This is a genomic window from Streptomyces sp. NPDC054883 (genome assembly GCF_053610645.1).
This window is the reverse complement of sequence record NZ_JBSGYT010000060.1, coordinates 1-47080: the sequence shown is the minus strand read 5'-3', so window position 1 is coordinate 47080 and position 47080 is coordinate 1. Positions and strand designations below refer to the sequence as shown.

41 protein-coding genes and 5 pseudogenes are annotated in these 47080 nt (G+C 70.8%); 24 read left to right on the top strand and 22 right to left on the bottom strand.

What is annotated here, in order from left to right:
* Nucleotides 1–49: 49 nt before the first annotated feature.
* Nucleotides 50–487, bottom strand: a complete 438-nt coding sequence (locus ACWGH1_RS31370) for a MarR family winged helix-turn-helix transcriptional regulator (protein ID WP_453357604.1) — start codon at nt 485–487, stop codon at nt 50–52.
* Between the two features lie 91 nt (nt 488–578).
* Here ACWGH1_RS31370 and ACWGH1_RS31365 point away from each other — a divergent pair, with 91 nt between their 5' ends.
* On the top strand, nt 579–1568 hold the full coding sequence (locus ACWGH1_RS31365; protein ID WP_453357603.1) for an SMP-30/gluconolactonase/LRE family protein: 990 nt from the start codon (nt 579–581) through the stop codon (nt 1566–1568).
* Nucleotides 1569–1981: 413 nt separating this feature from the next.
* On the opposite strand, the pseudogene ACWGH1_RS31360 reads toward ACWGH1_RS31365, so the two are convergent.
* Together ACWGH1_RS31360 and ACWGH1_RS31355 are read right to left on the bottom strand one after the other, a co-directional pair.
* Nucleotides 1982–2086: pseudogene (locus ACWGH1_RS31360) on the bottom strand (type II toxin-antitoxin system YoeB family toxin); the annotation flags it as partial.
* 20 nt (nt 2087–2106) lie between these two features.
* Nucleotides 2107–2358 (bottom strand): annotated as a pseudogene (locus tag ACWGH1_RS31355) (type II toxin-antitoxin system Phd/YefM family antitoxin); the annotation flags it as partial.
* A gap of 164 nt (nt 2359–2522) precedes the next feature.
* On the opposite strand from ACWGH1_RS31355, the gene ACWGH1_RS31350 reads away from it, so the two are divergent.
* The 3 genes from ACWGH1_RS31350 to ACWGH1_RS31340 all read left to right on the top strand — a co-directional run bounded on the left by ACWGH1_RS31350 (nt 2523) and on the right by ACWGH1_RS31340 (nt 7563).
* Nucleotides 2523–2966, top strand: a complete 444-nt coding sequence (locus ACWGH1_RS31350) for a CPCC family cysteine-rich protein (RefSeq protein WP_453409215.1) — start codon at nt 2523–2525, stop codon at nt 2964–2966.
* A gap of 128 nt (nt 2967–3094) precedes the next feature.
* Nucleotides 3095–6634 (top strand): P-loop NTPase, encoded by a 3540-nt coding sequence (locus tag ACWGH1_RS31345; protein WP_453353999.1) that lies wholly within the window; start codon nt 3095–3097, stop codon nt 6632–6634.
* Nucleotides 6631–7563 carry a hypothetical protein gene (locus ACWGH1_RS31340; protein WP_453354000.1) on the top strand — a complete coding sequence of 311 codons (933 nt, stop codon included), beginning with the start codon at nt 6631–6633 and terminating at the stop codon, nt 7561–7563. Before ACWGH1_RS31345 ends, ACWGH1_RS31340 begins: the two co-directional genes overlap by 4 nt.
* 43 nt (nt 7564–7606) lie before the next feature.
* On the opposite strand, the pseudogene ACWGH1_RS31335 reads toward ACWGH1_RS31340, so the two are convergent.
* From ACWGH1_RS31335 to ACWGH1_RS31325, 3 pseudogenes are all read right to left on the bottom strand, one after another.
* Nucleotides 7607–8016, bottom strand: a pseudogene (locus ACWGH1_RS31335) (NUDIX domain-containing protein).
* A pseudogene (locus ACWGH1_RS31330) lies at nt 7914–8681 on the bottom strand (tetratricopeptide repeat protein); the annotation flags it as partial. The pseudogenes ACWGH1_RS31335 and ACWGH1_RS31330, both read right to left, overlap by 103 nt.
* Nucleotides 8653–9135: pseudogene (locus ACWGH1_RS31325) on the bottom strand (DUF3631 domain-containing protein); the annotation flags it as partial. The pseudogenes ACWGH1_RS31330 and ACWGH1_RS31325, both read right to left, overlap by 29 nt.
* 290 nt (nt 9136–9425) lie before the next feature.
* Here ACWGH1_RS31325 and ACWGH1_RS31320 point away from each other — a divergent pair.
* Complete coding sequence (locus tag ACWGH1_RS31320; RefSeq protein ID WP_453354001.1) at nt 9426–9626, top strand: hypothetical protein; 201 nt, start codon at nt 9426–9428, stop codon at nt 9624–9626.
* Nucleotides 9627–9916: 290 nt separating this feature from the next.
* Here ACWGH1_RS31320 and ychF read toward each other — a convergent pair whose 3' ends face one another.
* Nucleotides 9917–11005 carry a redox-regulated ATPase YchF gene (ychF, locus tag ACWGH1_RS31315; protein WP_453354002.1) on the bottom strand — a complete coding sequence of 363 codons (1089 nt, stop codon included), beginning with the start codon at nt 11003–11005 and terminating at the stop codon, nt 9917–9919.
* A gap of 134 nt (nt 11006–11139) precedes the next feature.
* On the opposite strand from ychF, the gene ACWGH1_RS31310 reads away from it, so the two are divergent.
* Nucleotides 11140–11640: a DUF6542 domain-containing protein gene (locus ACWGH1_RS31310; protein WP_453409214.1), complete on the top strand. Its 501-nt coding sequence runs from the start codon at nt 11140–11142 to the stop codon at nt 11638–11640.
* 38 nt (nt 11641–11678) lie between these two features.
* On the opposite strand, the gene ppgK is transcribed toward ACWGH1_RS31310, so the two are convergent.
* Both ppgK and ACWGH1_RS31300 read right to left on the bottom strand, forming a co-directional pair.
* The gene (ppgK, locus tag ACWGH1_RS31305; RefSeq protein ID WP_453355610.1) at nt 11679–12428 is read right to left on the bottom strand and encodes a polyphosphate--glucose phosphotransferase; all 750 of its coding nucleotides are present in this window, start codon (nt 12426–12428) and stop codon (nt 11679–11681) included.
* A gap of 33 nt (nt 12429–12461) precedes the next feature.
* A complete protein-coding gene (locus tag ACWGH1_RS31300) occupies nt 12462–13526 on the bottom strand; it encodes a 4-hydroxy-3-methylbut-2-enyl diphosphate reductase (RefSeq protein WP_453355611.1) in 1065 nt (354 codons plus the stop codon).
* A gap of 86 nt (nt 13527–13612) precedes the next feature.
* Between ACWGH1_RS31300 and ACWGH1_RS31295 the strand changes: the two genes are divergently transcribed.
* The 4 genes from ACWGH1_RS31295 (at nt 13613) to ACWGH1_RS31280 (ending at nt 17322) form a co-directional block, all read left to right on the top strand.
* Entirely contained in the window at nt 13613–15007 is a 1395-nt protein-coding gene (locus ACWGH1_RS31295; RefSeq protein ID WP_453355612.1) for an APC family permease, read from the top strand.
* Nucleotides 15008–15016: 9 nt separating this feature from the next.
* Nucleotides 15017–16282, top strand: coding sequence for an exodeoxyribonuclease VII large subunit (gene xseA / locus ACWGH1_RS31290; RefSeq protein ID WP_453355613.1), 1266 nt, complete (start codon nt 15017–15019; stop codon nt 16280–16282).
* Nucleotides 16283–16357: 75 nt separating this feature from the next.
* Nucleotides 16358–16588, top strand: a complete 231-nt coding sequence (locus ACWGH1_RS31285) for an exodeoxyribonuclease VII small subunit (RefSeq protein WP_453355614.1) — start codon at nt 16358–16360, stop codon at nt 16586–16588.
* A gap of 143 nt (nt 16589–16731) precedes the next feature.
* Entirely contained in the window at nt 16732–17322 is a 591-nt protein-coding gene (locus ACWGH1_RS31280) for a malonic semialdehyde reductase (RefSeq protein ID WP_453355615.1), read from the top strand.
* A gap of 92 nt (nt 17323–17414) precedes the next feature.
* On the opposite strand, the gene ACWGH1_RS31275 is transcribed toward ACWGH1_RS31280, so the two are convergent.
* Complete coding sequence (locus tag ACWGH1_RS31275; RefSeq protein WP_453409216.1) at nt 17415–17933, bottom strand: DUF4245 domain-containing protein; 519 nt, start codon at nt 17931–17933, stop codon at nt 17415–17417.
* 225 nt (nt 17934–18158) lie between these two features.
* Between ACWGH1_RS31275 and glpX the strand changes: the two genes are divergently transcribed.
* On the top strand, nt 18159–19190 hold the full coding sequence (gene glpX, locus ACWGH1_RS31270) for a class II fructose-bisphosphatase (protein WP_453357669.1): 1032 nt from the start codon (nt 18159–18161) through the stop codon (nt 19188–19190).
* A 122-nt stretch (nt 19191–19312) separates the two neighbouring features.
* Here the strand turns inward: glpX and ACWGH1_RS31265 are convergent, their stop codons facing one another.
* Together ACWGH1_RS31265 and ACWGH1_RS31260 are read right to left on the bottom strand one after the other, a co-directional pair.
* Nucleotides 19313–19711: a WhiB family transcriptional regulator gene (locus ACWGH1_RS31265; protein WP_453354379.1), complete on the bottom strand. Its 399-nt coding sequence runs from the start codon at nt 19709–19711 to the stop codon at nt 19313–19315.
* Between the two features lie 177 nt (nt 19712–19888).
* Complete coding sequence (locus ACWGH1_RS31260; protein WP_453354378.1) at nt 19889–20581, bottom strand: DUF1707 SHOCT-like domain-containing protein; 693 nt, start codon at nt 20579–20581, stop codon at nt 19889–19891.
* Nucleotides 20582–20762: 181 nt separating this feature from the next.
* On the opposite strand from ACWGH1_RS31260, the gene ACWGH1_RS31255 reads away from it, so the two are divergent.
* Complete coding sequence (locus ACWGH1_RS31255) at nt 20763–22430, top strand: fumarate hydratase (protein WP_453354377.1); 1668 nt, start codon at nt 20763–20765, stop codon at nt 22428–22430.
* Here the strand turns inward: ACWGH1_RS31255 and ACWGH1_RS31250 are convergent.
* Nucleotides 22393–22791 carry a hypothetical protein gene (locus ACWGH1_RS31250; RefSeq protein WP_453354376.1) on the bottom strand — a complete coding sequence of 133 codons (399 nt, stop codon included), beginning with the start codon at nt 22789–22791 and terminating at the stop codon, nt 22393–22395. The two genes, ACWGH1_RS31255 and ACWGH1_RS31250, sit on opposite strands and share 38 nt — an antisense overlap.
* Nucleotides 22792–22844: 53 nt before the next feature.
* On the opposite strand from ACWGH1_RS31250, the gene ACWGH1_RS31245 reads away from it, so the two are divergent.
* Complete coding sequence (locus tag ACWGH1_RS31245; RefSeq protein ID WP_453354375.1) at nt 22845–23618, top strand: glycerophosphodiester phosphodiesterase; 774 nt, start codon at nt 22845–22847, stop codon at nt 23616–23618.
* A gap of 61 nt (nt 23619–23679) precedes the next feature.
* Here the strand turns inward: ACWGH1_RS31245 and ACWGH1_RS31240 are convergent, their stop codons facing one another.
* Nucleotides 23680–25209, bottom strand: a complete 1530-nt coding sequence (locus ACWGH1_RS31240) for a ricin-type beta-trefoil lectin domain protein (protein WP_453354374.1) — start codon at nt 25207–25209, stop codon at nt 23680–23682.
* Nucleotides 25210–25316: 107 nt separating this feature from the next.
* Here ACWGH1_RS31240 and ACWGH1_RS31235 point away from each other — a divergent pair, with 107 nt between their 5' ends.
* The 3 genes from ACWGH1_RS31235 to ACWGH1_RS31225 all read left to right on the top strand — a co-directional run bounded on the left by ACWGH1_RS31235 (nt 25317) and on the right by ACWGH1_RS31225 (nt 29889).
* Nucleotides 25317–26732 carry a class II fumarate hydratase gene (locus ACWGH1_RS31235; protein WP_453354373.1) on the top strand — a complete coding sequence of 472 codons (1416 nt, stop codon included), beginning with the start codon at nt 25317–25319 and terminating at the stop codon, nt 26730–26732.
* A 102-nt stretch (nt 26733–26834) separates the two neighbouring features.
* A complete protein-coding gene (fomD, locus tag ACWGH1_RS31230; RefSeq protein WP_453354372.1) occupies nt 26835–27554 on the top strand; it encodes a cytidylyl-2-hydroxypropylphosphonate hydrolase in 720 nt (239 codons plus the stop codon).
* Between the two features lie 229 nt (nt 27555–27783).
* Complete coding sequence (locus tag ACWGH1_RS31225) at nt 27784–29889, top strand: SpoIIE family protein phosphatase (protein ID WP_453409213.1); 2106 nt, start codon at nt 27784–27786, stop codon at nt 29887–29889.
* Between the two features lie 88 nt (nt 29890–29977).
* Here ACWGH1_RS31225 and ACWGH1_RS31220 read toward each other — a convergent pair whose 3' ends face one another.
* Nucleotides 29978–32260 (bottom strand): transglycosylase domain-containing protein, encoded by a 2283-nt coding sequence (locus ACWGH1_RS31220; RefSeq protein ID WP_453355498.1) that lies wholly within the window; start codon nt 32258–32260, stop codon nt 29978–29980.
* 243 nt (nt 32261–32503) lie between these two features.
* Between ACWGH1_RS31220 and ACWGH1_RS31215 the strand changes: the two genes are divergently transcribed.
* A complete protein-coding gene (locus tag ACWGH1_RS31215) occupies nt 32504–33436 on the top strand; it encodes an SPFH domain-containing protein (RefSeq protein ID WP_453355499.1) in 933 nt (310 codons plus the stop codon).
* Nucleotides 33433–33711 carry a hypothetical protein gene (locus ACWGH1_RS31210; protein WP_453355500.1) on the top strand — a complete coding sequence of 93 codons (279 nt, stop codon included), beginning with the start codon at nt 33433–33435 and terminating at the stop codon, nt 33709–33711. The genes ACWGH1_RS31215 and ACWGH1_RS31210 overlap by 4 nt, the downstream gene beginning before the upstream one ends.
* Nucleotides 33712–33737: 26 nt before the next feature.
* On the opposite strand, the gene ACWGH1_RS31205 is transcribed toward ACWGH1_RS31210, so the two are convergent.
* Nucleotides 33738–34712, bottom strand: coding sequence for a hydrogen peroxide-inducible genes activator (locus tag ACWGH1_RS31205; protein ID WP_453355501.1), 975 nt, complete (start codon nt 34710–34712; stop codon nt 33738–33740).
* 136 nt (nt 34713–34848) lie between these two features.
* Here ACWGH1_RS31205 and ACWGH1_RS31200 point away from each other — a divergent pair, with 136 nt between their 5' ends.
* Both ACWGH1_RS31200 and ACWGH1_RS31195 read left to right on the top strand, forming a co-directional pair.
* On the top strand, nt 34849–35403 hold the full coding sequence (locus ACWGH1_RS31200; RefSeq protein ID WP_453355502.1) for a peroxiredoxin: 555 nt from the start codon (nt 34849–34851) through the stop codon (nt 35401–35403).
* 3 nt (nt 35404–35406) lie between these two features.
* Nucleotides 35407–35943 (top strand): alkyl hydroperoxide reductase, encoded by a 537-nt coding sequence (locus tag ACWGH1_RS31195; RefSeq protein ID WP_453355503.1) that lies wholly within the window; start codon nt 35407–35409, stop codon nt 35941–35943.
* A gap of 60 nt (nt 35944–36003) precedes the next feature.
* Here ACWGH1_RS31195 and ACWGH1_RS31190 read toward each other — a convergent pair whose 3' ends face one another.
* The 4 genes from ACWGH1_RS31190 to ACWGH1_RS31175 form a co-directional block, all read right to left on the bottom strand.
* Nucleotides 36004–37344: an AI-2E family transporter gene (locus ACWGH1_RS31190; RefSeq protein ID WP_453357277.1), complete on the bottom strand. Its 1341-nt coding sequence runs from the start codon at nt 37342–37344 to the stop codon at nt 36004–36006.
* A 130-nt stretch (nt 37345–37474) separates the two neighbouring features.
* Entirely contained in the window at nt 37475–38188 is a 714-nt protein-coding gene (locus ACWGH1_RS31185) for an aggregation-promoting factor C-terminal-like domain-containing protein (RefSeq protein ID WP_453357276.1), read from the bottom strand.
* Between the two features lie 456 nt (nt 38189–38644).
* On the bottom strand, nt 38645–39961 hold the full coding sequence (locus ACWGH1_RS31180; RefSeq protein WP_136216150.1) for a PhoH family protein: 1317 nt from the start codon (nt 39959–39961) through the stop codon (nt 38645–38647).
* A gap of 329 nt (nt 39962–40290) precedes the next feature.
* A complete protein-coding gene (locus tag ACWGH1_RS31175) occupies nt 40291–41052 on the bottom strand; it encodes an isoprenyl transferase (RefSeq protein WP_361129235.1) in 762 nt (253 codons plus the stop codon).
* A 128-nt stretch (nt 41053–41180) separates the two neighbouring features.
* Between ACWGH1_RS31175 and mgrA the strand changes: the two genes are divergently transcribed.
* On the top strand, nt 41181–42218 hold the full coding sequence (mgrA, locus tag ACWGH1_RS31170) for an L-glyceraldehyde 3-phosphate reductase (RefSeq protein ID WP_453354536.1): 1038 nt from the start codon (nt 41181–41183) through the stop codon (nt 42216–42218).
* A gap of 165 nt (nt 42219–42383) precedes the next feature.
* On the opposite strand, the gene ACWGH1_RS31165 is transcribed toward mgrA, so the two are convergent.
* On the bottom strand, nt 42384–43154 hold the full coding sequence (locus ACWGH1_RS31165) for a prepilin peptidase (protein ID WP_453409212.1): 771 nt from the start codon (nt 43152–43154) through the stop codon (nt 42384–42386).
* Between the two features lie 71 nt (nt 43155–43225).
* Here ACWGH1_RS31165 and ACWGH1_RS31160 point away from each other — a divergent pair, with 71 nt between their 5' ends.
* The 3 genes from ACWGH1_RS31160 to ACWGH1_RS31150 all read left to right on the top strand — a co-directional run bounded on the left by ACWGH1_RS31160 (nt 43226) and on the right by ACWGH1_RS31150 (nt 45898).
* Nucleotides 43226–43660: a DUF192 domain-containing protein gene (locus tag ACWGH1_RS31160; protein ID WP_453354538.1), complete on the top strand. Its 435-nt coding sequence runs from the start codon at nt 43226–43228 to the stop codon at nt 43658–43660.
* 59 nt (nt 43661–43719) lie between these two features.
* Entirely contained in the window at nt 43720–44337 is a 618-nt protein-coding gene (locus tag ACWGH1_RS31155) for an SMI1/KNR4 family protein (protein WP_453354539.1), read from the top strand.
* 277 nt (nt 44338–44614) lie between these two features.
* Complete coding sequence (locus ACWGH1_RS31150) at nt 44615–45898, top strand: extracellular solute-binding protein (protein ID WP_453354540.1); 1284 nt, start codon at nt 44615–44617, stop codon at nt 45896–45898.
* 308 nt (nt 45899–46206) lie between these two features.
* Here the strand turns inward: ACWGH1_RS31150 and ACWGH1_RS31145 are convergent, their stop codons facing one another.
* Entirely contained in the window at nt 46207–46833 is a 627-nt protein-coding gene (locus ACWGH1_RS31145) for a hypothetical protein (RefSeq protein WP_453409211.1), read from the bottom strand.
* Between the last annotated feature and the right edge of the window lie 247 nt (nt 46834–47080).

Sequence of the window (47080 nt, the reverse complement as noted above, 5' to 3'; positions counted from 1 at the left end):
GGCCGGGCCCGGATCGGGGCCCGGCCGGGGCGGGGTCCGGGGCCCGGGGTCACTTCAAGGCGCCCAGGACGCTCGCGCACCGCTCCAGCAGCTCGATGAGCCGCTCCCGCTCCTCGCCGCTGAACTCGGCCGCCAGCGCCCGCTCGACCCGCACCGCCCCGGTGTCAGCCAGCTCCATCGCGGCCCGGCCCTGCTCGGTGAGCCGGGTCTCCAGCACGTTGCCGTGCCATTCATGCGGCGTGCGCTCGATGAACCCGCGCTCCTGGAGGTTCTTCAGCACGGTGTTCATCGTCGGCGGAGTGACCCCGCACAGGCGCGAGAGCGCGGCGGCGGAAATGCCCGGCTTCTCGGAGAGCCAGAGCAGGGCGGCGTACTGGGGAACCGTTACTGCCGCCGGCTTGCACGCCGTGTTCTTCGCCGCGAGGAGCGCCTGCTCGGCGCGCTTGATGTACGCGCCGATGCGCTCCTGGGCAGGCATGGAAGTCATTCCCACATCCTAGGCCCCTTGCATACATTAGAGCTCTAACTTACATTCGAGCCCACAGCATGGTCGACCACACAGAACAGGACGTCGCCGGATGCGTTTCACCGCCAACTCCACCCTCAGGGCACTGCCTTTCGCCGCCGCCCTCGCCACAACCCTCGTCCTGGGCGCCGCCCCGGCCGACGCGGCCGCCCCCGCGCAGCTGTCCACCGCCTTCTCCCTCCCCGGCGGGAAGGTCTACCCGGAGGGCATAGCCTCCGACCCCCGTACCGGCACGGTCTACGTCGGCTCGTACGCGGACGGCACCGTCTACCGCGCCCGCCCCGGGCAGCGCACCGCCGAGGTCTTCCTCCCGGCCGGAGCCGACGGCCGCCACACCGCGAACGGCCTGTCCGTCGACGCCCACGGCCGGCTGTGGGTCACCGACTCCACCAAGGGCGTCGCGGTGTACGACACCCGCTCCGGCGCCCGCCTGGCCCACTTCGACACCCCCGGCGGCGCCCCGTCCTTCGTCAACGACCTCGCGCTCACCCCCGACGGCACCGCGTACCTCACCGACAGCTTCCGCGCGGTGGTCTACCGCGTCACCCCGGCGCGGCTGGCCGCCGGCTCCGGCGTACTGGAGGTGGCCTACGACCTGAGCGCCGCCGTCCCGCCGGCGCCGGCGGGCAGCGCCACGCTGAACGGCATCACCGCCGACCCGGCGGGCCGCTTCCTGCTGACCGTCGACATGACCGCGGGCGACCTCCACCGGATCGACCTCCGCACGGGCGCCCTGTCCCGCGTCGCCCTCCGGGGCGGCGACCTCAAGCACGGCGACGGCCTCCAGCTCTCCCCCGGCGGCCTCCTGCGCGTGGCCCACAACACCACCAACACCCTGACCCGCTGGCAGCTCACCCCGGACGGCACCGCGGCCCGCCTGACCCGCACCCTCACCGACCCGGACCTCCAGATCCCCACCACCCTCACCCGCACCCGCGGCCGCACCCTGGTGGTCCGCTCCCAGTTCGACAAGGGCGGCCCCCTCACCCCGTCCACGGGCACCCCGACCACTTTCACCATCGCCTCGGTCCCCGGCCTCTGACCCGAGCCGGAACAGGGGCGGGGCGGCCCCTCATGAGGGCTGCGATCGCCGGCGTTGCCTCATGACCGCACGGCCCGACCGGAGGCGCCCGCCGCGCGCGGAAGGCCGGTTCGCGGAGGCCGGCATCCCCCACTACCGGTGCATCCGCGACCCTTCGAGGTCAGCCTGAACCTCGACAAGCTCCCCCCGCCACGCAGCGACCGACAGGCAGCACGGGAGTGCGGAAGGGGCCGGACTCACCAGAGTCCGGCCCCTGCTGACCCGTTGCAGTGGAATGTCGAGCACAGAGCCCCCACCTACGGAAAGGGTGTTCTCGAAAAGGCCGCCCCAGCACGGGAGGGGCGTCCTGGCACTCAGCGATCAGCACCGGTATCGGGCCGGGAGGACGACGATCCCCTTGTCCGTAACCAGGTCCTGATGTCCTCGATGAGCTTGTTGATCCGGGTGAGCACCTTGCGGTCGTTCTTGAGCCAGGACCCGCAGTCTTCCCAGCCCTGATCCTCGAAGACAAGCCCCACGCGCCACCCGCGTCCGCCACGTCCGGATCGATCAGCCCGCGCCCCGGCACATTGATGTCGGCCGAGGCGTTCTCGTACGCCTTGAGCAGCCGACGAGCGTTCGCCGGGGAGCTCAGCAGGTACGAGCCCTCACGCAGCGCCGCGTAATCCTCGGCCGAGACGAGCACGGCATTGCCGTACTTGGAGACGATCTCGATGGCCTCGTGGTCGTCGTTGACCTTCTTGATCAGCGGAAAGAGAGCTTTGCGAGCTTCGCTCGCGGTTATGGACACGACCTGACCTCTCCCATCAAGTGGTCCCCAATAACGTACCGCTCTCCGCGCCGTCCAGGAGGGGAGGCAGCTGATGGACTGTCAGCCATGCCGGCACCGTCCCAGCACGGAAAAGTCAGGGCCCACCCCCGAGGAGCTGGCCCTTTGGCCTGCGGATTCGCCCGGTGGACAACGTGGCAAGGTGGCGCACCTTCACACGCTCAGACGTTGAAGCGGCGCAGGTGAGCGACCGCTGTCCCTGTCCCTGCTGCGGGCACCGCGTGCTCGACGCCATGCCCGGCTCGTACGAGATCTGCCCCGTCTGCTTCTGGGAGGACGACCGGGTCCAGTTCCGCTGGCCGACCATGCCCGGCGGCGCGAACAAGGTGTCCCTGATCGAGGCCCAGCAGAACTACCAGGACTTCGGCGCCTGCGACCAGCGTGGCAGGCGGTACGTCCGCCCACCGGCCGCGGACGAGCCGCTCGACCCTGCCTGGCGCCCCATCGACTCGACACGCGGCTCCTTCGCGGACTGGAAAGCCGAGGACCGCGCTCGCTGGCCCCATGACCGCTCAGTGCTCTGCTGGTGGCTCCCCACCTTCTGGCGTCGAGACCACCGGGCATCATGACGTCCCGCATGGCACCGGGTCCAAACTTCTTTGATCTCGTTCTGCCTGCAACTTCCTTACCCTGAGGCAGAATTACGGCCATGCGCTGCGACTGCACCCAGCAGCACACCTGACAGGCTGGAGACGTCATGCACGCGGGAAAGCAGGCACTGTTCGAACGCTTGGACCGTGGGCCGTGTTTCCTGTTGCTCGGCCAACGCTATCTGTCGATCGAGACGGGTTCCGACCCACTCACCGGTCCGCTCGCGAGGGCTCTGGGGGTCGACGAGCTCCAGCAGAGCGTTTACCAGACGGTACTCAGCATCGACTCCGCCCAGCGCCAGGCCGTGGCCAACGCGCTCACCGAGGCGGGGCGTGCGCTGGTACTACCGCCCCCTGCCCGGACCGCTCTGCACTTCCCCTGGAACGGGGTGCTCTCCTCTGCCGTGGACCCAGCATGGCGGACGGGCCTGCGGCGTGAATGGCGGACCATTCAACAAAGCGTGCCGCAACGCGATCGGACGCGGGTTTCACGCAACATCTACGACGTCCAGGCGCTCATGCTCTTCGGCGGGGTGGACCAGCCCGCCGAAGACCAGCCTCCCTCAACCAGGCCAGACCTGACCCGCCGTCGGGCGATCGCGGCGGAAGCCCTAGGTCGCGTTGTGTCCGACGCCCTCACCCCGAGAGGGCTCCTCGTGATTGAGGGCTGGGGACTCGACGACTGGCTGACCCCCGAAATGCTGTACGCGCAGATCTGCGACTCTGCGCGCGGCCAGGTGCACCTCTTCTCAGCTACCGACGAGATTCTGGCGGACGACCACATCCGGGAGGCCATCGAACTTCAGGTCCTCGTTCCACACCGGGACTCCTTCGCGTCGATCGTGGTCGAGGCACGCAGTACGGGTCGGTTGAGCGAGGAACTTCCCGCAATCGCAGCCACCCGGGCACTGCGGGTCGGCGACCGGCTACTACCCATGGACCGAAGCCGCTGGCAGCGCATCCTCCCGCACGCCCGGCCCGTGGATGTCGACGTACTCGATGATCCGCCCGCAGAGTCGGCCGATCGTCGCTACCAGAAGTTCCGGGAGTTCCTCGGTATGAGCGACGGCTCTCCGGCCTGGTGGGCCCATGCCCGGGGACTGTCATTTCAGCGGTCCTTCGAGCAGACCCTGTGGGATCTCGTGGAACAGACTGCCGGCTCCCGGAACCAAAAGGCGCCGCTCCTCGTCGCAGGTCAGTCCGGCACAGGAAAGAGCGTCGCCCTTGCCCGTCTAGCCTTCCGAACCGCCCACAACGGACGCCGTGTCGTGCTGCACATCCCCCGGCGCTCGACCCGCCCCGAGTACGAGGCGCTGGACGACTTCTGCCTCTGGGCCGAGGAGCAAACGGGCGATAGCACTCTGATCGTCTGGGACGGCATGCTCGAGCCGCAGGAGTACCAACGGCTCTTCGACTATCTACGCAGCCGCGGGCGGAAGGTTGTCGTGGTGGGCAGCTGCTACTGGGACGAGGAGCTCTTCGGCGTCACCGTGGACCGGAGAAACGGCCAATCCGGCAAGTCCGCGCCCCCCGTCCCCCGGTACGTGCCAGGCCGCGACTTTATCGAGGCCGCTGCAACGCTCGCGGGCAAGGAGCTGCAGCGCTTCATTAATTACCTGGGGCACTTCGGCATCCGGCTCAAGCCTGGTGACGAGCAGGCCGTGTCTCGTGACAAGTCGTTCCTGTCTGCGCTGTACCGGCTACTGCCCGAGGTGCACGGCCCGCTGTCCAGCGGACTGGCCTTGGAGCTGCGTCGATCGGAGCAGCGGCTCAGCCACGCCGCTCGCACCCGCATGGACTTCCAGGCGAACACCCTCATGGCCCATGCGCTGGTGAAGGCCGGGCTGCTGAACGGCCTGGCTGTATTCCTGGACCGCCCCAGCGACGCGCCATCCATGGCAGAGGACGATCCCTTTGAGCGGCTGCTGAGCCTGGTCCTCCTGATCCACAGCCATGGCTTGCGCATGCCGTTGGAACTCGCACTGCGGACCGTCGGCCGCGACGGTGTACGCAACCTCCCGGACCTACTGAGTGGCATAGACATCATCCGGTGGGACGAGGACGACCAGGGCAACTACACCCTCGGAGGCCGCAACCAGTTGGAGGCAAGGCTGCTCACCCAGGCGCGGGGCTCGGGGAAGGAGCGGGAGGCGGCCCAGATCGCCGAGGTCCTCGAGCTTGTACGCCCCGACGTACGAGCACGCAACGGTGGGCCCGAGATCGAATTCGCCATCGAGCTACTAACCCGGATTGGCCCGCAGGTGGCCTACGAACAGCGCCTGTACGGGGAGCACTACCTCGCCTTTGCCGATTCCATCGCAGAACTACGCAGCCGCGTGTCCGACCCGGTGGTTCACGCCAGGCTCACCCACAAGGAGGTCAACCTGCGCAGGGAGTGGGCGGTCCGGGACCAGCGGCGGCAGGGTACGGACCCCAGCACCCGCCAGGCTGCCCTAGAGGCGGCCCAGGAGGCCGTGGACGAGGCTCTCCGCACCGCCGAGGACCTGGGCCTCCGACCGCAGATCAAGCTCAACCTCTTCGTCGAGCAGGCCAGTGTGCGTGGCTCCCGACTGTACGAAATGCTGCACTCAGCACCCAACGGCCGACTGCCCAATCCCCCACCAAGCGAGGAGTACATCACCGACGAACTCCGTGCTATCCAGCGGAGCGTGCAGTCCGCCCTGTCGTGTGACGGGACAAACTACTATCCGGTCGACGTCTTGTGCTGGGCCAGCCGCGACACGCTCAAGGCGGGTGTCCTCTCCGACGAAGCAGCTGCCACTCTGCTCGGTGACTGCCTGTCCACTCTGACGGCGATCGACCCGGACACACTCGACCCGCGCCAGGCGGCCCTCTACCACAGTAAGTTCCAGGACATCGCGGCCTGGGCTGGCGACCGCGTACTTGCCGGACAGCAGCTCAAGAAGCTCGAGGAGTACGACGAGCCACTGGCCGCCTTCTTCTACGCCCTCAAGGTGAGCGGTTTCCTGCAAAATGACCCCCAACCCGAGGGTGTTAAGCGTGCGCTGGAGCACCTCCGTGCCCAACCGAACCGGCTGCAGGACGAAAGATGTATCCGCATCGCGGTGGACCTGCTTTGGTTCGCGCGGACGGGTGAACGCTTCATGTCCGGGGAGCGCCAGACCCTGCCACTGGACGGCACGGCCTGGCAAGAATGCCTGGACCTCACGGATCTCGCGACGACGTACGACGTGGCCTCGTCGCGGGTCCTCTTCATGCGGGCGCTGGCGCTCTTCCACCTAGGGAGGGTCACCCATGCCCTCGACGCCTTCCGGGAACTTGACCGTCTCTCCTTCGAGCAGCGCGATCGCCGACGCGTCATCAATGTCTATCTCGCTAGTTCGGAGGACGGGATGCCCAAGGTCTTTAGGGCACGGGTACTGCGCGTGGACTCCGGGTTCAGGGGCGGCCGCTGCTGGGTCGAGGACTATCAGCGGGAGTTTCCTTTCGACCCGTCTCAATTCGGCGCCGACCAGGCGATCGTCGGGCGCACGCTCGACGCCTATGCGGTGTTCAATATGCGCGGACCCTGGCTGGAGCCCCCTCGGGAACCCGGAGAACGGCGCGGCCCCCAGCTCCTCGGACCCGCAGGGGAGCGCCAGCGCGAGACCAAGGGGGCACGGTGACCACCACCCCCGCAGTCACGCCAGAGACCGCCTGGAACAGGATCATCAGGCTGCACAAGTCCCTGGACCAGCTGACCCACCGTCTCCTCGGCCGGCAGGCTGGTGCGGATGTCAGCCTCCCGCCGCCGGACTTCTCCCACCCGCAGACCGCGTTCTTCACAACGACCGTCTGGACGAGTGCCTGGTACAAAGAAGCGTGGTCGGTAAGCCACAGCTGGCTGGGGTCCCAGGCGGAGGCATTGGGACACTCGGTTCCCGACGCAAAGTTCGTCCATGTGCTGGGGCGACTGCGCACCTTCCTTGTCCACCACGTCGATCGGAGCCAACCCAAGGACGAGAAGACGGAGAAAACCTGCATCGAATGGTTCGAGACCGCGTGCGGCACCGCCGTACCGCATTCGGCCGACGAGTGGCACGAGTGTCTGGCGCGGTTGCTCACACAGAACGAAGCGCACACCCAATTCGTCTTCGAAACCGCCAAATCTGTGGAGCGAAGCCCCGACCGGGTCCCCTTGGTCGACCAATGGCGGTCGGCTCTTGAGCGGCGGGACTATCCGAGATACCAGCGCAGCCTGCAAGAGGCTGCGGGCGATCTGGGGCTTGAACGACTTGATGACCGGCAGCTCAACGGCATCCACGACCAGTATCGCGCCCGCTGGGAGAGGGCGGTCTCCCAGCTATCGCACGACGCTGATTTCACAAGAGCCATGCGGCTCATGGCCGAGTGGGCCCTGCTCGCCGACACGGGTAGATCTCTGGCCGTCGGCGCAGCCGATGTCATGCGCGCACTGGGTCTGCGTCCGGGGGTGGAGGTGGCTCAAGCTCTGCGTCTTGCCCAGCTGCTCCACGAGATCCACCCGGACGACACCACGGATGAGCTCCTGCGACGCCTCTCTTGGCACTGGAAGGGGCTGTTCACTCCCATGTGAGCTCTTCAGACGAGCGGCCCATCGCCTGTACCGGAGCCAAGGCTCAAACCCATCCGCCAAGGGAAACGGAGTGTCGCCAGACAAATACTGGCGAAGGGCGCTGGCCGTGGTGTCGACGAATGCGTCGGGGATGGCGTCGGCGTCGACCCAGCAGACCTGAGAGTGCTTGCGGTTTTCGGGTTCGCCGGTCCATTCGTGGGTGGCGAAGACGACCGTGAGGAAGCCGTTGGGGGCTTCGACGCCCCAGGCGCCGTGGATGATGTGGGCGACCTTGAGGGATTCGGGCTTCACGGTGAGGCCCGTCTCCTCGTAGAGCTCGCGCACCGCAGTTTCGGTGATGGGTTCGCCCGGTTCGCTCTTGACGACGGGGAGGTCCCACAGGCCCTGGGCGAACTTGGCGTTCTCGCTGCGCTGGAGGAGGACGACGCGGTTGGTGGCTTTGTGGTGGACGATGACGCGTCGGTGGCTGCGAAGGCGCGAGCATGTGTGATCTGTACGAGAGCCTCGGTCTGGCCGTCGACGTGGCCGAGGCCGCGCCGCAGGGCCCCTTCGACGAGGTCGACGCAGTGGGGGGCTGCTTGAGGCTCAGGGCCTGGTGGGCGAGGGCTCGCATCATCCAGGCAGCGTGGCCGTGGGGGTCGGCTTTGCAGGCGAGTTGGTATCCGACCTGGTAGTAGCGCTGGGCGGCGCCTTCCTGGCCGAGGTCGTGGTGCTTCCACCCTGCGAGGTAGGCGAGCTCGGCGACGGCGCCGAAGGCGGCCCGGCGTAAGGCTTCGCTGGGGAAGCGTCCGCGCAGCATGGGGGCAGCTGTGTCGGCGAGGTACGCGGTGACGGTGGTCAGGCCGTGTCCGCCGCCGAGGCGCTCGTCGGCCGCGCTGAAGGCCGCGGTGATCTGGCGTACGACGCCCAAGTCACTCTAGGCCGACAAGGGAGGGTGCCTGCCGGCGGGGCCGGAGGCTTGCCCCATGTCGGGCGTACGGGCGGGGCCTCCTGCGCCGGGCTGGCATCCGGTGGGACAGGGTCGGGGCAGTAGCGGGCCCAGGCGTCGAGGAACTGGTTGCAGGCGTACGCCTTGGCCTGCCTGTCGTTCTCGAAGCGGTGGTTGGCCGGGCTGACGCCGAAGTCGCGCAGCAGGTTGGCCAGGTGGTAGGCCTTCAGACCCTTCGTCCAGTACTCGGCCCAGGGCACTTCTTGGACGAGGGCGGCGAGCAGGTCGCGGCTGCGCAGCGCCTCCGTGTCGCCCTGTTGCTCGAAGACTCGTCGGATGTCCCGGAGCAACCGGGTCTTCATTGTCGTCTGCTCGTCCTGGACCACTTCGTTCCTGGTCATCGCCAGGCAGGCGGCACGGGCCTGGGCGGCCCAGTGGCCGCCGGCCAGGTCGGCGACGATCACCAGGGGCTCCCAGGTGTCGGCAGCCCGATCCTCGACCGGCATCGGTGTCACCGGCCGGTGCGCTGTCCCGCGCAGCGGGGTCAACCATGCGGTCAGTCGGTCGCGCAGCGCGTTCAGTTCCGGGACGGAGTGCCAGGAGCGGAAGGGGGCGGCCTTCTCGCCGGGCTTGCGCTTCTGCATGCGGAGCACGACGGCGCGATCCGTGATCGTGTCCGGCAGGTCGCCAATGCCTGCCAGCGCGGCCATGGCGAAGGTCGGGAACGCACTCGGCTTGTGCTCCGGGCCGGAGATCCACCAGGTGGGGCGGTTGCGCTGATGTCCGGCGTTCAGCAGGCCCCGGAGGTCCTCCTTGTCCCCGGCCTTCGGACCGAAGATGGGTCGAGCAGCAGGTCCAGCAAACGGCCAAGCATGGCGCGTACGTCTGCCCGGCCAAGACCGCTTGCTCACACCGCACGGTTCCACTCCCCCGCGTGGCGGTGGATGCGATGAAGGCCCACCTGCGGGACTTCCCCGCCGATGGGCCCGAGAGCTGGATCTTCACGGCGCCGCAAGGCGGACCCGTGGTCTACACGCACTTCATGGACGGGTCCTGGCGGCCCGGCTGCGCGAAGGCCGGCATAGCGAAGGGGCCGGACCTGACGCTCTCCGGCACCACTACGCCAGCCTGCTGATCAAGCACGGCGAGTCGGTGAAGACCGCCTCCGAGCGCCTCGGCCACACCAACGCGGCCGTGATGCTGAACATCTAGACCCGTCTGTGGCCCGACTCCGAGGGGCGGACCCGGGCCGCTGTCGACAAGGCGTACGCGGACCAGTCCGCCGATGCCCGGCCACGGGTCGACGAAGCGGCGTAGCCGCTCCCTCGCGTGCTGGACTCATCCAGCACGCTGCGGACTCTGTGCGGACCACAAAGGCCGCCCAACCTACTCCACCGCAGGTCAGACGGCCTTTCGCCGGACGTATTAGACGTTGAAGCGGAACTCCACCACGTCGCCGTCCTGCATGACGTAGTCCTTGCCCTCCATGCGGGCCTTGCCCTTGGCGCGGGCTTCGGTGACCGAGCCGCACTCGACCAGGTCGGCGAAGGAGATGACCTCAGCCTTGATGAAGCCGCGCTGGAAGTCGGTGTGGATGACGCCGGCCGCCTCCGGGGCGGTGGCGCCCTTCTTGATGGTCCAGGCGCGGGTTTCCTTCGGGCCGGCCGTCAGGTAGGTCTGGAGGCCCAGGGTGTCGAAGCCGACGCGGCCGAGGGTGGCCAGGCCGGGCTCTTCCTGGCCGACCGACTGGAGGAGCTCCAGGGCCTCGTCCTCGTCCAGCTCCGAGAGGTCCTGCTCCAGCTTCGCGTTCAGGAAGATCGCCTCGGCCGGGGCGACCAGGGCGCTCTGCTCCGCCTTGAAGGCGTCGTCCGTCAGCTCGTCCTCGTCGACGTTGAAGACGTACAGGAACGGCTTCGTGGTCAGCAGGTGCAGCTCGTGGAGGAGGTCGCCCTGCTCCGTGCCCTTGGTGATGCCCTTCGAGAAGAGCGTGTCGCCGGCTTCGAGGATCTTCTGCGCCTCGGTGACGGCGGCCAGGACGGCGACCTTCTCCTTCTGCAGGCGGGACTCCTTCGTCAGGCGCGGCACCGCCTTCTCGATCGACTGGAGGTCGGCGAGGATCAGCTCGGTGTTGATCGTCTCGATGTCGTCCTTGGGCGAGACCTTGCCGTCGACGTGGACCACGTTCTCGTCCTTGAAGGCACGGATGACCTGGCAGATCGCGTCCGATTCGCGGATGTTCGCGAGGAACTTGTTGCCCAGGCCCTCGCCCTCCGACGCGCCGCGCACGATGCCGGCGATGTCGACGAAGTCGACCGTCGCCGGGAGGATCTTCTGCGAGCTGAAGATGCCCGCGAGGACGGCCAGACGCTTGTCCGGGACACCGACGACGCCGACGTTCGGCTCGATGGTGGCGAACGGGTAGTTGGCCGCCAGCACGTCGTTCTTGGTCAGGGCGTTGAACAGGGTCGACTTGCCGACATTCGGCAGGCCGACGATTCCGATCGTGAGCGACACGTTGGCGACTTCCCGTAGCTGGAGGGGGCGGCGGCCCGGGGATGGGCCACCTGACAGTTTACTTTCCGCTGAGTGGCGCTCGATGTACGCGTGTCCAGGCCGCCCCGGACGGCCCTCCCGCCTAGTTTGGTGCGGTGGAGCCATACAGGGTGGAGCAGTACAGCAGCGCGGAGCGGTACGGAACGAAGCGCCCCGTGCGCGGGCCGCGGGCGGGCCGGCCGCCGCGGTCCGCCCCCGTCCGGCGGCTGCCCCGGCCCCGGCTGACCGGGCTCGGCGGGGGGCTGTTCGCCTGCGCCGCGATGGTGCTGGTCGGCGGGCTCGACTGGCTGCTTTTCGGCTCCTCGCTGTTCGCGTACGGGCTGCTCTTCCTGCCCGTCGCCGCCGCCACCGCGCTCTGGGTGCGCCCGGCGGACCTGATCACCGCGCCGGTGTCGGTGCCGATCGCGTTCGCCGTCGGGGTGTGGCCCGTCTCGGGGGGTTCCGGCGGCTTCGGCGGGGAGCTGATGGGGATCGTGTCGGCGCTGTCCCTGCACGCCGGCTGGCTGTACGCGGGCACGGTGATCGCCGCGCTGATCGCGCTGGTGCGCAAGGCCGCGCTGATCGGGAAGCGGCGGCTGCCCAGGCGCATGGCCTAGGCAGCCGCCGTCCCCGCAAGAGTCCCCGGACAGGAGTGCTACGGCGCCTTCGCCGGGCGGGCCGCCATCGCCGCGCCGACGATGCCCGCGTTGTTCTGCAACTGCGCCGGGACGATCTCCGCCCGGATGCCCTCGATCAGCGGGAGGAACTTCTCGGGCTTGCGGCTGACTCCGCCGCCGATGATGAAGAGCTGGGGGGAGAACAGCATCTCCACGTGGGCCAGGTACTTCTGCACGCGCCGCGCCCAGCGCTCCCAGGTCAGTTCCGCGTCCTCCTTGGCCTTCACCGAGGCCCGCTTCTCCGCGTCGTGGCCGTGCAGTTCCAGGTGCCCCAGCTCGGTGTTGGCCACCAGCCGGCCGTCCGTGAAGAGGGCGCTGCCGATGCCCGTGCCCAGCGACAGCAGGATGACCGTGCCGGTGCGGCCGCGGCCGGCCCCGTACGTCATCTCCGCGACCCCGGCCGCGTCCGCGTCGTTCAGTACCGTGACGGGGTGCCCGCCCAGCCGGCTCGTGAGCAGGGCCGCCGTGTCCACGCCGACCCAGGCGGGGTCCATGTTGGCCGCGGTGCGCGTGACGCCGTCCGTGACGACGCCGGGGAAGGTGACGCCGACCGGGCCGTCCCACTCGAAGTGGCGGACCACCTCGACGACGACGTCGGCCACCCCCTCGGGGGTGGCCGGGTGCGGTGTCGGTAGTTTCAGGCGCTCGTGCACCGGCTCGCCGCGGTCCAGGTCCACGGGAGCGCCCTTGATGCCGGTTCCGCCGATGTCCACACCGAAGATCTCCATGCGACCACCGTAGGCAACGGCGCGGGCCGCGGCCTACTGGTCGGCCGACTCCGGGGCGTCAACAGGGGTGCCGGCCCCACCCGGGGCCTCGCCCGAGCCGCCGCCCACCAGCCCGGCCGCCTCCGCGCGCAGGTCGCGGCGCAGCTCCTTCGGCAGCGAGAAGACGATCGACTCCTCCGCCGTCTTGACGATCTCCACGTCCCCGTACCCGCGCCGCGCCAGCCACTCCAGCACCTCTTCGACCAGTACCTCCGGCACCGAGGCGCCCGAGGTCAAACCGACCGTGGTGACGCCTTCCAGCCAGGCCTCGTCGATCTCGCTGGCGAAGTCCACCAGGTGGGCCGCGCCCGCGCCCGCGTCCAGCGCCACCTCGACCAGGCGGATGGAGTTCGAGGAGTTCTTGGAGCCGACGACGATGACCAGGTCTGAGTCCGCGCCCATCTGCTTGACGGCGGCCTGCCGGTTGGAGGTGGCGTAGCAGATGTCGTCGCTCGGCGGCGAGACCAGCAGCGGGAACTTGGTCTTGAGCGCGTCGACGGTCTCCATCGTCTCGTCCACCGAGAGCGTGGTCTGCGACAGCCAGACGACCTTCGACTCGTCCCGGACGGTCACCTTCTCCACGTCGTGCGGGCCGTCGACGATCGTGATGTGGTCCGGGGCCTCGCCGGAGGTGCCGATGACCTCCTCGTGGCCCTCGTGGCCGATGAGGAGGATGTCGAAGTCCTCGTTCGCGTAGCGGATGGCTTCCTTGTGCACCTTCGTGACCAGCGGGCAGGTCGCGTCGATGGTCGCGAGCTTGCCGCGCGCCGCCTCCTCGTGGACCACGGGGGCCACGCCGTGCGCGGAGAACATCACGATGGAGCCCTCGGGGACCTCCTCGGTCCGCTCGACGAAGATCGCGCCCTTCTTCTCCAGCGTCTGCACCACGTACTTGTTGTGCACGATCTCGTGGCGTACGTAGACCGGCGCGCCGTACTGCTCGAGGGCTTTCTCGACGGCGATCACGGCTCGGTCGACACCCGCGCAGTAGCCGCGGGGGGCGGCGAGCAGGACGCGGCGGGAAGCGGGAGCAGGGGCGGGAGCAGTCATGCGGTCCATCGTACGGGGGTCTCCGGCAGGCCGGTCGTCGCCCGTTCGGCAGAGACTGAGTGGCACGTACGTACCGGCTATCCCCCGGAGGAACGATGGCGTCCGCGACGGACACCCCCACGGCGCCCGCCGCCCTGCGGCGCACCCTCGGCTTCCGGGACCTGGTCGTCTACGGGCTGCTCTTCATCGCGCCGATGGCCCCGGTCGGCATCTTCGGCACGCTCGACGCCAAGTCGCACGGCGCGGTCGCCCTGGTCTACCTCGCCGCGACCGTCGCCATGGCCTTCACCGCCTCCTCCTACGCCCAGATGGTGCGGGTGGCCCCGCGGGCCGGGTCGGTGTTCACGTACGCCCGCCAGGGCCTGGGCGAGGGGGCCGGGCTGATCGCGGGCTGGATGGCGATGCTCGACTACCTGCTGATCCCGGCGGTCGCCTACCTCTTCTCCGGCATCGCCATGAACGCCCTGGTCCCCGAGGTCTCCCGGTGGGTGTGGACGGCACTGGCGGTCGTGGTGACCACATTGCTGAACCTGCGGGGCGTACGGGCCGCCGCGCGCGTGGGCTTCGCCGTGCTGGCGATGGAGGTCCTGGTGCTGCTGGTGTTCGTGGTCGCGGCGGTGACCGTGCTCGCCCGGGGCGGCGCACGGCGCGGCTGGCTGTCCCCGCTGACCGGGGACGGCTCGCTGGCCTTCTCGGTGGCCGCCGTGCTGGGCGCGGTATCGGTCGCGGTCCTGTCGTACCTGGGCTTCGACGCCATCGCGTCCTTCGCCGAAGAGGTGACGGGGGGCTCGGAGCGGGTCGCGCGGGCGGTGCTGTTCTGTCTGGCGCTGGCCGGGGTGCTGTTCGTCGCGCAGAGCTACCTGGCCGCGCTGCTGATGCCGCTGTCCGCGGCGGAGCTGGCGGCCGACCCGGCGCTGCAGGGGCCGGCCTTCTACACCGCGGTGGAGTCGGCGGCCGGCAGCTGGCTGCACGACCTGGTCGCGGCGAGCAAGGCGATCGGGGCGGCCTTCGCGGCGCTGGCGGGGCAGGCCGCGGCGGGCCGGCTGGTGTTCGCGATGGCCCGGGAGCGGCGGCTGCCGCGGGTGCTGGCGCGGACCTCGGACGGCACGCCCAGGCCGGCCCTGCTGGTGGCGGCGACGGTGACGCTGGTCGCGGCGGTCTGGGCGGCCCGGCGGGACGACGGCCTGGACCGCCTGGTGTCGGTGGTGGACATCGGGGCGCTGGTGGCGTTCACGCTGCTGCACGCCTCGGTGGTGGGGTGGTTCGTCGTACGGCGGGGTTCGGGGCCCCCGAACTGGTGGCTGCACCTGCTGCTCCCGGTGCTGGGGGCGGCGGTGACCGTCGCGGTGATCGTCGAGGCGGCCCGGACGGCGCAGGTGGTGGGGGCGCTGTGGCTCGTGGTGGGCCTGGTGGTGCTGGTGGCCCAGCGGGGCCGACGCGGGCGCCCCCGGGGGGCGGGGCCCGGTACCACTGTCGGTCCGGGCGGCTAGCCTGCCTGCATGGGTCTGAATACGTCGGCCGAGGCGCCGCTGCCGGTCGGTCAGGTGTCCCGGCTCATCGGGGGCTGGATCGACAAGCTCGGCCAGGTGTGGGTGGAGGGGCAGATCACCCAGCTGTCCCGGCGGCCGGGGGCGGGGGTGGTCTTCCTGACGCTGCGCGACCCGTCGCACGACATCTCGCTCAGCGTCACCTGCTTCCGCCAGGTCTACGACGACGTCGCGGACCTGGTGTCGGAGGGCGCGCGCGTCGTCGTACGGGCTAAGCCGGAGTGGTACGCCCCGCGCGGGCAGCTGTCGCTGCGGGCCACGGAGATACGGCCTGTCGGCATCGGCGAACTGCTGGCGCGGCTGGAGAAGCTCAAGCGCTCGCTCGCCTCCGAGGGGCTGTTCGCGCTGGACCGCAAGAAGCCGCTGCCGTTCCTGCCACAGCTGATCGGGCTGGTGGTGGGCCGGGCGTCGGCGGCCGAGCGGGACGTGCTGGAGAACGCCCGGCGCCGGTGGCCGGCGGTCCGCTTCGAGGTGCGCAACGTCGCCGTGCAGGGGGTGAACGCGGTGCCCCAGGTGATCCGGGCGGTACGGGAGCTCGACGCCCTGGAGGAGGTCGACGTGATCATCGTGGCGCGCGGCGGCGGGAGCGTCGAGGACCTGCTGCCGTTCTCCGACGAGGAGGTCGTACGGGCGGTCGCGGCCGCCCGTACCCCCGTCGTCTCGGCGATCGGGCACGAGCCGGACTCCCCGCTGCTCGACCTGGTCGCGGACCTGCGGGCCTCCACGCCCACGGACGCGGCGAAGAAGGTGGTCCCGGACGTCGGCGAGGAGCTGGAGCGGGTACGCCAGCTGCAGGGCCGGGGGCTGCGCGCGGTGCGCGGGCTGCTCGACCGGGAGGAGCGCGGGCTCGCCCACGCGCTCGGCCGGCCGGTGTTCGTGCACCCGCAGCGGATGGTGGAGACCCGGGAGGCGGAGGTGGAGGCCCTGCTGGCGCGCAGCCGGCGGACGCTGGGCCACCTGCTGGACCGGGCGGATTCGGAGCTGACGCACACCCGGGCGCGGGTCCTGGCGCTGTCCCCGGCAGCCACCCTGGAGCGGGGGTACGCGGTGCTCCAGCGGGCCGACGGCCATGTGGTGCGCGCGCCGGAGGAGGTCGGCGCGGGGGACGTGCTGCGCGCCCGGGTGGCGGCCGGCGAGTTCTGCGTACGCGTGGACCGGACGGAGCGCGCGGAGCGGGCGCGGGCCGCGGGTCAAGAACCCGCCGGGGGCGCCGATTGACGGGGCGTAAGCCCACTGCGGGAATCCGCAGGACGATTCGCTGGACCGAAACGAGGCGCAGGAAGTGGGACGGGAATGACTGAGGCCGGTACGGCGCTGGGATACGAGCAGGCCCGGGACGAGCTCATCGAGGTCGTCCGCAAGCTGGAGGCGGGCGGGACCTCGCTGGAGGACTCACTGGCGCTCTGGGAGCGGGGCGAGGAGCTGGCGAAGGTGTGCCGGCACTGGCTGGAGGGGGCGCGGGCCCGGCTCGATTCGGCACTGGCCGAGCGGGACCGGGGCGAGGAGGGCGACCGGGGCGAGTGAGCCGTCGGACGCCGCGCGGCGGCCCCGGAGCGCGGCCGGTGTGATCCCGGCCACTCCATCCGATATTTAGTTGAAAATTCATCTATCTCCGCCGTAGAGTCGGGGACATCGCGCTCCACACCCGTATAGAAGAAGGCTTTCCGATGTCTCTCGTTCTCGACGCCGCCGCTCAGGACCTGCTGTTCCGCGAGGCCCGTACCGCCAACTCCTTCTCCGACGAGCCGGTGACCGAAGAGCAGGTCCAGGCGATCTACGACCTGGTGAAGTACGGCCCCACCGCCTTCAACCAGACGCCGCTGCGCATCACCCTGGTCCGCTCCCCCGAGGCCCGCGAGCGCCTCGTGCAGCACATGGCCGAGGGCAACCAGGCCAAGACCGCCTCCGCCCCGCTGGTCGCGATCCTCTCCGCCGACAACGAGTTCCACGAGGAGCTGCCGCAGCTGCTGCCGCACTTCCCGCAGGCCAAGGACCTCTTCTTCGCCGAGCGCCCGGCCCGCGAGCAGGCCGCCCTGCTGAACGCCGCGCTGCAGGCCGCGTACTTCATCATCGGCGTCCGGGCCGCCGGTCTGGCCGCCGGCCCGATGACGGGCCTGGACTTCGCCGGTGTCCAGAAGGAGTTCCTGGACGCCGACCACACCCCGCTGATGGTCGTCAACATCGGCAAGCCGGGCGAGGACGCCTGGTTCCCGCGCTCCCCGCGCCTGTCGTTCGACCAGGTCGTCACCACCGTCTGAGTGCGGTAGCGGCCGGCCCCGGCCGCGCGCAACGCCAGAGGCCGCCCACCCCGGGATCGGGGGTGGGCGGCCTCTGGCATGTCCGCCGGGGGTTACCGGCCCTGCTTGAACTCCAGCGCCGCGGCCATCGCGCCGAGCCCCTCGAAGGAGGCGGTCCCCGTCACCACCGTGACGTGGCCCTGCTCGCGGCGCACCAGCGCGTCGTACTGGTCGCCGTCCCAGCGCTCCCAGCTCTGGTCGCCGACCTGCTGCGACTGCCCGGTGGGCTTGGCCTGCTGGGTCACCTTGGCGATGTTCTTGGCGGAGACGTCGCTGGACTGCTCCACCGCCACGTACTGCTTGTCCGGGTCGAGGAACCCCAGGTGCCAGGCGTCGGCGTTCTTGCGCTCGTACGACACGGAGGTCGCCCGCCACTCGGCCGGCAGGCCCACGGGCGCGGCGACCGGGTACGGCGCCGCGCGCCGGGCCGTCGCCGTCTCCACCCGGTAGTCGACCACGCGCGTCGGGTCGGCGTTCTCGTCATGCGGGACGAACATGTAGATGCCCGCCACGACGACACCGATCACCGCCAGCGACCGGACCATGTCCAGGACCGTCTGCTTGCCCTTCATACCTGCCACGGCTCCATAGTCCCGTACGCGCGGGAGCGATCACCGCCGGGGTAGGGCGCGGCGCCCCGGCGAAGCCGTCGGCCAGGGCTCATGATGTCCGCTCAGGCCAACACCTTGACCGATATTCCGCTCATAAGTGACCCGCTCTGCTCAATATGTCGACGTACCGATAGAGTTCCAGCACCCTCACATCCCGGCCGTCGTCGTACAGAAAGGTGCGCTCCGATGACCGAGCACAACCTGCCGCCCCAGCTCGAAGTCTCGCCCGACGCCCCCGACCGCAACCTCGCCCTGGAACTCGTCCGCGTCACCGAAGCCGCCGCCCTGGCCGCCGGCCGCTGGGTGGGCCGCGGCGACAAGCTCGGCGCGGACGGCGCGGCGGTCAACGCCATGCGCACCCTGATCTCCACCGTCTCGATGAACGGCGTCGTCGTCATCGGCGAGGGCGAGAAGGACGAAGCCCCGATGCTCTTCAACGGCGAGCGGGTCGGCGACGGCACCGGTGCCGAGGTCGACATCGCCGTGGACCCGATCGACGGCACCACCCTGAACGCCAAGGGCATGCCCAACGCCATCGCCGTGCTGGCCGCCGCCGACCGCGGCACCATGTTCGACCCGTCCGCGGTCTTCTACATGGACAAGCTGGTCACCGGCCCCGAGGCCGCCGACTTCGTCGACATCAACGCCCCCGTCTCGGTCAACATCCGCCGGGTCGCCAAGGCGAAGAACATCGCCGTCGAGGACGTCACCGTGGTCATCCTGGACCGCCCCCGCCACGAGGGCATCGTCAAGGAGATCCGCGAGACCGGCGCCCGCATCAAGTTCATCTCGGACGGCGACGTCGCGGGCTCGGTCATGGCGGTGCGCGAGGGCACCGGCGTGGACCTGCTCCTCGGCATCGGCGGCACCCCCGAGGGCATCATCTCGGCCTGCGCCATCAAGTGCCTGGGCGGAACCATCCAGGGCAAGCTGTGGCCCAAGGACGACGCCGAGCGCCAGAAGGCCATCGACGCCGGCCACGACCTGGACCGCGTGCTGCACATCAACGACCTGGTGTCCGGCGAGAACGTCTTCTTCGTCGCCACCGGCATCACGGACGGCGAGCTGCTGCGCGGCGTCCACTACCGCTCGGAGACCGCGACCACGTCCTCGCTGGTCATGCGGTCGAAGTCGGGCACGATCCGGCAGATCGACTCCACCCACCGGCTGTCGAAGCTGCGCGCCTACAGCGCGATCGACTTCGACCGCGCCAAGTAGGAGCACCCGGCCGGCCGGCCATGCGGAAGGGGCGGTCCTCCTGGTGGAGGACCGCCCCTCGCGCGTTCTGTCCGCTCACGTTCCTTCGTACGGACGGGCCACACCGCCCGGGCGGGCCCGGCTCACCCCGCCGCCGCCACCGGTCCCGCCCCGCTGCCCTGGCGCAGCTCGGCGGCCCGGCGCCGCCGCCGGGCCAGTACGACGCGCCGCTCGGCGGCGGTCAGTCCGCCCCACACCCCGTAGGGCTCGGGCTGGAGCAGTGCGTGCTCCCGGCAGGCCACCATCACCGGGCACCGCGCGCAGACCCGCTTGGCGGCCTCCTCGCGCGCGAGCCGCGCCGCGGTGGGCTCCTTGGAGGGTGCGAAGAACAGCCCCGCCTCGTCCCTGCGGCACACCGCCTCCGCATGCCAGGGGCCGTCCTCTTCCCTCGCCGGCACCCGCGGCTGCGGCACGGCGGCCGGACGCGGCCGAAGAGTCTGGACGGCGGCTACCTGCAGGGACTGATGCGGCGGATGCGGCACGGTCTACTCCTGACGACGTATACGCGAGCGAGAGACGATGCGTCTGTCCCTACCCGCTGTACGTGCCCCTAAGCACTGCGTGCCGCCCGTCGGCCGCTCCACCGAACTTCGACCGAAACGCGTCCCTCCGCTCCCGCCCGTGCCGCGCCCCGGGGCGGCGGGCGGCGGCCGAAGTGCTCAGCCGCCGAGGTGCGGCCGGTGCTTGCCCGCGAGGTCGCTCACCCGGGCGCCGCGCTTGGGCCGGGCCTCGATGTTGCCCAGCAGCGCGAAGCCGCGCACGATCACCACCGGCGCCTGCGGGTCGGCCGCCGCGCCGCTGTCGTCGGTGACCTCGAAGTTGCCGAGCACGCCGCCGCCGTAGCCGCGGAGCGTCACGTTCTCCGGGACGGTGATCTCGACGTTGCCGAGGACGCAGTTCACGTTGATCTCGGTGACCCGCTGCCGGAACACGGCTTCGGTGAGGTCGAGGGAGACGTCACCTAGGACCGAGATCGCGCGGATGAGCGCGCCGGGGCGCCAGCGGCCCTTGCGGGAGGCGGAGCTGCACACCGCCAGCACCGTCTCGGCCTCCGCTCCCGCCGGCCCCGCGACCGGCGCGGGCGGCGCGCTCGCCGCGGGCGCCCAGGCGGCGCCGTGGGCCGCGGGGAGGTCACGTACGAGTACGTCCAGCTCCCCGACCGTCTTGACGGCGTAGAGGGAGTCCAGGCGGTCGGAGTGCTCCTCGGCGGTCAGCCGGCCCTCGGCCACGGCGTCGGCGAGGATCTGCGCGATCCGGTCCCGGTCGGCGTCGGAGGCGCGCAGCCCGACGGCCGGCGGAGCGGCGGGCGCGGCAGGGGCGGCGGGGGCGGCGGGGTGCTTTTCCAGGTCCACGCCACCAGCATAGCCAGACACGATAGATCGCGATACTCCCCCGTCGGCGGCGGCCGCGGATCACCCTCCCCCGGCCAGTGAGCCTTACCTCACAGACACAGCCGTCCGGCGAGGTCCTACGCTGGTGGACTGCGCTGCCAATTGGTCGTCAGCGCTGTCTGCCGAGTGAGGAATGGCCACGATGCCGGAGTTCGCGTACACCGACCTGCTGCCCCTGGGCGAGGACACCACCCCCTACCGGCTGGTGACCTCCGAAGGCGTCTCCACCTTCGAGGCCGACGGCCGTACGTTCCTCAAGGTCGAGCCCGAGGCGCTGCGCAAGCTCGCCGAAGAGGCCATCCACGACATCCAGCACTTCCTGCGCCCCGCGCACCTCGCGCAGCTGCGCCGGATCATCGACGACCCCGAGGCCTCCTCGAACGACAAGTTCGTCGCCCTCGACCTGCTGAAGAACGCGAACATCGCGGCCGCCGGCGTGCTCCCCATGTGCCAGGACACGGGCACCGCGATCGTGATGGGCAAGCGGGGCCAGAACGTGCTGACGGAGGGCGCCGACGAGGCGGCCCTCTCGCGCGGCATCTACGACGCCTACACGCGGCTGAACCTGCGCTACTCGCAGATGGCCCCGCTCACCATGTGGGAGGAGAAGAACACCGGCTCGAACCTGCCCGCGCAGATCGAGCTGTACGCGACCGACGGCGGCGCGTACAAGTTCCTCTTCATGGCCAAGGGCGGCGGCAGCGCCAACAAGTCCTTCCTCTACCAGGAGACCAAGGCGGTCCTCAACGAGGCCTCCATGATGAAGTTCCTGGAGGAGAAGATCCGCTCGCTCGGTACGGCGGCCTGCCCGCCCTACCACCTCGCGATCGTGGTCGGCGGCACGTCGGCGGAGCACGCGCTCAAGACCGCCAAGTACGCCTCGGCGCACTACCTGGACGAGCTGCCGACCGAGGGCTCCGCGCTGGGCCACGGCTTCCGCGACCTCGACCTCGAACAGCAGGTCTTCGAGCTGACCCAGAAGATCGGCATCGGCGCGCAGTTCGGCGGCAAGTACTTCTGCCACGACGTGCGCGTGGTGCGCCTGCCGCGCCACGGGGCGTCGCTGCCGGTGGCGATCGCCGTCTCCTGTTCGGCCGACCGCCAGGCGGTCGCGAAGATCACCGCCGAGGGCGTCTTCCTCGAGCAGTTGGAGACGGACCCGGCGCGGTTCCTGCCGGAGACCACGGAGGAGCACCTCAGCGAGTCCTCGGACGTGGTCTCCATCGACCTGAACCAGCCGATGGAGTCGATCCTCGCGACCCTCTCGCGGCACCCGGTCAAGACCCGGCTGTCCCTGACCGGCCCGCTGGTCGTGGCGCGCGACATCGCGCACGCCAAGATCAAGGAGCGGCTGGACGCGGGCGAGGGCATGCCGCAGTACCTCAAGGACCACCCGGTCTACTACGCGGGCCCCGCCAAGACCCCCGAGGGTTACGCCTCGGGCTCCTTCGGCCCGACCACGGCCGGCCGCATGGACTCCTACGTCGAGCAGTTCCAGGCGGCGGGCGGCTCGAAGGTCATGCTGGCCAAGGGCAACCGCTCGCAGCAGGTTACGGACGCCTGCGGCACGCACGGCGGCTTCTACCTCGGCTCGATCGGCGGCCCGGCGGCGCGCCTGGCGCAGGACTGCATCAAGAAGGTCGAGGTCCTGGAGTACGAGGAGCTCGGCATGGAGGCGGTCTGGAAGATCGAGGTCGAGGACTTCCCGGCCTTCATCGTCGTCGACGACAAGGGCAACGACTTCTTCCAGAACCCCGCCCCGGAACCCACCTTCACCCACATCCCGGTCCGCGGCCCGGGTCTGGCCTAGCACCCGACCCGTCGCAGCCCGCCAGGTAGCGGGCTTCGACGGGGGTGGCCCGCCATCCGTCCGCCCGGGCGGCGACGACCTCGGTGATGCTCAGGCCGTACGCCTGGCGAAGCAGGGCGATCGGCACCCCGTCGGATCCGCCGACCGGCAGGTGAACGGTGCCCTCGCGCGCCGCTGTGCGTTCCCGGATCCACGGCGGCGGTACGCCCCGGCCGCGGTCGCAGGCCCGGACGGCGCAGCGCGGGCAGGACTCCTCTGCGTACCTGCGCAGTTCGCCGTCCTCGACGGTCTGCCACTCCTCGTCGACGCACTCCTCGCACGGCCCGCAGTGCAGCATTGCCGTCATCGGCTGTTCGGCCATCCGTGCAGCATGCGGTGACGGGGCAGCCGCGTCATCCCGATAACGTCTGCACCATGACTGAGCAGCCTCCCACCGCCCGCGGCGTGCGGGTCATCGCCCATCGCGGGGCCTCCGACGAGCACCCCGAGCACACCCTGGCCGCGTACCGGCAGGCCATCGAGGACGGGGCCGACGCGCTGGAGTGCGATGTGCGGCTCAGTGCCGACGGGCGCCTGGTGTGTGTGCACGACCGGCGGGTGGAGCGGACCTCGGACGGGCGCGGGGTGGTCTCCGCCATGACCTACGAGGAGCTGGCCGCGCTCGACTTCGGCCGGTGGAAGGGGGAGGCGCACCGCGGGGCGCAGGTGCTGCTCTTCGAGGACCTGCTCAAGGAGGCGCTGGCCGCCGGCCGGCCCGTCGGGCTGGCCGTCGAGACCAAGCACCCCACCCGCGCCGGCGGCCGGCTGGAGGCCGAGCTCGTACGGGTGCTCAAGGAACACGGGCTCGCGGACGGCGCCGACGGCCTGGTCGAGGTGATGAGCTTTTCCCGGACCGCGCTGACCCGGCTGCACCGGCTCGCGCCCGGCCTGCCCGCCGTCTACCTGATCGAGCGCCGGCTGCGCCCCCCGCGGCCGCCGTTCGCGGGTCACGCCGGTCCCGGTATCGACCTCGTACGGAGCGACCCGGCCCTGGTGGGCCGGCTCAAGGCCAGGGGGCTCGCGGTACGGGTGTGGACGGTGGACGAGCCCGAGGACGTCGAGCTGTGCCTGCGCTTGGGCGTGGACACGCTGATCACCAACCGGCCCCGGCAGGTGCGGGAGCAGCTGGCGGAGCGCCGCGCGCGCTGAAGGACACGGAGTGGGACACCCGGCCGGGGACCGGCCGGGTGCGGGGGTGTACCGGGGCGGGTCAGACGAAGCGCTGGTTGGACGAGCCGTTGCAGGTCTGCAGGCGCAGCGGTTCGTGCGGGGCGGCGACGGTCAGGCAGGTGCCGGGGGCGGCCGCCGGGCGCAGGGTGGCGCCGTCGCGGACGAACTGCTGGTTCGCGCCGCCGTGGCAGTTGTAGATGATCAGGGCGGTGCCGTTGCCGTAGTTGGCGCCGGGGACGTCCAGGCAGCGGTCCTGGGTCAGTTCGGTGTGCAGGGCCTTGCGGGTGGTGTCGTACCACCAGCCCTGGTTGCGGCCGCCGTGACAGTCCCAGCCCACCACCTTGGTGTCGTTGGCGCTGGAGCCGCCGAAGGTGTCGAGGCAGTTGCCGGTCGCCTCGTTCTTGAGGGGCTTGTAGAGGGAGTCCCAGGCGCCGGGGGTCAGGACCGGGGTGCCGGTGCTCGCCGGGTCGGCGCAGGAGGCCTCGCGCAGGCCGGAGTCGTAGAGCTGGGTGAGGCAGGAGGCGAAGGCGCCGTGGCCCCGGTAGTTGGGGTGGAAGGACTGCCGGGCGGTGTTCTCGTCCCACGGGAAGTGGTCCCCGAGGTCGAGGTAGAGCCCGCGGGCCCAGGCGTCCTCCATGCAGACCTCGTGGCCGTGGAACAGCCGCGAGTTGTCCAGGTAGGTGGCGCCGGAGGCGAGGGCCGCCTCGCGCATGCCCTTCTCGAACGTGGGTACCGCGTAGTTGCGGCCCCAGGCGGCGTCGGAGTCGTAGCCGGCGCAGCCTCCGGGGAGCTTGCCGGGAAAGTTGGGGTTGTCGTTGAAGTCGGGGCCGATGGGGCTCGGGTAGCCCATCACGACCAGCTTGTAGTCGGAGTCGGCGTAGCCGGCTTCGCGCATGACCGTCTTGAGGTCCGCGACGGTGGCCTCCACCTTGGGCTTGAGGCCGTCGACCCGGGCCTGCCAGCCGGGGCCGTACTTGGGCTCGCAGGTGCCCTGGCTGAGCACCCAGCGGGTGACGCAGTCCGTCATGACCGGCCCGAACTGGAGGTCGTCGTTGGCTCCGGCGACCAGCAGCACCATCTTGATGCGGGTGTTGCGGGCCTTGATGGCCAGGCTGTCGCTCTGCACCAGCTCGTCGGCGTACTGCTTGCTGCCGCCGATCCGGATGTTCCCGGTGTACCCGCCGGAGCAGGCCACGTTGAAGGTGAGGTCGGCCGGGATGCCGGTGCGGTGGATCGCCGAGTCGGGCGAGCGGTGGCACTGGTTGGCGGACGTGTTGGTGGCCGGGTCGTAGTTGCCGACGCCCTCGCCCGAAATCTCGCTGTCGCCGAGCGAGATCAAGCCGGTCTTGCGGTCCGCGACCGGGCGGATGGCCGGGTCCCCGTAGATCTTGGTGGCCTCGGCCGCCCGGACGGCTTCCAGTTCGGGCGAGAGGGGGGTCACCGCCGGTCCGGCGACGGGTGCCGCCTGGGCCATGGGGGTGATGGCGGTGACGCCCCCGAGGGCGGCCGCGATCGCCGCGACGGCGGCGAAGGTAGATCTGAGCCTGGGTTTCGTACGAGCACGTGCCATGAACGCCTCCCCGATATCAGTGTTACCCCCGGTATTTACTGGCCGGTAGGGGAGTTGGGAACACTTCGAACAAGACAATTGCTCAACTTTTCCAGGAGGCAATCGACATGACAGCCGATCAGCAGACCGGAGCCGGCCCCGCCGAGTTCCGCATCGAGCACGACTCCATGGGCGAGGTACGGGTCCCCGCGCACGCCAAGTGGCGGGCCCAGACCCAGCGCGCGGTGGAGAACTTCCCCGTCTCCGGGCAGCGCCTGGAGCGCGCCCACATCGCCGCCCTGGCCCGGGTCAAGGCCGCCGCGGCGCTGGTGAACGCCCGGCTCGGCGTCCTGGACGAGGACGTCGCCGCGGCGATCCGCTCCGCCGCCGAGGAGGTGGCCGACGGCCGCTGGGACGAGCACTTCCCCGTCGACGTGTTCCAGACCGGGTCCGGGACCTCGTCCAACATGAACACCAACGAGGTGATCGCCACGCTGGCGAGCGAGCGGCTCGGCCGCCCGGTGCACCCCAACGACCACGTCAACGCCTCACAGAGCTCCAACGACGTCTTCCCCTCCTCCGTGCACATCGCGGCCACCGCCGCCGTCACCGGAGAGCTGATCCCGGCCCTGGAACACCTCGCCGCCGCGCTGGAACTCAAGTCCGCCGAGTTCGCGGAGGTGGTCAAGGCCGGGCGCACGCACCTGATGGACGCCACCCCGGTCACCCTCGGCCAGGAGTTCGGCGGGTACGCGGCCCAGGTGCGGTACGGCGTCGAGCGGCTGCGCGCGGCCCTGCCCCGGCTCGCCGAACTGCCCCTGGGCGGAACCGCGGTGGGTACCGGCATCAACACCCCGCCCGGGTTCTCCGCCGCCGTGATCGCGGAGGTGGCCGACGCGACGGGGCTGCCACTGACCGAGGCGCGGGACCACTTCGAGGCCCAGGGCGCCCGGGACGCGCTGGTGGAGACCTCGGGAATGCTCCGTACCGTCGCCGTCTCCCTCACCAAGATCTGCAACGATCTGCGCTGGATGGCATCGGGTCCGCGCACCGGATTGGCCGAAATCAATCTCCCGGATCTCCAGCCGGGGTCGTCGATCATGCCGGGGAAGGTCAATCCGGTCATCCCGGAGGCCGTCCTGATGGTGGCCGCCCAGGTGACGGGCAACGACGCGGCGGTCGCCGTGGCGGGCGCGTCCGGGAACTTCGAGCTCAACGTGATGATCCCGCTGATGGCCCGGAACCTGCTCGAATCGATCCGTCTGCTGGGCAACGCGAGCCGGTTGCTGGCCGACCGGACGGTGGCCGGAATCACCGCCAACGCCGAACGGGCCAGGGAGTACGCGGAATCCTCCCCCTCGGTGGTGACCCCGCTGAACCGCTACATCGGCTACGAGGAAGCCGCCAAGGTGGCCAAGCGGGCCCTGGCGGAACGCAAGACGATCCGGGAGGTCGTGCTCGATTCCGGCTACGTCGACCAGGGCGCGCTCACCCTCGCCCAGTTGGACGAGGCGCTGGACGTGCTGCGCATGACCCGGCCCTGAACGCCCCGGGGGCGGGGTCCGGATCCGGTCGTTTCCCGTCCCCGGACAGGACCGTGACCTGCACCGCAGCACAGGGACGGCGCCCCGACCTAAGATCTGCGCATGACAGGTACCGGAGGCCGCGGGGACGGCGTCGCGCACGGCCCCGCGCACGGCGGGGCGCCGGATCCGCGCTGGGCACCCGGGGAGCAGATCCTCTGGCGCTACCGCGACAACGCCCCGGGGCTCAGCGGCCCGGTGCACATCTGCCGGCCGGTGACGGTGGTGCAGGACACCGCCGAGCTGCTGGCGGTGTGGATGGCGCCCGGCACCGAATGCGTCAAGCCGGTGCTCGCCGACGGCACCCCGGTGCACGAGGAACCGCTCGCCACCCGCTACACCGCGCCGCGGACCACCGTGCGCTCGCGCTGGTTCGGGGCGGGGGTGCTGAAACTGGCCCGGCCGGGGGAGCCGTGGTCGGTGTGGCTGTTCTGGGAGCACGGCTGGCGGTTCAAGAACTGGTACGTGAACCTGGAGGAGCCGCGGACCCGGTGGTCCGGCGGCGTGGACTCCGTGGACCACTTCCTGGACATCTCCGTGTACCCGGACCGCAGCTGGGTGTGGCGCGACGAGGACGAGTTCGCGCAGGCGCGCCGGGTCGGGCTGGTGGACCCGCCGCTGGCCCGCCGGGTGCAGGAGGCGGGCCGCGCGGCCCTGGAGGTCGTCAAGGAGTGGGGTCCGCCGTTCCGCGACGGCTGGCAGGACTGGCGCCCCGATCCAGTCTGGCCGGTTCCGGTTCTGCCCGGGGACTGGGACCGCACCCCGGCCCATATGACCTCATGAGACCCTTGATGCGCCCCCTGGGTGCAACCGTAGGATCGTCCTCCGCCGGGCTGGACACCCGTAATCGACTTGCTGCACAGGGGACTTGGCCGAAGACCGACGCGAGGTGAGGTAACGAGCGGGACGCGGAACCGCGGGGCGGTGGTGCCCCTGCCGCTGAGCGGGTATACCGCGACTGAACCGAGTTGAGTGCAGCGCACATCGAGCGCAAACGGACGGAAATCCACGCGTGACGGAGTACCCCACCTCCCAGGAGGGCCCGCAGCCCGTCGCCTCCGGCGGAGGTACGGACGACGCCGGCCACGGCAAGGCCCCGATCGTGGCCGCCGAGGCCGTGCGCACGCATGCGCAGAACACGGCCGGCGACCCGGACGGCGCCCGCGCGCCCGGCCGGTCCGCCGAACTGCCCCGGCCCCGGGGCGGCGGCGGGGGCAGCCGTCCGGCCCCGGACGGGGTGTCCGCCGCGGGCGCTGCGGGCCCGGCCGGCGGCGGGCCGGGCACCGGCCTGCCGGGCGGCCCGGTGCCCGGCGGCCTCGTACCCGGCAGCGGCGGACCGGTCGGCGGGACCGCGGACGTCACCGCCGCGCGCCGCGAGGGCGACCGGCTGCGCTTCGTCGGCGCGGCCACCCGCCGCATCGCGCGCGGCATCGACCTGGACGAGATCGTGCTCGGCCTGTGCCGGGCCACCGTGCCGACCTTCTCGGACGCCATCCTCGTCTACCTGCGCGATCCGCTGCCGGTCGGTGACGAACGTCCCGTCGGCCCGGTCGTTTTAAGGCTCCGCCGCACCGACCGGCTCCGGCCGCTGGACGATCTGACGGGGGGTGAGTTCGCCGGCCCGGGCGGGTCCGGCGGCGAGCTCGATTTCAGCCGGCTCCCACTGGTCGGCCCGCAGGGCGACCTGCCCGCGGCGGAGCTCTGCGAGATCCGGCCGGGCGGCCCGCTCGCCGAGGTGCTGCGCGGCGTCCGTCCCGTGTTCGGGTCCTCCGTCGCCGCGAAGGACGCCCTGTCGGAGCTGCTGGGCGGCGACCACCCCGTACCGCGCGGGCAGCGGGCCATCCTCGCGCCGCTGCGCGGCCGGCGCCGGGTGATCGGCTCGGCCGTTTTCCTGCGCACCCCGGAGCGGCCCGCGTTCGAGACCAACGACCTGCTGGTCGCGGCCCAGCTGGCCACGCACACCGCGCTCGGCATCGACAAGGCGGTGCTGTACGGCCGCGAGGCGTACATCGCCGACGAACTCCAGCGCACCATGCTCCCCGACAGCCTTCCCCAGCCCACCGGGGTCCGGCTCGCCTCCCGCTACCTGCCGGCCGCCGAGACGGCCCGGGTCGGCGGCGACTGGTACGACGCCATACCGCTGCCCGGCAGCCGCGTCGCGCTGGTCGTGGGTGACGTCATGGGCCACTCCATGACCTCCGCCGCGATCATGGGGCAGCTCCGCACCACCGCGCAGACCCTGGCGCAGCTGGACCTGCCGCCCGCGGAGGTCCTGCACCACCTGGACGAGCAGGCCCAGCGGCTGGGTTCCGACCGGATGGCCACCTGCCTGTACGCGGTGTACGACCCCGTCTCGCACCGGATCACCATCGCCAACGCCGGCCATCCCCCGCCCGTGCTCCTGCACCTGGGCGGCCGCGCCGAGGTGCTGCGCGTACCGCCGGGCGCCCCCATCGGCGTCGGCGGCGTGGACTTCGAGGCGGTGGAGCTGGACGCCCCGGCGGGCGCCACGTTGCTGCTCTACACCGACGGGCTGGTGGAGTCCCGGCTGCGCGACGTCTGGACCGGCATCGAGCAGTTGCGGGAGCGGCTGGCCACCACCGCGCAGCTGACCGGCGTCGACCATCCGCCGCCGCTGGAGGCGCTGTGCGACGACGTGCTGGACATGCTCGGCCCCGGCGACCGGGACGACGACATCGCGCTGCTCGCGGCCCGCTTCGACGGGATCGCGCCCAGTGACGTGGCGTACTGGTTCCTGGACCCGGAGGAGACCGCTCCGGGCCGGGCCCGCCGCTTCGCCCGCCGGGCGCTCGCCCGTTGGGGCCTGGAGGAGCTCCAGGACTCGCTGGAGCTGCTGGTCAGCGAAGTGGTGACGAATGCCGTCCGGTACGCCGAGCGGCCCGTGACCCTGCGGCTGCTGCGCACGGACGTGCTGCGCTGCGAGGTCGGCGACGACTCCCCGCAACTGCCCCGCCAGCGCCGGGCCCGGGAGACCGACGAGGGCGGCCGCGGCCTGTTCCTCGTCAACCGGATGGCCCGCCGGTGGGGTGCCACCCGGCTGAGCAGCGGCAAGGTCGTCTGGTTCGAGCTCACTCTGCCGCGGGGCGACGCGGGCTGAGCCGCTCCGGCGCGGCCGCGGAGCCGGGGCCGTACGCAACCGCCCCGCGACGCTCGCGTCGCGGGGCGGTTGTCCGTTCTCCGGGCCGTCAGGGCTGTTGCTGCTCCTGCGGCGGCGGCGGGAAGATGAACGACTTCGTCGGATCCGGGCCCTTCGTCGGGTCCTTCGTCGGCCTGGTCGGATCGGCCGTCTTCGTCGGGTCCTTGGTGTGGCCGGTCGGGTCGGCGGTCTTCGTCGGGCTGTTGGTGGCCGTCGGCGACTTGGTGTTCGCCGAGGCAGTGGCGGTCGGGCTCGGGTCCTTCGTGGGAACGGCGGTACGGGTGGGCGCCTGGACGGGGCCCATCTCGGCGTCCGACAGGTCGAACTCGTCCGTGCTCACGCCGCTGAGGACGGCCGTGGTGTACGCCTTCCAGATCTCGGCGGGGAAGCTGGAGCCGCCCGCGCGGCCCTTGCCGGCGGTACCGGTCAGGGTGACCTGGCTGTGGCTGTTGGGGTCCTCGCCGAACATCGCGACGACGGTGACCAGCTCCGGGGTGTAACCGGTGAACCAGGCGGCCACGTTGGACTCGGTGGTGCCGGTCTTGCCCGCGGCCTGGTAGGCGTCGCTCCGCACGGCCTTGCCGGAGCCGTCCGCGACCACGCCGGTGAGCACCTTGGTGACGGTGTCGGCGGTCTTGCGGCTGATGGCCTGGCCGCCGACGGGGCTGCCCGGGTCGTACTGGGCGTCCTTGCGCTCGGCCTTCTTGACGATGGTCGGGGTGACCTTCTTGCCGTGGTTGTCGAAGGTCGCGTAGACGCCGGCCATCTCCACGGTGTTGGCGCTCATGGTGCCGAGGGACATGGCGGGCTTGTCCTCGGGCCAGCCGTCGCGGTCGCGCATGCCGAGGGCGATGGCCTGCTTCTTCACGCTCGCCGGCTTGGCGTCCACGATCATCTGGGCGTAGACGGAGTTCACGGAGGAGTTGGTGGCCTCCTGGACCGTGAGCATCGGGTCGCCGTAGTTGATGTCGTCCTGGTTCTGCGGGGCGAAGGGCACCGAGCTGCCGACGACGGGGCGCTTGCTGGTGCCGTCGTAGAGGGTGTTCGGGGTGATCTTGCGGCCGTCCTGGGTGGTCGCCCCGGTTTCCAGCGCGGTGGCCAGTACGATCGGCTTGAAGGTCGAGCCGGGCTGGAAGTCGGTGCGCAGCGCGTTGCTGTTGTACTTCTCGTTCAGGCCCGTGCCGCCGTACATCGCCACGATCGCGCCGGTCTTGGGGTCCACCGAGGTGGCACCGGCCTGCACGCTCTGGTCCTGGGGCCGCTCCTGGACGTTCTTGCGTTCGAGCTGGGACTCCAGCTTCTCCTGGACCGCCTTCTCCAGCGCCGCCTGCTTCTTCTTGTCGACGTTGAGCGTGATCGTCCAGCCGCCGGCGTTGATCTGGGCGTCCGTGACGTTGTGCCGGTTGAGCTCGGCGTTGGCGGCCTCGATCAGGTAGCCCTTCTGGCCGTCCAGCCCGGGTGCGGGCTTGGGCTTGATGGGCTCCTGGAACTGGATCGTCTTGCGCTTGGCGGGGTCCAGCTTGCCCATCTCGACCATGTTGTCGAGGACGGCGTTGAAGCGGAGCGTCACCAGGTGCTTGCCGTTCGGGCCGGCGGTCGCCCAGTCGTACTGGCTGGGGGCCTGGATGACGGCGGCGAGGTAGGCGCCCTGCGCGAGGGTGAGCTTGTCCGCGTCGACGCCGTAGAAGGCCTGGGCCGCGGCCTGGATGCCGTAGGCGTTGCGGCCGTAGAAGTTGGTGTTCAGGTAGCCGGCGAGGATGTCGTTCTTCGACATGCGCTGGTCGACCTTGATGGCGATCACCAGCTCCCGCAGCTTGCGGGTCGCCGACTGGTCCTGGGTCAGGTAGTAGTTCTTGACGTACTGCTGCGTGATCGTCGAGCCACCGGCGGTGCCCTTGCCGCGCAGGGTGTTGAACAGGCCGCGGCCGACGCCCATCAGGTCGACGCCGCTGTCCTTGTAGAAGGACTTGTTCTCGATGGCGATGAACGCCGTCCGCACGTCCTCGGGGATCTTCTCGATCGGGAGGATCACGCGGTTCTTGTCTCCCGTGCGCGCCATGATCGAGCCGTCGGCGTACTTGTAGGTGTTGCTCTGGAGGACCGCGTCGCTCCTCGGGTCCGGCGGTTCCACCAGGAAGTAGGCGGCGACCGCACCGGCTGTCAGGAGCAGGGCCGTCCCGAAGAACGCGCCGAGGATCTTCTTCCAGGTGAAGAAGCGGCGTATGCCGCTGCGTTTGCCGGCCGCCTTGCCCGCGCGCCCGTCTGAGCGCCCGCTCGGCGCTTTCCGCGCACCGCGCTGCTGCTGCGCCCGTCGCGCTTCTGCTCGGCCCATCGCTCCCGCTCCGCTCGATTACCCCCCCGACGTCAGCTCAGAAAGCTAACACCGCAGGCTGTGACAAAGGTTGACTAACCCCGATCAAATCGGATCATTTCGGACGTGAGAATCAGCACCCACATCACTGGAACCGACGCACTTGAGGCCGGAAGGGTTGCGGTGGAGCGGAAAAGTGATATCACTTCGCTAGAAGCTACGGCCGACCACGGCCGGGCATCACCGACAAACGGGGGCATAGTCATGACCACTGCATCGGCGACGGAATCCAGCGCGTCCGGCGTATCCCCAAGCGAGATACGGGAGTTCACCGCGCACAGCATCGGCGGCGGCCCCGCACTGCTGCTCGGCCTGGCGGGCCTCGTGGCGGGGACCGGCCTGGTGGTCCTCGGCTCGATGACCGGGGTCGACGCCCTCAAGGTGGCGCTGATCGCGGCGGGCGTCGTGCTGGACGTCACGGCCGTCTTCGCGATGAGCGGGCTCAACACGGTGGCCCCCGGCCAGGCACGCGTCGTCCAGCTCTTCGGCCGCTACCGGGGGACGATCCGCACGGAGGGCCTGCGCTGGGTCAACCCGCTGACCTCCCGCGAGCGGATCTCCACCCGGGTCCGCAACCACGAGACGACCGTGCTCAAGGTCAACGACGCCTACGGCAACCCGATCGAGCTGGCGGCGGTCGTGGTGTGGCGGGTGGCGGACACGGCCCGCGCGGTGTTCGAAGTCGAGGACTTCACCGAGTTCGTCGAGACGCAGACCGAGACGGCCGTGCGGCACATCGCCATCGAGTACCCCTACGACGCCCATGAGGAGGGCGGCCTCTCGCTGCGCGGCAACGCCGAGGAGATCACCCGGAAGCTGGCGGCGGAGCTCTCCACCCGCGTCGAGGCGGCGGGCGTGCACATCATCGAGTCCCGCTTCACGCATCTCGCGTACGCTCCGGAGATCGCCTCCGCGATGCTCCAGCGCCAGCAGGCCGGGGCCGTGGTGGCGGCCCGCAAGCAGATCGTCGAGGGCGCGGTGGGCATGGTGGAGCTGGCCCTGACCCGCCTGGCGGAGGAGGAGATCGTGGACCTGGACCCGGAGCGCAAGGCCTCCATGGTCTCGAACCTGATGGTGGTGCTCTGCGGCGACCGCGCGGCCCAGCCCGTCCTCAACACCGGCACCCTCTACCAGTGAGTTCCGCCGACGGCGCGCCCCGCTCCGGACCCGGCCCGGCCGAGGGGCCGGAGCGGGGCGCGCGTGCGGGGCGCCCGGGGCGCAAGCAGGTACTGCTGCGGCTGGACCCGCAGGTGTACGAGGCGCTGGCGCGCTGGGCGGGCGAGGAACTGCGGAGCGCCAACGCCCAGATCGAGTTCCTGCTCCGGCGGGCCCTGTCGGAGTCCGGCCGCCTGCCGGGCGGCGTCGCCCCGATCCCGCCCCGCGGGCGGCCGCGCACCACTCCCGAGCCCTGAGCCCCTGGCCCTGTCCGGGACAGCACCTAGTCGGTCGGCCACACCGGGAGCGGGCGGACGGCTTCGCGCAGCGAGGCGGCGATGGCCGTGAACTCCTCCTGCCGGGCCGTCCCGGTCCGCATGGCCAGCGCGATCCGCCGCGAGGGGGCCGGTTCGGCGAAGTACCCGGTGGCCAGGTACTCGTTGCGCGCGGTCTCCAGGCGCAGTGCCGTACGGGGCAGCAGCGTCACCCCGAGCCCGCCGGCGACCAGTTGTACGAGCGTGGAGAGCCCGGCGGCGGTGGTGGTGACGTCCGCCCCGGCCGTGCGCCCCGCCTCCCGGCAGATGTCGAGGGCCTGGTCCCGCAGGCAGTGGCCCTCGTCGAGCAGCAGGAGCTGTAGCTCCCGAAGTTCCTCGCGAGGGATGTCCCGGCGCCCCGCCAGGGGGTGCTCCCGGGGCGCGAGCAGAACGAAGTCCTCGTCGAACAGCGGCAGTTCGGTGACGCCGGGGACGCCCAGCGGCACGGCGAGCAGCAACAGGTCGAGCCGTCCGGCGGCCAGCCCCTCCAGCAGCGAGGCCGTCTGCTCCTCGTGCACCTGGAGGTCCATCCCGGGGTAGCGGCGGTGGAACAGCCCGAGCACGGTCGGCAGCAGGTACGGGGCCACGGTGGGGATCACGCCGAGCCGCAGCACGCCGGTGAAGGGCGCGCGCACCGCGTCGGCCTCTTCCAGCAGCCCGCCCATGGCGTCGAGTACGGCCCGCGCCCGGACTGCGATCCGCTCACCCGCCGGCGAGAGCAGCACCTTGCGGGTGGTGCGCTCCAGCAGCTGGACGCCGAGGGCCTCCTCCAGGGCGGAGACGGCCCCCGACAGGGCCGGCTGGCTCATCCCGATCGCCGCGGCGGCGTCCCGGAAGTGCAGGTGCTCGGCGACCGCCGCGAAGGCGCGCAGCTGTGCGAGCGTCGCCTGCCGGGCCGACCCGTTCTTGGGGCCGAGCTTCACTCCCCTACTACCCGTAGCCACTGATAGGCACCTCCGATCACCAACCACAAGAGTAGCTATTTCCGTAATCAATGCAGCTGTGCCAGCATGTGAGATCCGTCCAACCCCCTTGGAAAACCCCCAAAAAGGGAAATTTCCATGTCTGCAAGGAGAGCACGTGCTCACTGTCGGTGACAAGTTCCCCACCTACGACCTGACCGCCTGCGTCTCGCTCGAGGCCGGCAGCGAGTTCGCGCAGATCGACCACAAGACCTACGAGGGCAAGTGGCGCGTGGTGTTCTTCTGGCCGAAGGACTTCACCTTCGTCTGCCCGACCGAGATCGCCGCCTTCGGCAAGCTCAACGAGGAGTTCCAGGACCGCGACGCCCAGATCCTCGGCGTCTCCGGCGACTCCGAGTTCGTCCACCACGCCTGGCGCAAGGACCACGCGGACCTGCGTGACCTGCCCTTCCCGATGCTGGCCGACTCCAAGCACGAGCTCATGCGGGCCTGTGGCGTGGAGGGCGAGGACGGCTTCGCGCAGCGCGCCGTCTTCATCGTCGACCAGAACAACGAGATCCAGTTCACGATGGTGACCGCCGGTTCCGTGGGCCGTAACCCCAAGGAGGTCCTGCGGGTCCTCGACGCCCTGCAGACCGACGAGCTGTGCCCCTGCAACTGGAACAAGGGCGAGGGCACCCTGGACGCCGGCGCCCTGCTGGCCGGTGAGTGAGCGATGTCCCTCGACTCCCTCAAGGCCGCCGTTCCGGACTTCGCCAAGGACCTGAAGCTGAACCTCGGTTCGGTCATCGGCAACAGCGACCTCCCGCAGCAGCAGCTGTGGGGCACGGTCCTGGCCTGTGCGATCGCCGCCCGCTCCCCGCGCGTCCTGCGCGAGCTGGAGCCGGAGGCGAAGGCCGCCCTGTCGCCGGAGGCGTACACCGCCGCCAAGTCCGCGGCCGCGGTCATGGCGATGAACAACGTCTTCTACCGGACCCGGCACCTGCTGTCCGACCCGGAGTACGGCAACCTGCGCGCCGGTCTGCGGATGAACGTCATCGGCAACCCGGGTGTGGAGAAGGTTGACTTCGAGCTGTGGTCGCTCGCGGTCTCCGCGATCAACGGCTGCGGCCAGTGCCTCGACTCGCACGAGCAGGTGCTGCGCAAGGCCGGTGTCGGCCGCGAGACGGTCCAGGAGGCCTTCAAGATCGCCTCGGTGATCCAGGCGGTCGCCGTCACCCTCGACGCCGAGGCCGCCCTCGCCGCCGAGTAGCGCTCCCCCGTACCCGTACGGGACCCGGGGCCCCCGCAGCCGTCACCGGCCGCGGGGGCCTCACGCGTTCTCGCCCTCGCCCCGCTCGGCGCGCGGCAGGGCCGTGGCGCCGTGCGGGCCCGGGCCGGTCGCGGCGGCCGCGGCGCGCTGCTGGTCGCGCGAGTACGCCCGCAGGTACACCACCACGGTGTTGGTGACGGCCACCAGCGGCACGGCGACCACCGCACCGCCGATGCCGGCGACCATTCCGCCGGCCGCCACCGCCAGCACCACCGCGAGCGGGTGCACCCGTACGGCCCGGCCCAGGATGAACGGCTGGAGCACGTGCCCCTCGATCTGCTGCACCGCCAGGACCACCAGCAGGACCATCAGCGCGATGAAGGGCCCCTGGGTCACCAGCGCCACCACGACCGCCAGGGCGCCGGAGACCACCGCGCCGACGAGCGGGATGAAGGCGAACAGGAAGATGAAGACGGCCAGCGGCACCGCCATCGTGACGTCGAGGAAGTACAGGCCGAGGCCGATGAACACGGCGTCGATGAGGGCCACGAGCACGGTGCCCCGGACGTAGGCGGTCAGGGTGCGCCAGGCGCGCGGACCGGCGCCGGCCACCCCGGGCCGGGCCGCGCGCGGGACCAGGCCGAGCACCCAGGTCCAGATGCGCTTGCCGTCGTAGAGCAGGAAGAGCGTCGAGAACATCGACAGCAGGATGCCGGTCAGCACCTCGACGAGGACCGTCACACCCTGCAGGCCGGCGGAGGTGATCTGCTCGGTGTTGGTGCCGATGGTGTCGGTGAGGTTCTTGGCGATGTCGTTGATCTGCTTCTCGGTCACGTGGAACGGACTGTCCAGCGCCCAGAGTTTGAGCTCGTCGATGCCCTCGCGCACGCGGTCGGAGAGCGTGTCGAGGTTCTCCATGACCTGCCAGACCACGAACCAGCCGACCAGTCCGATCACCACGAAGCCGAGGATCGCGGTCACGGCCGTGGCGAGCCCGCGCGGCAGCCCGAGCCGCCGCAGCCGTACGACGAACGGCTGGAGCAGTGCGGTGACCAGCAGGGCGGCGGAGAAGGCGAGGACGACGAGGCGGACCTCGCTGATCACCCTCATCAGCACCCAGAGCATCCCGGCCACCAGCAGCAGCCGCCAACTGGCCTCCGCGGCGACCCGCATGCCCCACGGGATGACCGTCACCGGGTCGGGCCGCTCGCGCCAGCCGGGATCGCCGCCCAAGGCCGCGGGCGCCGGCCCGTCGACGGGCACGGGGGCCGAGGCCGGGACGGGAACAGGCACGTCGACGGCGGTCTCCGCCTCGACCTCGGCCCGCCGTTCGTCGAGGCGCGCGCCGATCTGGCTGAGCCCTCTGCCGAGCCGGCCGAGCCAGCCTGCCCTCTTCGTCATGTCTTTCCCTTTCCCCCCGCCCGCGGACGCACTCGCCCGACCGTACACGCGGGGAGCCCCGCACCGTATGACGGTGCGGGGCTCCCCGAGGTTGCCCGCCGGGACTGCGTTCCCGGGACGGCGTGGAGACCTAGTACCAGCCGTTGGCCTGGTGGAAGCTCCAGGCGCTGCACGGACTGCCGTAGCGGTCGTTCATGTAGCCCAGGCCCCACTGGATCTGCGTGGCCGGGTTGGTGCGCCAGTCGGCGCCGGCCGAGGCCATCTTGGAGCCGGGCAGGGCCTGGACCAGGCCGTAGGCGCCCGAGGAGGAGTTGACGGCCCGGTAGTTCCAGGTCGATTCCTCGTTGATGATGTTGGAGAAGCACTGGAACTGGCCCGCCGGCACGATCTGCCGGGCGATGTCCTTGACCTGGGCGACCGTGTAGGAGCCCTGGACGGCGAAGTCACCGGCGCTGCGCGTCGCGGAGCGGCTGGCGACCTGTTCCTCTTCGTGCTTCTTCTTCGCTGCTTCCTCGTCGGCCTTCTTCTTGGCATCGGCCGCCTCGGCGTCCGTCTTCTTCGCCTTGGCGTCCTGCGCCGCCTGGATGCGCGCCGCTTCCTCGGCCGAGCGCTGGGCGTCGGCTTCGGCGGCGTGGGCGATGGCGTCGGCCTGCTGCGTCAGGGACGCGCTCTGGACCTGCGCCTGGTCGCCGACCGGGATGTCAGTGAGGAGAGTCGCTCCGGCGGCGGTCGTTTCGAGATCGTTCGAGGAGGCGTCGCCCGCCGCAACGCCAACGACTGCGCCGACGGTGGTGACCGCGGTGGCCGAAGCCACTGCGAACCCCCGGACCGAGATCCGGCTCACACGGTGTCCTTCCAGCAGCGTCCGCAGTGACCGCGCGGTCGCAATAGTGCCCCTCGACACTGGCCTCCATGAATCCGCGGTCACTGGAGGCGCGGGCCCGGGGCAACTCCCTCGCGGGGGCTGCCGACTAGCTCGGGCGGCATACGGCGACCGGTTCTGGAGTTGTGGTTCTGCGCGTACCTCGCGAGAGGTACGGGTACCCCCGGACGGAGTCCGGAAGTGAGTGCCGTATGCGGGGCCTGACGGAAAGCAGACTCTGCCGGACCACGACGCCGCGGGGCAATTCCACGTTGCGTGGGAAAGGTCACACCTGCCGGAAGGCCGCTGATTCCAGCGAAGACCTGTGCAGCACGACGCCGCCCGGCTAGGCTTCTGGGCCTTTGCCGGGCGGCGCCAACTCATCTCTCCCCTATGGGGTTTCTGCCCCTTTTGGCCGTCAGGGCCGACGGGCCCCCGTCACAGCGTCTCCAGCATCTCGGTGACGAGCGCGGCGATCGGGGAGCGCTCGGAACGCGTCAGCGTGACGTGGGCGAACAGCGGATGCCCCTTGAGCTTCTCAACGACGGCGACCACACCGTCGTACCGGCCGACCCGCAAGTTGTCCCGCTGGGCCACGTCGTGGGTCAGGACGACCCGCGAGTTGGCGCCGATCCGGGACAGCACGGTCAGCAGGACGTTGCGCTCCAGCGACTGGGCCTCGTCCACGATCACGAAGGCGTCGTGCAGCGAACGGCCGCGGATGTGGGTGAGCGGCAGGACCTCCAGCATCCCGCGGTTCAGCACCTCCTCGATGACCTCTCGCCCGGCGACGGAGGAGAGGGTGTCGAAGACCGCCTGCGCCCAGGGGCTCATCTTCTCGGCCTCGGTGCCCGGCAGGTAGCCGAGCTCCTGCCCGCCCACGGCGTACAGCGGCCGGAAGACCATCACCTTCTGGTGCTGCCTGCGCTCCAGCACCGCTTCTAGGCCCGCGCACAGCGCCAGCGCCGACTTGCCGGTACCGGCCCGGCCGCCCATCGAGAGGATCCCGATCTCCGGATCGAGCAGCAGGTCCAGCGCGATGCGCTGCTCGGCGCTGCGGCCGTGCAGCCCGAAGGCCTCGCGGTCGCCGCGCACGAGACGCACGTTGCCGTCCGCCGTGACCCGGCCGAGCGCCTTGCCGCGCTCCGACTGCAGGACGAGCCCGGTGTGGACGGGCAGTTCGGCCGCCTCCGGCACGTAGAGCCGCTCCTCCGAGAAGAGCAGGTCGACCTGCTCCCCGGAGAGCGCGAGCTCGCTCATGCCGGTCCAGCCGCTGTCGGTGATCGCCAGCTCGGCCCGGTACTCCTCGGCGAGCAGCCCCACGGAGGAGGCCTTGATGCGCAGCGGCAGGTCCTTCGAGACCACCGTGACGTCGTAGCCCTCGGCCTGGAGGTTGCGGGCGACGGCCAGGATCCGGGAGTCGTTGTCCCCCAGCCTGAAGCCCGCGGGCAGGACGCCGGGGTCGGAGTGGTTGAGTTCGACGCGCAGGGTTCCGCCCAGATCGCCCAGCGGGATGGGGGCGTCGAGGCGACCGTAGCGAACCCGGAAGTCGTCGAGCAGGCGCAGGGCCTGGCGCGCGAAGTAGCCGAGTTCGGGATGGTGCCTCTTGGCCTCCAGCTCGGTGATCACCACGATCGGGAGCACGACCTCGTGCTCTTCGAAGCGGGACACCGCGTTGGGGTCTGCCAGCAGGACGCTGGTGTCGAGGACGTAGGTCCGCCTGTCGGGCAGGCGGCGCTTTGTGCTGGTCACCACGGAAGGACGTACCCCCTCGGAAGAGGTCGGGCCATGAAGACCGGACCGGTCATCGGCACCCATGCGCGGGCCGATTTCCGGCCCTCCACGTCGTCCGTGCGAACCGCACGCGCGTCCTGGTGCAAAGGGCCTCCCGGGCGGACGGCCCCATGCCGTCCGCTGAGATTCGACACCCGTGGATCGGGCGTCGACCTGCTAGGGGTATGCCCTCGAACCGGCGCGCCCATGCCATGGCATATGACGGACGCTCGGTGAATCGCTGGTGAAGGCTTCGCGACGGGAGGGGGCGGGCCCCGGGAGGGGCCGAGGGGGCGTCAGGTCACGCCCGCTCAGGTACCGTACCGGCGGTGGCGCGCAGCGTAGTCGCGCAGGGCCCGCAGGAAGTCGACCTTGCGGAAGGCGGGCCAGAAGACCTCGCAGAAGTAGTACTCCGAATGCGCGCTCTGCCACAGCATGAAACCGGACAGCCGCTGCTCGCCGCTGGTGCGGATGACGAGGTCCGGGTCGGGCTGGCCGCGCGTGTAGAGGTGTTCCGCGATGTGATCGATGTCGAGGACCTCGGCGAGCTCCTCGAACGAGGTGCCCTTCTCGGCGTGCTCCAGCAGCAGCGAGCGGACCGCGTCGGCGATCTCCTGCCGGCCGCCGTAACCGACCGCGACGTTGACGAGTATCCCGTCGACGTCGTGCGTGGCCTGCTCGGCCTCCTTGAGCACGGTCTGGGTACCGGCGGGGAGGATGTCCAGGTTGCCGACGTGGTGGACCCGCCAGCGGCCGTCCGCGGCGAGGCCCCGGACGGTGTTCTCGATGATGTTGAGCAGCGGACGGAGTTCGACCTCCGGCCGGTCCAGGTTGTCCGTGGACAGCATCCACAGGGTGACGACCTCGACGTCCGTCTCGGTGCACCAGCCCAGCATCTCCGAGATCTTGTCGGCCCCGGCCTGGTGGCCCTGTTCCGTCGTGCCTCCGGACGCCTTGGCCCAGCGCCTGTTGCCGTCCAGGATCACGCCGATGTGCTTGGGCGACGCGTCGTGGTCGAGGCGGCCTTCCACCCGGCGTGCGTAGAGCCTGTACACCAGGTCGCGCAGCTTCACGATCTTCCAGCCCCTCCGTGCGATCCCCCGTGCGGATTGCGGTCCCCACCCCCGAGCCGCCACATTACTGCGCGGCGGGATCGGGTACCCAACTCGGCCGGTCACAGGTCCGTGATAGGGAGGACAACGTGACTGATACCAATCCCTATCGGGCAGAGCCCTCGCGCTACGACTCCATGGAGTACCGCCGCACGGGCCGCAGCGGCCTCAAGCTCCCCGCCGTCTCCCTCGGCCTGTGGCACAACTTCGGCGACGACAAGTCGCTGGCCTCGCAGCGCGCCATCCTGCGCCGGGCCTTCGACCTCGGCGTGACCCACTTCGACCTGGCCAACAACTACGGCCCGCCGCCCGGCTCGGCCGAGCTGAACTTCGGCAAGGTCTTCGCGCAGGACTTCGCGGCCCACCGCGAGGAACTGGTGCTCTCCACCAAGGCCGGCTACCTGATGCACGACGGCCCGTACGGCGAGTGGGGCAGCCGCAAGTACCTGCTCGGCTCGCTCGACGCCTCGCTGGGGCGGATGGGCGTCGACTACGTGGACATCTTCTACTCACACCGGTTCGACCCGGAGACCCCGCTGGAGGAGACCATGGGCGCCCTCGCGTCCGCGGTCCAGCAGGGGAAGGCGCTCTACGTGGGCGTGTCCTCGTACACGGCCGAGCAGACGGCCGAGGCGGCGCGGATCCTCACCGGCATGGGCGTGCGCCCCCTCATCCACCAGCCCTCGTACTCCATGATCAACCGCTGGACGGAGGAGGACGGCCTGCTGGACGTCCTGGAGGAAGCGGGCATGGGCTGCATCTCCTTCGTGCCGCTCGCGCAGGGGCTGCTGACGGGCAAGTACCTCAAGGGCATCCCGGAGGGCTCGCGGGCCACCCAGGGCAAGTCGCTGAACCCGGACCTGCTGTCGGACGACGTGGTGCGGCGGCTCAACGGCCTGAACGACATCGCCGGCCGGCGCGGGCAGTCATTGGCCCAGCTGGCGCTGAACTGGGTGCTCCGGGACAGCCGCATGACCTCGGCGCTGATCGGCGCGTCGAGCGTGGCGCAGTTGGAGGAGAACGTGGCCGCGCTGGCCGGTCCGCCGCTGACCCGGCAGGAGCTGGAGGAGATCGATTCCTACGCCGTCTCGACTCCCGGGACCAACATCTGGGCCCAGCGGGGCTGAGGTCTGTCACACCCGCGGCACTGACCTGCGCTTTTGCGGCGGTGCCCGCGGGGGTGGGGAGAAAAGAAAAACGGGCCGGTCCGTGGGGGGGATACGGACCGGCCCGAGGGGGGGGTTCCACCATAACCCTTCGTAAAGCGTCCTGCGTGCATCGGCGCGAAACGATTACGCTCCGAAGCCGCCCAGCAGCAGTCCGGTGAGGGCGCCGGCCGCCATGAAGGGGCCGAACGGGAAGGCCGTCCTGAGCCCGCCGCGGCCCCGCAGCGCAAGGGCGAGCCCGTATCCGGCGCCGTAGAGGAAGCCCAGGAACGCTCCCGCGATCCATACCCCCCACCCGTACCACCCAAGGGCGACGCCCAGCGAGAGCGCCAGCTTGACGTCGCCGAAGCCCATCCCGGCCGGGTTGATCAGGAACAGCACGAGGTACGCGGCCCCGAGCGCGACCCCGCCGAGCAGCGCGAGCCGCCACGAGCCGGCGGCGCCGGGCAGCAGGGCCGCGCAGCCGAGCAGCGCCGCGGTGAGCGCGGCGAGCGGCAGGGTCAGCGGGTCGGGCAGCCGGTGCACGGCGAGGTCCACCAGGGCGAGCAGGACCAGGACGGGCGCGAGCGCCACGAAGGCGGCCGCCTCGGGCCGCGGACCGCCGGCCGCGGCGAGGGCGGCGCAGACGGCGCCGGTCAGGGCCGCGGTGCGGGCGGAGGAGGGCCCGTACGGATGCGGCCGCGCGGGTGACGGCCCGGCCGGGGGGGTCCCCGGGAGGCCCGCGGGGGCGCCCGGGCAGCGCGCCGGACCGAGCCAGCCGGGCAGGGGGTGGCCCTCGGGGCAGCGCGCCCGCCAGGGCCGCTGCGGGTCCACCGACAGCCGGTAGGCGGGGCGGGGCAGCAGCAGCCCACAGCTCACGCCGTAGACGGCGGCAACGATGATCACGGCCAGGCCCATCCGCAGACCGTAGGCCCCGGCGGGCGGCCCGGGCATGGGCCCGGGGGCCCATCGGTCCTACCCTGGCGGGCATGGCGATCAGGCGGCACTGGACGGACGGCAGGGCCACCCTCAGGATCTGCGGGCCGGCGCGGGTCACGCCCGGGGTCCTGCCCGGGGCGGAGCCGGCCCGGCCGGAGGTCCCGCCGGAGGTCCCGCTGGAGATCGCCGCCTCGTACCGGGCCCGCACCCGCGGGCTGCTCGGCCGGGACGGGGTGACCGGGGCGCTGCTGCTGACCCCGGCGGCCTCCGTGCACACCTTCCGGATGCGCTTCCCCATCGACGTGGCCCACCTGGACCGCGACCTCACCGTCATCGCCGTGACCACGATGCCCCCCGGCCGCCTCGGCCTGCCCCGGCTGCGCGCCCGGCACGTACTGGAGGCCGCGGCCGGCGCCATGGCGGCCTGGGGCCTGCGCCCCGGGACCCGGGTGGAAGTCGGGCCCGGAGGGCGAGACGGCAGCTAGGCGCCGCGCCGCCCCGGGGGTAGGTTGGGGCGGTTGAGCTGGGGTGGCAGGGGAGCGGCATGACGGAGAACGTTGCGGTCAAGGCGCTGGAGCAGATCATGCCCGCGACGCACGGCGCCGACGAGGACATCGACTGGCCTGCCGCGGAAGCGGCCTGGGGCACCCGGTTCCCGGCCGATTTCATCGCGTTCATGGGCCGTTACGGCTCCGGCTCCATCAACGGCGAGGCCGGCATCCTGCTGCCGCTCCCGAAGCCCGGACTGCAGTGGGCGCCCGCCGAGATGGCCGAGGAGACCGCGAACGCCCGGCAGGCGTGGGAGGCGGGGGGCGGCCGGGCCGCCTTCGACGTGGACCCCGAGTCGATCATCGCCTGGGGGGTCACCGGCGGCTCCGACATCCTGTGCTGGCTGACCGACGACCCCGACCCGGACCGGTGGCCCGTCCTCGTCGTCGGGCGGCACACCGCGGACCCGTTCGCGCTCTACCCGTACGGCATGGCCGAATTCATCTACCGGCTCTGCTCGGACGAGTTCGACGTGAGCCCCGTCAGCATCACGTTCTGGGACGGCGGCCACCTCAGCTTCGTGCACTGGCGCAAGGCGCAGCGCCGTTGGCAGGAGGGCCGCAACCCCGAGACGGGCGAGCCCGACCCGTACGCGGGCGAGTTCGCCGACTGACCCTCCCCCTCTTCTCGCCACTCCTTCCCCAACCCGTTTCTCGGCCGGAAACGGGCGTTTCGTCATGTCTACGCGCGTCGGAATTGTCGATCACATATCGGAAAACACCATAGGGAATAAGGCCAGTTGGAGCATTGAACACAACTACCGCCCCAATGGGACCAACCGCCCCGCCGTCAGGAGAGAATTCCGGCCAACGGGCCATGGAAGGACACCTCGGCCCGGAGTAACTCATAAGTAACACCGGGAAACACAAGATATTCAGGGGAATCCACCCGTGCGACGAAGAATGTTCGGCCCGACCGCCGGTGCGGCCGTGATCGGTCTACTGATACCTCTCGCAGGATGCGGCAGTTCCGACGGAGGCGCAGGTGACAGCGGCACGCTCCGCCTCGTCGCCGCGGAATACGGCGACAGTTCCGCGACGAGTTCCAAGGCCTACTGGGACAAGGTGACGCACGACTTCACCGCCGCCAATCCCGACGTCAAGGTCGAGGTGCAACTGCTGCCCTGGGCCGACATCGACCGCGAGGTCTCCCGCATGGTCAAGGCCGGCAACGCGCCGGACATGGCCCTCATGGGTTCCTACTCGGACTTCGCGGCGCAGGGGAAGCTCTATTCCGCCGACGACCTCCTCGCCGTCACCGCCGAGGCGAACTTCCTCCAGCCCCTCACCGAGGCCGGTTCGGTCGGCAACACCCTCTACGGGCTGCCCTTCGTCGCGAGCAGCCGCCTCCTCTTCTACAACGAGGGCCTGTTCAAGCAGGCCGGGATCACCGCCCCCAAGACGTGGAGCGACCTCAGGGCCGACGCCAAGGCGCTCAAGGAGAAGGGCGTGAAGGTCCCGTACGCCCTGCCCCTGGGGCCGGAAGAGGCACACGCCGAGGCGTTGATCTGGGAGCTGAGCAACGGCGGCGGCTACGCCGACAGCAGCGGCAACTACAGCCTCGCGTCGGACCAGAACATCGCCACCTTCAAGTGGATCAAGGACTACCTGGTCACCCCCGGGCTGACCGGACCGGTCGCGCCGTCGCAGCTGAACCGCGCCGACGCCTTCGCCGCGTTCCTGCGCGGCGAGGTCGGCATGGTCAACGGCTACCCGTCGCTCGCCTACGAGGCGCGGGCCAAGGGGATCAGCGTCGGCACGGTCCCGATGCCGGTCTCGGACACCCTGGGGGCCGGCGAGACCCCGCCGACCGTCGGCGTGGCGGACTGGATGATGGCGTTCAAGCAGAACGGCAAGGGTGCGCAGATCGGCAAGTTCCTGGACTTCGTCTACCAGGACAAGTACCTGTCGGACTTCGCGAGCCGCTACCACCTGCTGCCCGCGACCGTCAGCGCCGCCCGCAGCCCGTCCGGCGGCGGCATCGACAAGAACGACGAGCAGTTCCTGACCGCGCTGCGCGGAGCCCAGCTCTACCCGGTGAGCGACCCGTCCTGGGTGACGGTCAGCGACACCATCAAGCGCAACATCGGCCGTGCGGTGGAACCGACGGGTGACGCGAAGAGCGTCCTGGAGGACATCGCCGCCAAGGCGGCCGCGGCCGGCAAGAAGCACTGAGCGGCCGGCCGACGCCGCCGGACCCCGAGATCTCAGCGCGCCAGCCCTCAGCGCTCAGCCCTCGCCCACCGGCAGGCACCCGGCCACGCGGCACGGCCCCTGTGAGTGAACGCCACCTGAAAAGGCGGACTTTGTCCTCACGCCGCATCCACCCCATGCGGCATCATGATCCCCACGGCCCTTGATCCAAGGCCGCGGCCCAGCCGTCCGGCGACCACCCACAAGGTGCGCGGACGGCCGGCCTTCCCTCCGTGATCCGGGTGCAACATGACCCACATGACCCACGTGATCCAGGTGATCCGCCCGGCCTACTTGATCCGCCCGTTGTCGTCCGAGAACGCCTTACGGTACTGCTCGCAGCTGGAGTCCCAGCGCAGGGTGCCGTGGAGCGTCCCGTATCCGGACCGGGTGAGCGACCACTCCACCGTGTAGACCCCGGTGTCGCAGCCGATCCGCTTCCCGCCCGGGACCTTGACCCGGCCCGTCGCGGGCCTGCCCGTCAGCTCCTGGTCCACCTCGTCCGCCTCGGCCCGGCCGGCGGTGCGCAGCACGGCGTGCACGACGATCGGGTGCTTGCCGTCCTTCGTCGTCACCGCCTTCTTGACGAGCTTGGAGTCGGCGACCAACCACGCGAACTCGTACGAGGGCAGCCAGGCCATCGTCTTGGGGTCGGGGACGTCCCGCTCCCACTGCTGGCCGCCCTTCGATTCGGTCCGGGTGACCGTCTTGTACTGGATGTTCGGGTAGAGGCGGAACTGGGCTTCCACCTTGTGCATGTCGTCCTTCGTCCACATCGACTTCATCGCCTTCTCGTCGCCTCCCGGGTCCTGGAGGAAGGTGCCCTGGGCGGCGGTGGCGGCGGACTGACCGAGGGCCGGGGCGAGGGCCGCCAGGGCGGCGGCCAGGGCGAGGGCGGCGGTGCGGGTGCGGTTCATGCCCCGTCCAACGGGGGCTCGCGGCGGCCCGGAACGACGCCGCGGGCGCGTTCACCCGTAAGGGAGCGGGGGCCCGACGCCGAGCTGACATATCCGCGGAGTGCCATGAATACCAGCTGATCAGCACCAGTCGGGCCGGCGGGACCGGGCACGGCATAAGCGGGCCGGCCGGCCCGCCGTTCCGGGTCGCCGTGAAGGTGCCGTGCACCCCACGGGAAAAGGCCCGGCCCCGGGGATCCGATGATCC

What these genes read in the sequence shown, in the direction of transcription:
- ppgK (WP_453355610.1), bottom strand. Translation starts at nt 12,428, where the DNA reads ATGGAGATCTTCGGTGTGGACATCGGCGGAACCGGCATCAAGGGCGCT.
- ACWGH1_RS31370 (WP_453357604.1), bottom strand. Translation starts at nt 487, where the DNA reads ATGACTTCCATGCCTGCCCAGGAGCGCATCGGCGCGTACATCAAGCGC.
- ACWGH1_RS31190 (WP_453357277.1), bottom strand. Translation starts at nt 37,344, where the DNA reads ATGACGAAGAGGGCAGGCTGGCTCGGCCGGCTCGGCAGAGGGCTCAGC.
- ACWGH1_RS31235 (WP_453354373.1), top strand. Translation starts at nt 25,317, where the DNA reads ATGACAGCCGATCAGCAGACCGGAGCCGGCCCCGCCGAGTTCCGCATC.
- ACWGH1_RS31215 (WP_453355499.1), top strand. Translation starts at nt 32,504, where the DNA reads ATGACCACTGCATCGGCGACGGAATCCAGCGCGTCCGGCGTATCCCCA.
- ACWGH1_RS31245 (WP_453354375.1), top strand. Translation starts at nt 22,845, where the DNA reads ATGACTGAGCAGCCTCCCACCGCCCGCGGCGTGCGGGTCATCGCCCAT.
- ACWGH1_RS31195 (WP_453355503.1), top strand. Translation starts at nt 35,407, where the DNA reads ATGTCCCTCGACTCCCTCAAGGCCGCCGTTCCGGACTTCGCCAAGGAC.
- ACWGH1_RS31145 (WP_453409211.1), bottom strand. Translation starts at nt 46,833, where the DNA reads ATGAACCGCACCCGCACCGCCGCCCTCGCCCTGGCCGCCGCCCTGGCG.
- ACWGH1_RS31345 (WP_453353999.1), top strand. Translation starts at nt 3,095, where the DNA reads ATGCACGCGGGAAAGCAGGCACTGTTCGAACGCTTGGACCGTGGGCCG.
- fomD (WP_453354372.1), top strand. Translation starts at nt 26,835, where the DNA reads ATGACAGGTACCGGAGGCCGCGGGGACGGCGTCGCGCACGGCCCCGCG.
- ACWGH1_RS31155 (WP_453354539.1), top strand. Translation starts at nt 43,720, where the DNA reads ATGACGGAGAACGTTGCGGTCAAGGCGCTGGAGCAGATCATGCCCGCG.
- ACWGH1_RS31295 (WP_453355612.1), top strand. Translation starts at nt 13,613, where the DNA reads ATGGCGTCCGCGACGGACACCCCCACGGCGCCCGCCGCCCTGCGGCGC.
- ACWGH1_RS31280 (WP_453355615.1), top strand. Translation starts at nt 16,732, where the DNA reads ATGTCTCTCGTTCTCGACGCCGCCGCTCAGGACCTGCTGTTCCGCGAG.
- ACWGH1_RS31300 (WP_453355611.1), bottom strand. Translation starts at nt 13,526, where the DNA reads ATGGACCGCATGACTGCTCCCGCCCCTGCTCCCGCTTCCCGCCGCGTC.
- ACWGH1_RS31250 (WP_453354376.1), bottom strand. Translation starts at nt 22,791, where the DNA reads ATGGCCGAACAGCCGATGACGGCAATGCTGCACTGCGGGCCGTGCGAG.
- ACWGH1_RS31220 (WP_453355498.1), bottom strand. Translation starts at nt 32,260, where the DNA reads ATGGGCCGAGCAGAAGCGCGACGGGCGCAGCAGCAGCGCGGTGCGCGG.
- ACWGH1_RS31365 (WP_453357603.1), top strand. Translation starts at nt 579, where the DNA reads ATGCGTTTCACCGCCAACTCCACCCTCAGGGCACTGCCTTTCGCCGCC.
- ACWGH1_RS31165 (WP_453409212.1), bottom strand. Translation starts at nt 43,154, where the DNA reads ATGGGCCTGGCCGTGATCATCGTTGCCGCCGTCTACGGCGTGAGCTGT.
- ACWGH1_RS31285 (WP_453355614.1), top strand. Translation starts at nt 16,358, where the DNA reads ATGACTGAGGCCGGTACGGCGCTGGGATACGAGCAGGCCCGGGACGAG.
- xseA (WP_453355613.1), top strand. Translation starts at nt 15,017, where the DNA reads ATGGGTCTGAATACGTCGGCCGAGGCGCCGCTGCCGGTCGGTCAGGTG.
- glpX (WP_453357669.1), top strand. Translation starts at nt 18,159, where the DNA reads ATGACCGAGCACAACCTGCCGCCCCAGCTCGAAGTCTCGCCCGACGCC.
- ACWGH1_RS31255 (WP_453354377.1), top strand. Translation starts at nt 20,763, where the DNA reads ATGCCGGAGTTCGCGTACACCGACCTGCTGCCCCTGGGCGAGGACACC.
- ACWGH1_RS31240 (WP_453354374.1), bottom strand. Translation starts at nt 25,209, where the DNA reads ATGGCACGTGCTCGTACGAAACCCAGGCTCAGATCTACCTTCGCCGCC.
- ACWGH1_RS31275 (WP_453409216.1), bottom strand. Translation starts at nt 17,933, where the DNA reads ATGAAGGGCAAGCAGACGGTCCTGGACATGGTCCGGTCGCTGGCGGTG.
- ACWGH1_RS31160 (WP_453354538.1), top strand. Translation starts at nt 43,226, where the DNA reads ATGGCGATCAGGCGGCACTGGACGGACGGCAGGGCCACCCTCAGGATC.